This is a genomic window from Aeromonas sp. S9(2024), assembly GCF_041403185.1.
GTDB lineage: Bacteria > Pseudomonadota > Gammaproteobacteria > Enterobacterales > Aeromonadaceae > Aeromonas > Aeromonas enteropelogenes.
Genome location: NZ_JBGLRE010000012.1, coordinates 1 through 57671, shown reverse-complemented (window position 1 = coordinate 57671; position 57671 = coordinate 1). Strand labels below are relative to the sequence as shown.

The 57671-nt window shown below is 62.5% G+C and carries 53 protein-coding genes and 1 rRNA gene (1 of these 54 running past the window's edge); 32 read left to right on the top strand and 22 right to left on the bottom strand.

All coding sequences use genetic code 11. The features are described from left to right. The 3 genes from mglB to ACB028_RS17340 all read right to left on the bottom strand — a co-directional run. On the bottom strand, positions 1-416 hold the start of the coding sequence (mglB, locus tag ACB028_RS17350; RefSeq protein ID WP_082037535.1) for a galactose/glucose ABC transporter substrate-binding protein MglB. Its footprint begins 571 nt before the window's first position; 416 of the gene's 987 nt are visible here — the first part of the coding sequence; it begins with the start codon at positions 414-416; its stop codon lies off the left edge, out of view. Between the two features lie 244 nt (positions 417-660). After that, entirely contained in the window at positions 661-3726 is a 3066-nt protein-coding gene (locus tag ACB028_RS17345; protein ID WP_371144831.1) for a beta-galactosidase, read from the bottom strand. Between the two features lie 190 nt (positions 3727-3916). Next, entirely contained in the window at positions 3917-4924 is a 1008-nt protein-coding gene (locus tag ACB028_RS17340) for a substrate-binding domain-containing protein (RefSeq protein ID WP_042027264.1), read from the bottom strand. Between the two features lie 202 nt (positions 4925-5126). On the opposite strand from ACB028_RS17340, the gene galE reads away from it, so the two are divergent. The 19 genes from galE (at position 5127) to mgtE (ending at position 28264) form a co-directional block, all read left to right on the top strand. Then, positions 5127-6140: a UDP-glucose 4-epimerase GalE gene (gene galE / locus ACB028_RS17335; RefSeq protein WP_371144830.1), complete on the top strand. Its 1014-nt coding sequence runs from the start codon at positions 5127-5129 to the stop codon at positions 6138-6140. Between the two features lie 57 nt (positions 6141-6197). Further along, complete coding sequence (locus ACB028_RS17330; protein ID WP_371144829.1) at positions 6198-7256, top strand: UDP-glucose--hexose-1-phosphate uridylyltransferase; 1059 nt, start codon at positions 6198-6200, stop codon at positions 7254-7256. Next, positions 7253-8401 (top strand): galactokinase, encoded by a 1149-nt coding sequence (gene galK / locus ACB028_RS17325; protein WP_371144828.1) that lies wholly within the window; start codon positions 7253-7255, stop codon positions 8399-8401. Before ACB028_RS17330 ends, galK begins: the two co-directional genes overlap by 4 nt. Then, a complete protein-coding gene (gene galM, locus ACB028_RS17320; RefSeq protein ID WP_371144827.1) occupies positions 8398-9378 on the top strand; it encodes a galactose-1-epimerase in 981 nt (326 codons plus the stop codon). The genes galK and galM overlap by 4 nt, the downstream gene beginning before the upstream one ends. 132 nt (positions 9379-9510) lie before the next feature. After that, positions 9511-10326: an undecaprenyl-diphosphate phosphatase gene (gene bacA / locus ACB028_RS17315; RefSeq protein ID WP_201982713.1), complete on the top strand. Its 816-nt coding sequence runs from the start codon at positions 9511-9513 to the stop codon at positions 10324-10326. A 415-nt stretch (positions 10327-10741) separates the two neighbouring features. Beyond that, positions 10742-12487, top strand: a complete 1746-nt coding sequence (gene argS / locus ACB028_RS17310; protein WP_225633785.1) for an arginine--tRNA ligase — start codon at positions 10742-10744, stop codon at positions 12485-12487. Between the two features lie 3 nt (positions 12488-12490). Next, positions 12491-13303 carry an SPOR domain-containing protein gene (locus ACB028_RS17305; RefSeq protein ID WP_042027257.1) on the top strand — a complete coding sequence of 271 codons (813 nt, stop codon included), beginning with the start codon at positions 12491-12493 and terminating at the stop codon, positions 13301-13303. Positions 13304-13479: 176 nt separating this feature from the next. Then, positions 13480-14013 carry an ATP-dependent protease subunit HslV gene (gene hslV / locus ACB028_RS17300; protein WP_216993413.1) on the top strand — a complete coding sequence of 178 codons (534 nt, stop codon included), beginning with the start codon at positions 13480-13482 and terminating at the stop codon, positions 14011-14013. A gap of 60 nt (positions 14014-14073) precedes the next feature. Next, positions 14074-15402, top strand: coding sequence for an HslU--HslV peptidase ATPase subunit (hslU, locus tag ACB028_RS17295; protein WP_371144826.1), 1329 nt, complete (start codon positions 14074-14076; stop codon positions 15400-15402). 162 nt (positions 15403-15564) lie between these two features. Continuing rightward, positions 15565-16197 (top strand): TetR/AcrR family transcriptional regulator, encoded by a 633-nt coding sequence (locus ACB028_RS17290; protein ID WP_338611452.1) that lies wholly within the window; start codon positions 15565-15567, stop codon positions 16195-16197. Then, the gene (gene hlyD, locus ACB028_RS17285) at positions 16194-17162 is read left to right on the top strand and encodes a secretion protein HlyD (RefSeq protein ID WP_371144825.1); all 969 of its coding nucleotides are present in this window, start codon (positions 16194-16196) and stop codon (positions 17160-17162) included. The genes ACB028_RS17290 and hlyD overlap by 4 nt, the downstream gene beginning before the upstream one ends. Further along, a complete protein-coding gene (locus ACB028_RS17280) occupies positions 17159-18931 on the top strand; it encodes an ATP-binding cassette domain-containing protein (RefSeq protein WP_371144824.1) in 1773 nt (590 codons plus the stop codon). The genes hlyD and ACB028_RS17280 overlap by 4 nt, the downstream gene beginning before the upstream one ends. After that, positions 18928-20043, top strand: a complete 1116-nt coding sequence (locus ACB028_RS17275) for an ABC transporter permease (protein WP_371144823.1) — start codon at positions 18928-18930, stop codon at positions 20041-20043. Before ACB028_RS17280 ends, ACB028_RS17275 begins: the two co-directional genes overlap by 4 nt. Before the next feature lie 2 nt (positions 20044-20045). Continuing rightward, on the top strand, positions 20046-21134 hold the full coding sequence (locus ACB028_RS17270; RefSeq protein WP_216993408.1) for an ABC transporter permease: 1089 nt from the start codon (positions 20046-20048) through the stop codon (positions 21132-21134). 299 nt (positions 21135-21433) lie between these two features. Then, positions 21434-23980, top strand: a complete 2547-nt coding sequence (gene nirB / locus ACB028_RS17265) for a nitrite reductase large subunit NirB (RefSeq protein WP_371144822.1) — start codon at positions 21434-21436, stop codon at positions 23978-23980. A 106-nt stretch (positions 23981-24086) separates the two neighbouring features. Beyond that, the gene (gene nirD, locus ACB028_RS17260) at positions 24087-24404 is read left to right on the top strand and encodes a nitrite reductase small subunit NirD (RefSeq protein ID WP_182934228.1); all 318 of its coding nucleotides are present in this window, start codon (positions 24087-24089) and stop codon (positions 24402-24404) included. A gap of 57 nt (positions 24405-24461) precedes the next feature. Beyond that, positions 24462-25274, top strand: coding sequence for a nitrite transporter NirC (gene nirC, locus ACB028_RS17255; protein WP_371144821.1), 813 nt, complete (start codon positions 24462-24464; stop codon positions 25272-25274). A gap of 12 nt (positions 25275-25286) precedes the next feature. Then, positions 25287-26693, top strand: coding sequence for a siroheme synthase CysG (gene cysG, locus ACB028_RS17250; protein ID WP_371144820.1), 1407 nt, complete (start codon positions 25287-25289; stop codon positions 26691-26693). A gap of 146 nt (positions 26694-26839) precedes the next feature. After that, positions 26840-28264, top strand: a complete 1425-nt coding sequence (gene mgtE / locus ACB028_RS17245; protein WP_371144819.1) for a magnesium transporter — start codon at positions 26840-26842, stop codon at positions 28262-28264. 74 nt (positions 28265-28338) lie between these two features. Here mgtE and ACB028_RS17240 read toward each other — a convergent pair whose 3' ends face one another. After that, positions 28339-28635: a hypothetical protein gene (locus ACB028_RS17240; RefSeq protein WP_026456161.1), complete on the bottom strand. Its 297-nt coding sequence runs from the start codon at positions 28633-28635 to the stop codon at positions 28339-28341. Positions 28636-28996: 361 nt separating this feature from the next. Next, positions 28997-29620, bottom strand: coding sequence for a transcriptional repressor LexA (gene lexA / locus ACB028_RS17235; protein WP_042027239.1), 624 nt, complete (start codon positions 29618-29620; stop codon positions 28997-28999). 205 nt (positions 29621-29825) lie between these two features. Between lexA and plsB the strand changes: the two genes are divergently transcribed. Further along, positions 29826-32249 carry a glycerol-3-phosphate 1-O-acyltransferase PlsB gene (gene plsB / locus ACB028_RS17230; RefSeq protein WP_223379540.1) on the top strand — a complete coding sequence of 808 codons (2424 nt, stop codon included), beginning with the start codon at positions 29826-29828 and terminating at the stop codon, positions 32247-32249. Positions 32250-32322: 73 nt separating this feature from the next. Here the strand turns inward: plsB and ubiA are convergent, their stop codons facing one another. Together ubiA and ACB028_RS17220 are read right to left on the bottom strand one after the other, a co-directional pair. Then, positions 32323-33192, bottom strand: coding sequence for a 4-hydroxybenzoate octaprenyltransferase (ubiA, locus tag ACB028_RS17225; protein ID WP_371144818.1), 870 nt, complete (start codon positions 33190-33192; stop codon positions 32323-32325). Further along, complete coding sequence (locus ACB028_RS17220) at positions 33189-33725, bottom strand: chorismate lyase (RefSeq protein WP_354688640.1); 537 nt, start codon at positions 33723-33725, stop codon at positions 33189-33191. The genes ubiA and ACB028_RS17220 overlap by 4 nt, the downstream gene beginning before the upstream one ends. Before the next feature lie 145 nt (positions 33726-33870). On the opposite strand from ACB028_RS17220, the gene ACB028_RS17215 reads away from it, so the two are divergent. Then, on the top strand, positions 33871-34302 hold the full coding sequence (locus ACB028_RS17215) for a flagellar basal body-associated FliL family protein (protein WP_042027233.1): 432 nt from the start codon (positions 33871-33873) through the stop codon (positions 34300-34302). A 112-nt stretch (positions 34303-34414) separates the two neighbouring features. Continuing rightward, positions 34415-34582, top strand: a complete 168-nt coding sequence (locus ACB028_RS17210) for a hypothetical protein (RefSeq protein ID WP_124238653.1) — start codon at positions 34415-34417, stop codon at positions 34580-34582. 19 nt (positions 34583-34601) lie between these two features. Here ACB028_RS17210 and ACB028_RS17205 read toward each other — a convergent pair whose 3' ends face one another. The 5 genes from ACB028_RS17205 to waaF form a co-directional block, all read right to left on the bottom strand. Next, complete coding sequence (locus tag ACB028_RS17205) at positions 34602-34934, bottom strand: DUF2799 domain-containing protein (RefSeq protein ID WP_026458168.1); 333 nt, start codon at positions 34932-34934, stop codon at positions 34602-34604. A 137-nt stretch (positions 34935-35071) separates the two neighbouring features. Continuing rightward, positions 35072-35194: a hypothetical protein gene (locus ACB028_RS17200; protein WP_260391510.1), complete on the bottom strand. Its 123-nt coding sequence runs from the start codon at positions 35192-35194 to the stop codon at positions 35072-35074. Positions 35195-35268: 74 nt separating this feature from the next. Continuing rightward, entirely contained in the window at positions 35269-36249 is a 981-nt protein-coding gene (locus ACB028_RS17195) for an MDR family oxidoreductase (RefSeq protein WP_371144817.1), read from the bottom strand. A gap of 72 nt (positions 36250-36321) precedes the next feature. Beyond that, positions 36322-37587 carry a lipid IV(A) 3-deoxy-D-manno-octulosonic acid transferase gene (gene waaA, locus ACB028_RS17190; RefSeq protein ID WP_371144816.1) on the bottom strand — a complete coding sequence of 422 codons (1266 nt, stop codon included), beginning with the start codon at positions 37585-37587 and terminating at the stop codon, positions 36322-36324. 1 nt (position 37588) lies between these two features. Further along, on the bottom strand, positions 37589-38623 hold the full coding sequence (waaF, locus tag ACB028_RS17185; RefSeq protein WP_371144815.1) for a lipopolysaccharide heptosyltransferase II: 1035 nt from the start codon (positions 38621-38623) through the stop codon (positions 37589-37591). Positions 38624-38864: 241 nt separating this feature from the next. Between waaF and ACB028_RS17180 the strand changes: the two genes are divergently transcribed. Then, positions 38865-39641, top strand: a complete 777-nt coding sequence (locus ACB028_RS17180; RefSeq protein WP_026457506.1) for a glycosyltransferase family 2 protein — start codon at positions 38865-38867, stop codon at positions 39639-39641. A gap of 59 nt (positions 39642-39700) precedes the next feature. On the opposite strand, the gene ACB028_RS17175 is transcribed toward ACB028_RS17180, so the two are convergent. Next, positions 39701-40750 (bottom strand): glycosyltransferase family 9 protein, encoded by a 1050-nt coding sequence (locus ACB028_RS17175; protein WP_371144814.1) that lies wholly within the window; start codon positions 40748-40750, stop codon positions 39701-39703. Positions 40751-40982: 232 nt separating this feature from the next. Here ACB028_RS17175 and coaD point away from each other — a divergent pair, with 232 nt between their 5' ends. Beyond that, positions 40983-41465 carry a pantetheine-phosphate adenylyltransferase gene (gene coaD, locus ACB028_RS17170; protein ID WP_201942396.1) on the top strand — a complete coding sequence of 161 codons (483 nt, stop codon included), beginning with the start codon at positions 40983-40985 and terminating at the stop codon, positions 41463-41465. A gap of 48 nt (positions 41466-41513) precedes the next feature. Here coaD and ACB028_RS17165 read toward each other — a convergent pair whose 3' ends face one another. From ACB028_RS17165 to radC, 6 genes are all read right to left on the bottom strand, one after another. Beyond that, positions 41514-42419, bottom strand: a complete 906-nt coding sequence (locus tag ACB028_RS17165; RefSeq protein ID WP_371144813.1) for a VirK/YbjX family protein — start codon at positions 42417-42419, stop codon at positions 41514-41516. Positions 42420-42595: 176 nt separating this feature from the next. Next, positions 42596-43408, bottom strand: coding sequence for a bifunctional DNA-formamidopyrimidine glycosylase/DNA-(apurinic or apyrimidinic site) lyase (gene mutM, locus ACB028_RS17160; protein ID WP_042070656.1), 813 nt, complete (start codon positions 43406-43408; stop codon positions 42596-42598). A 23-nt stretch (positions 43409-43431) separates the two neighbouring features. Continuing rightward, on the bottom strand, positions 43432-43887 hold the full coding sequence (locus ACB028_RS17155) for a hypothetical protein (protein ID WP_342013717.1): 456 nt from the start codon (positions 43885-43887) through the stop codon (positions 43432-43434). A 90-nt stretch (positions 43888-43977) separates the two neighbouring features. After that, positions 43978-44145, bottom strand: a complete 168-nt coding sequence (gene rpmG / locus ACB028_RS17150; protein ID WP_005307500.1) for a 50S ribosomal protein L33 — start codon at positions 44143-44145, stop codon at positions 43978-43980. 11 nt (positions 44146-44156) lie between these two features. Next, a complete protein-coding gene (gene rpmB / locus ACB028_RS17145) occupies positions 44157-44393 on the bottom strand; it encodes a 50S ribosomal protein L28 (protein ID WP_005307492.1) in 237 nt (78 codons plus the stop codon). A 136-nt stretch (positions 44394-44529) separates the two neighbouring features. After that, on the bottom strand, positions 44530-45204 hold the full coding sequence (gene radC, locus ACB028_RS17140; protein ID WP_042070659.1) for a DNA repair protein RadC: 675 nt from the start codon (positions 45202-45204) through the stop codon (positions 44530-44532). Between the two features lie 148 nt (positions 45205-45352). Here radC and coaBC point away from each other — a divergent pair, with 148 nt between their 5' ends. The 5 genes from coaBC (at position 45353) to pgi (ending at position 50763) form a co-directional block, all read left to right on the top strand. Beyond that, a complete protein-coding gene (gene coaBC, locus ACB028_RS17135) occupies positions 45353-46555 on the top strand; it encodes a bifunctional phosphopantothenoylcysteine decarboxylase/phosphopantothenate--cysteine ligase CoaBC (RefSeq protein ID WP_371144812.1) in 1203 nt (400 codons plus the stop codon). Between the two features lie 103 nt (positions 46556-46658). Beyond that, positions 46659-47117, top strand: coding sequence for a dUTP diphosphatase (dut, locus tag ACB028_RS17130; protein ID WP_026456789.1), 459 nt, complete (start codon positions 46659-46661; stop codon positions 47115-47117). 69 nt (positions 47118-47186) lie between these two features. Next, positions 47187-47783, top strand: a complete 597-nt coding sequence (gene slmA / locus ACB028_RS17125) for a nucleoid occlusion factor SlmA (protein ID WP_042027216.1) — start codon at positions 47187-47189, stop codon at positions 47781-47783. A 157-nt stretch (positions 47784-47940) separates the two neighbouring features. Continuing rightward, on the top strand, positions 47941-48777 hold the full coding sequence (locus tag ACB028_RS17120) for a mechanosensitive ion channel domain-containing protein (RefSeq protein WP_042070663.1): 837 nt from the start codon (positions 47941-47943) through the stop codon (positions 48775-48777). A 336-nt stretch (positions 48778-49113) separates the two neighbouring features. Next, entirely contained in the window at positions 49114-50763 is a 1650-nt protein-coding gene (gene pgi / locus ACB028_RS17115; RefSeq protein ID WP_371144811.1) for a glucose-6-phosphate isomerase, read from the top strand. 164 nt (positions 50764-50927) lie between these two features. Here the strand turns inward: pgi and ilvC are convergent, their stop codons facing one another. Beyond that, positions 50928-52409 carry a ketol-acid reductoisomerase gene (gene ilvC / locus ACB028_RS17110; protein ID WP_223379550.1) on the bottom strand — a complete coding sequence of 494 codons (1482 nt, stop codon included), beginning with the start codon at positions 52407-52409 and terminating at the stop codon, positions 50928-50930. Positions 52410-52635: 226 nt separating this feature from the next. On the opposite strand from ilvC, the gene ilvY reads away from it, so the two are divergent. After that, positions 52636-53529 carry an HTH-type transcriptional activator IlvY gene (gene ilvY, locus ACB028_RS17105; protein ID WP_042027211.1) on the top strand — a complete coding sequence of 298 codons (894 nt, stop codon included), beginning with the start codon at positions 52636-52638 and terminating at the stop codon, positions 53527-53529. Here the strand turns inward: ilvY and ACB028_RS17100 are convergent. Beyond that, the gene (locus tag ACB028_RS17100; protein ID WP_201982783.1) at positions 53511-54377 is read right to left on the bottom strand and encodes a hypothetical protein; all 867 of its coding nucleotides are present in this window, start codon (positions 54375-54377) and stop codon (positions 53511-53513) included. The two genes, ilvY and ACB028_RS17100, sit on opposite strands and share 19 nt — an antisense overlap. Before the next feature lie 177 nt (positions 54378-54554). Between ACB028_RS17100 and ACB028_RS17095 the strand changes: the two genes are divergently transcribed. Then, positions 54555-54746: a hypothetical protein gene (locus tag ACB028_RS17095; RefSeq protein ID WP_042027209.1), complete on the top strand. Its 192-nt coding sequence runs from the start codon at positions 54555-54557 to the stop codon at positions 54744-54746. A 73-nt stretch (positions 54747-54819) separates the two neighbouring features. Beyond that, on the top strand, positions 54820-57393 hold the full coding sequence (locus tag ACB028_RS17090; protein ID WP_371144810.1) for a GNAT family N-acetyltransferase: 2574 nt from the start codon (positions 54820-54822) through the stop codon (positions 57391-57393). Between the two features lie 175 nt (positions 57394-57568). Here the strand turns inward: ACB028_RS17090 and rrf are convergent. After that, positions 57569-57671: ribosomal RNA gene (gene rrf, locus ACB028_RS17085) — 5S ribosomal RNA — on the bottom strand; the annotation flags it as partial.

Below are 57671 nucleotides of genomic sequence, written 5' to 3'. Positions count from 1 at the left end.
ATAATGCCGGACTCCTTGGAGTCTGTACCTACGTAATAAGCCTTGTCATAGCTGGCCAGGTCGGTGGCGTTCGGTTCCTTGTTGTAGAACACCACAGGCACGTCTTCACCGCGGGCCTTCTCGATCACCACAGGGGCCGCCGCCGGGTCAACCAGGTTGATGGCCAGGGCCTTCACCCCCTTGGCCAGCAGCACGTCGATCTGATCGTTCTGCTTGGACTGGTCATTCTGGGAGTCATTCATCAACAGCTCCACGTCCGGATTGGCTGCCGCCTCCTTCTCGATGGCTTTGCGTACGACCGACATGAAGTTATCGTCGTATTTGTAAACGGTGACCCCGATCCGGGTTTCGGCATGGGCAGTGGCGCCGGCCATCAGGCCCATCAACAGGGTGGCAACTGTGGTGAGTTTTTTCATTATGTGTGCTCCGATGTATCTATCTGTGTTGTAGGGTGGCGAGCAATTGAGCAATCGCCAGTAAATGTAATCGGTTTGTTGTGATTCCTTCTGTGATCCTCACAACGAAATGGAAACGATTACACTTTGTTACATTGAAACCTTCTTGTTATTTTTCAAATACATAAAATAGAAATTGAGATTTGAGACTCAATCAATCCTGGTCTGTTGAGGCTAGTCGTTGTGGCCAGGTTGTCAAAACGGCTCAAATCAGGGTGCAACGCCAGTGGTAGCGGCGTGCCGTCAACTGGTACTCGGGCCGCACGCTCTGGCTCCAGGAATCATCCCCGCCGACCCCCATGTGGGCGCCATCGAGGCAGACATGGATCCCCTCTTCTGCCACCAGATCGCTCTGGTGACGCGCGGCGGCGAGCTGCTGCTGGCTGAAGCGGCTGACGCTGAAATGGAAGGTCCCCGTCACCCTCACCTCCCCCAGCTGTAACCAGCGGCTGTCGCAACGCAACCCGTTGTCGGAAGGGAAGATGTAAGGGGTGTGCATGGCGGCCAGCGGCGCACTCCAGTGCCCCAGATCCGCTCCCAGCAGACGATCCGGATAGTTCTCGTGGGGGCCGCGTCCAAACCACTCAACCCGCCCCGGCACACCGACCAGGTGCAGCAGCAGGCCGATACGGGGTAGGGAGGGGAGTGCAGGTGCAGGCGCCAGCTCCGTCTCTATCTCGAGGGTCATGGCCCCCTCGCTGGTGAAGCCGTGTCGCCACTGGCTGACCACCAGCAATTGCCCGTCGTAGAAATAGCCGTGACGAACCCGGATCTCGCCCTCTGCCGCCACCATGCCGAGGCAACGGTGCTGCCAGTGGGTCAGGCCGCAGGCCTGCCAGCGGGCGATCCAGGAGTCGGGATCCGCGTGGTCCGCCTCGCTGGTGCCGATATCGTTGTCGAGCGGCGCCCGGTAGAAGTGATCCCCGATCGGCGCCAGCAACTGCTCCAGCCCCCCCTTCAGCCAGCTAATGATGCGGCCGCTCGCTCTGTCCAGCCGCCATTGGTTGTCACCACCGCAGGCAAGCCATCCCTCGGAAGATTCGGTCAGGGTTGCCGGGGTGACTGGAGCCGGTAGCGCCAAGGGGGCAGGCAACATAAATTGCTGGCGCGCCACCTCGTGGCCCGCCCCGGACCAGGGGGTGGCGAGAGGCTGGATGATGGCCAGATCGAGCCAGACCAGAGCGCCAGGCGCGAATTCCGGCAAGGTATCGACCAGCGTCAGCTCGCACTGGCCCAGGGGCGCCAACGCGAGGGAAATCTCTCCCTCATGCCGCACGCGCCCGTTTTCGCACAGCCGCCAGCGCAGCTGCTCGTTGTCGGCTGCACGGAACAGATATTCACTCTCGATCTGCACCCGCAGCGGCGCATGTCCCACCAGCGTAAACCGGAATGGCTGCTGGGCCCGTTTTGCCTCGAACAGACCAGGATGAGGCGTGCGATCGGGAAACAGCAGGCCGTTGCAGCAGAACTGGCGATCGTTTTGCACCTCCCCGAAGTCACCGCCATAACCCCAGTAGTGGCGACCGTCGGTCGTGTATTTGTCGAGCCCCTGATCGACCCAGTCCCAGACAAAGCCGCCCTGCAGTCTCGGATGATCGCGAAACGCCTGCCAGTAGTGGGCATAGCCCCCCAGGCTGTTACCCATGGCGTGGGCGTATTCACACAGGATCAGCGGCCGGGTCTCGCCGGGCAGACCAATCCACTTGGCCAGTGCCCACTTGGGCACCGCCGGGAAGGGTTGATCCTGATGGGTTCGGGCATACATGGGGCAGATGATGTCGGTGGCCGGGGTATCGGCTCCGCCCCCCTCATACTGCACCGGACGGCTCGGATCGCTGCGCTTGATCCAGCCATACATGGCATCGTGGGCCGGGCCATAGCCGGACTCATTGCCGAGGGACCAGATGATGATGCAGGGGTGATTGAAATCACGGGCCACCATGCGGGTGGCACGCTCCAGGAAGGCGTTGCTCCAGGCGGGATCTCGCGCCAGCCGCCCCATGGGGGTCATGCCGTGGGTCTCCAGATTCGCCTCGTCCACTACATAAAGCCCCAGCCTGTCGCACAACCGGTAGAGTGCCGGATGATTGGGGTAGTGGGAGCAACGCAGGGCATTGAAGTTGTGCTGCTTCATCAGCCGCAGATCCTGCTCCATGGTGGCAAGATCGATGGCATAGCCCCTGGCGGGATGGTGCTCGTGACGGTTGGTGCCACGAATGAGCAGCGGCTGACCGTTGACCCGCAGCAAGCCGTCACGGATCTCCACCACCCGAAAGCCCACGTCGCAGGCCTCGCTCTCAATGGCCTCACCCTGCTCATCCAGCAGAGTCAGGGTCAGGCGATAAAGGTGGGGGGTCTCGGCGCTCCACTTGCGCGGCGCCGCCAGAGCCAGCCACAATTCGGCGCGATCGTCATAAGCCCCTTTCTCGTCAATGGGTTGAGTGCCGATCTGCTGGCACAGGGTTGCAACCCGCTCACTGCCGTCATAGAGATTGGCCACCACTGACAACCCGGCGGCATTGGCCGCCTGTAGTTCAATCTTGAGGCTCCCATCCCGATAGCAAGCATCGAGCCCAGGTGTGACCCGCATGTCCATCAGATGACGGACCGGCTTATGAAGCAGGCTGACGGAGCGGAAGATCCCCGACAGCCACCACATGTCCTGATCTTCCAGATAGGCACCGTCCGACCAGCGCAGCACCAGCACCGCCAGCCGGTTTTTGCCCGCTCGCAGACAGGGGGTCAGATCGAATTCGGCGGGCAGTCGGCTGTCCTGGGAGTAGCCGACCCAGTGTTCATTGCAGAAGAGATGAAAAGCGCTGCTCACCCCGTCGAGAATGATACGGCTCTGACCGCAGGCCAACCAGTCGGCGGGCAACTCGAACTCACGGGAGTAACAGCCGGTCGGATTGTCGGCCGGTACTCTGGGGGGATCGCAGGGAAACGGATACTTGATGTTGGTGTAGATGGGACCGTCGGTCAGCGGGCGATTCCCAGGGTAGGCTGCATCCAGCTGCCAGTTGCCGGGTACCAGGATGGGGCAGGCATCCGCCAGATCGCCCTTTAGCCAGGCCTCCGGCACCAGTTCGGGGGCCGCGAAGAAGGAGAAACGCCACTCACCATCCAGTGACAATCTGGAGAGCGAGGCCCTGTCGAGCCGGGCATCTTCCTCGTTGCGCCAGCTGAACAAGGGGGTGTGGGCAGGCAAGCGATTCACCGAGGTAATCGCCTGGCTCTGCCAATCCTGACGCGCCACTATCTCCCTGAGCATTCAGATACTCTCCACCGATACGAAAACGTATTCAGTTTAGAGAAGTCCGACGCAGGGAACGGCGATCTCGCTCACAGCGATGTAAACGATTACACTGATTTTGTTAAGTAAAACGGAGTAAAAACAATTAAAACCGGTAAAACTACAGCGCCATCAGCCGGAATGGTTAACCATGGCTCAACCATTCCCCCTATCCGGCCCGCACCGGCGCGACCGAATGGCGGTTGATAAGGGTCGGGGTGTAGATGCGGTTCTGCTGCGCCTCACCCTCCCCCGCGGCCAGCTGCAACGCCAGCTTGGCTGCCTGGGATGCCATCAATTCAATGGGATAGCGCATGGTCGAGAGCTTGGGTCTGAGGTATCTGGCATAGATGATGTCATCGAAACCCACTACCGAGACCTCCTCCGGCACCCGCAGGCCATTGTCAGCCAGCACCGAGATGGCCCCCGCCGCCATGGCGTCGTTGTAAGCCACCACGGCTGTCACCCGAACTCCTTTTGCCAGCAGATTGAGCATGGCCTGCTCGCCCCCTTCCTCGTTGGGAGGCCCGCTCTCGACAAGCTCCGGATCGGCGACCAGACCCGCGTCATGCAAACCATCCTGGTACCCCTGCTGGCGCAAGGTGGCATCCTCGATGGCATGATCCGAACTGATGAAGGCGATATGGCGATGCCCCAGCTCGATCAGATGACGGGTGGCCGTGGCCGCTCCCAGCCGGTTGTTGAGGGCGATGCAACGCCCGCGAAGGGCGGGAATATCTCGGTTGATCAGCACCATGCCGGGCACCCGCATGGCGTAATCGCAGAGCTCCTCGTCGCTGAGTGCCTTACTGTGAACCACCAGCGCCTCGCAGCGCTTGCCGATCAGCAGCTCGATCGCCTCGCGCTCCTGGCGTGCCTTGTGAAAACCGTTGCCCATCAGCAGATGCAGATTCTGCTCGACAGCCACGGCAGAGACCCCCTTTACCAGGGCGCCGAAGAAGGGATCGGCCACGTCGCCCACCACCACACCCATGGTGTCGCAGGTCTGGTTCACCAGTGCCCGTGCGTTGGCATTGGGGGTATAACCCAGCTCCGCCATGGCCTGTTGTACCGCAGCACGGGATGCCGCACTGGCCTTGGGCGAGTTGTTCATCACCCGTGAAACCGTTGCCACCGACACATTCGCCAAACGGGCGACATCCTTGATAGTACTCATGCTGTTTTCACTTATTTCACAGTCCACAATGGCGCCATTATACCCAGCAAACTCATTGAAAATAGTGACGAAAGGAATATCTGTCATCATTGGGATCATAAAAACAGTGTAATCGTTTACACTGTTTTGCAAGCAAGCTCACAGTTTGCTCGCCGTCCCCTCGGCTAGACTCCTTCCAGACACGTTTTCAGTGGAGAGCAAGATGAAGGTTCTGGTCACCGGCGGTTGCGGATATATCGGCAGCCATACCTGTCTGGCCTTGCAGGCAGCAGGCATGATCCCCGTAGTTGTCGACAACCTCTGCAACAGCAAGCCCGGCGTATTGACTCGGGCAGCAGCGATCAGTGGTCAATTACCCATTTTTTATCAAGGGGATATTCGCGACCAGGCGCTGCTTGATCGCATCTTTGCCGAACACAGGATCGATGCGGTGATCCACTTCGCCGCCCTGAAGGCCGTAGGCGAATCGACCCGCATTCCCCTCGACTACTACGAGAACAACCTGAGCGGCACCCTCGCCCTGCTGCAGGCGATGAAACGTGCCGAAGTCTACAACCTGGTGTTCAGCTCCTCGGCCACCGTCTATGGCGATCCCGCCAGCCTGCCCATCCGGGAGGATTTCCCCCGCAGCGCCACCAATCCCTACGGGCGATCCAAGCTAATCATCGAGGAGATCCTGGAGGATCTGCAGACCGCCGAGCCCCACTGGAGCATGACGCTACTGCGCTATTTCAACCCAGTCGGCGCCCACGAGTCGGGCACCATGGGGGAAGATCCCCAGGGGATCCCCAACAACCTGATGCCCTACATCACCCAGGTAGCCATCGGTCGTCGTGACTGCCTCTCGGTCTTTGGTAACGATTACCCTACCCCGGATGGCACAGGAGTACGCGACTATATCCACGTGATGGATCTCGCCGAGGGACACGTCAAAGCGCTGCAGCGCTGCGCCGGTCATGGCGGCGTACATGCCTACAACCTGGGCACGGGCCAGGGCCAGAGCGTGCTGCAACTGGTCACTGCTTTTTCTGCCGCCTGCGGCAAGCCGCTCCCCTACCGCATCGAGCCAAGACGCCCGGGCGACATCGCCGCCTGCTGGGCCGACCCGTCCAAGGCGATGTGCGAGTTGGGCTGGAAGGCCACCCGGGATGTCGCCGCCATGTGTGCCGACAGCTGGCGCTGGCAAGCCAACAACCCCAATGGCTACGGGGAGTAGGCATGCCGACTCCCGCGAAACAATGACCTTATTTTCAATACCTTATCAGGAGAGATGATGTTCAACCCCGTCGATCATCCCCATCGCCGCTTCAATCCGCTGACCGGCCAGTATGTGCTGGTCTCTCCCCACAGGGCCAAGCGCCCCTGGCAGGGGCAGGTGGAGAAGGTGAGCCAGGCCCCCCAACAAGCCCACGACCCCGACTGTTTCCTCTGTGCAGGCAACAAGCGGGTCACTGGTGACATCAACCCCGACTATCAGGGCACCTTCGTCTTTACCAACGACTTCGCCGCCCTGATGCAGGACACCCCGGCCGCCGACACTGCCGGTGACCCCTTGCTGAAACTGGAGGCCGCCCGTGGCACCAGCCGGGTCATCTGTTTCTCGCCGGATCACGGCAAGACGCTGCCCGAGCTGCCCCTGCCTGCCATCGAGGGGGTGATCACCACCTGGATGGCGCAGGTCGCCGAGCTGTCAGAGCAGTGGGAATGGGTGCAGGTGTTTGAAAACAAAGGGGCCGTCATGGGCTGCTCCAACCCTCACCCCCATGGTCAGCTGTGGGGCAGTGACTTCCTGCCCAACGAGATCGCCCGCGAGGATCAACATCAACGCGACTGGCTGGCCGAGCACGGCCGCCCCATGCTGCTGGAGTATGTGGAGCGGGAGCTGGCCGACCGATCCCGCATCGTGGTGGAGACGGAACACTGGCTGGCGGTGGTGCCCTTCTGGGCGGCCTGGCCGTTCGAGACCCTGCTGCTGCCCAAGGCCCATATTCCTTCCATGCTGGATATGACCCCGGCCCAGCAGCAGGATCTGGCGATAGCGCTCAAGGAGCTCACCAGCCGCTACGACAACCTGTTCGAATGCAGCTTCCCCTACTCCATGGGTTGGCACTTCGCGCCGCCCCGCTCGGATTGCCCCGAGGCCTGGCAGTTGCACGCCCACTTCTATCCGCCACTTTTACGTTCAGCCAGCGTGCGCAAATTTATGGTGGGCTTCGAGATGCTGGCCGAGACCCAGCGCGACCTGACCCCGGAGCAGGCAGCCGAGCGACTGCGCGCCCTCTCTCCCGTTCATTACAACCAGATCACCCCAGCCAATGAGGAAACCCCATGACCCCGAGCCAACGCGTCAGCGCCGTCTTTGCCGAACAGTTTGCCAAAGCGCCCTCCTTGCTGGTACGCGCCCCCGGCCGCGTCAACCTCATCGGCGAACACACCGACTACAACGACGGCTTCGTGCTGCCCTGCGCCATCGACTATGAAACCTGCGTCGCCATCGGCCTGCGGGATGACAGCCTGGTGCAGGTGATCGCCGCCGACTACGACAACCAGCGCGATCAGTTCGACCTGAACAAGCCCATTGAGCATCACCCCGGCCAACGCTGGAGCGACTACATCCGCGGCGTGGTGAAATACCTGCAAGCGCGTGGTCATGCCCTGCGCGGCCTCGATCTGGTGGTCTCCGGCAACGTGCCCCAGGGGGCCGGGCTATCCTCTTCCGCCTCGCTGGAAGTAGCCATCGGCCAGGCCTTCAAGGAAGCCCAGAGTCTCGCCATCAGCCAGGCCGAGATCGCTCTCAACGGCCAGCAGGCAGAGAACCAGTTCGTCGGCTGCAACTGCGGCATCATGGATCAGATGATATCCGCCAGTGGCAAGCAGGATCACGCCCTGCTGCTCGACTGCCGCTCGCTGGAAACCCGCCTCATCACCATGCCGGCGGATCTGGCGGTGCTGATCGTCAACTCCAACGTGCGCCGCGGCCTGGTGGACAGCGAATACAACACTCGCCGCGAGCAGTGTGAAACCGCCGCCCGTCACTACGGGGTCAAGGCGCTGCGCGATCTGGATCTGGCCGCCCTGGAGGCGGGCAAGGCCGGGCTGGATGAGGCCTGTTATCGCCGCGCCCGCCATGTGGTGGGCGAAAATGCGCGCACGCTGGCCGCCGCCGATGCGCTGGAGCGCGGCGATCTGGTGCGTCTCGGCGAGCTGATGGCCGACTCGCACGCCGCCATGCGCGATGATTTCGAGATCACGGTTCCCCCCATCGACGGCCTGGTGGAACTCATCAAGGCAAATATCGGCGACGAAGGTGGCGTGCGGATGACCGGAGGCGGCTTTGGCGGCTGCGTGGTCGCCCTGCTGCGCCCGGACAAGGTGGCCAGCGTGATCGCGGCGGTCGATGCCGAGTACCCGGCCCGCTTTGGCCTCAAGGCCGATTGCTATGTCTGCCGGGCCAGTGCCGGAGCAGGCAGGCTATGACGGCCTTCGAACTGGAAAACGAGGAGGGGCTGCGCCTGCGCGGCCTCGACTTCGGAGCCACCCTCACCTCCCTCACCCTGCCGGTCGCGGGGGAGCGACGCGAGGTGTTGCTGGGCTGCGCCGATCAGGCTTACCCCGACCAACAGGTGTGGCTGGGGGCCATGGCTGGGCGCTTTGCCAACCGCATCGGCGGAGCCGAGCTGGTACGAGGGGGCGAGCGCTGGCCCCTCGATGCCAACCAGCCGCCCCACTGCCTGCACGGCGGCAGGGAGGGCTTTCATCGCCGTACCTGGCAGATCAGGGAGCTTGAGGCGGATCGGGTCAGGCTGGCTTTGCTATCAAAGGCGGGGGATCAAGGCTTTCCCGGCAACCTGAGGGTGACCCTGGAGTACCGGCTGGAGCAAAGTGATCTGGTGGTGGAGTTTCGTGCCAGCACAGATGCGCCGACCCCGGTCAGCCTCACCAGCCACGCCTACTTCAATCTGGATGGCAACCGTCCGGACGGCGGCGACGTACTCGGTCACACCATCAGCCTCAATGCCGATCATTTCCTGCCCACCGACCCGAGCGGTCTGCCGCTCACGGTCACGCCGGTGGAAGGGCCGTTCAACCTGCGCCATGAGCGCCCCATCGGCCAGGATTGGCTGAGCCATCCCCAGCAGCGCCAGGCCAAAGGCTACGATCACGCCTTTGTGCTAAATGGCCCCGAGCAGGAGTGGGCGGCCCGGGTGGTTTCCGCAGATCGGCAACTGGCGATGGAGGTCTACACCAACCAGCCTTCGCTGCAGTTCTACACTGGCAACTGGCTGGCCGGCACGGCGGGTCGCGATGGCCAGATTTTGCGGGATCACGACGGCTTCTGTCTGGAGGCACAGCAGTTGCCGGACAGCCCGAATCGTCCCGAACTGGGGGATGTCTGGCTGCTGCCAGGCCAGCAATACCGCCATCAAACCCGCTACCGATTCATCCGCGACTGACTTAAAGGTTTCATCATTTTTACATAGCCACCTTACTGACAATCGAGCAAGATAAGCCGCCCCGGGAGCACTCTCGGGGATTTTTTGCATCAACCCGGCTTTTACATCAACGAAGTAAGGACTTTTTGTTCGATGACTGATACCTATAGCCTGCTGGTCGCCTTTATTCTGGGCGTCGTCGAGGGGCTGACCGAGTTCCTCCCCGTCTCCTCTACCGGCCACATGATCATCGTCGGCCATCTGTTGGGCTTCGAAGGGCCCAAGGCCGCCACCTTCGAGGTGGTGATCCAGCTGGGCTCCATCCTGGCGGTAGTCGCCGTCTTCTGGCGCCGTCTGTTTGGCCTCATCGGCATCCACTTCGGCCAGAAGCCCGATCCTGGACACGCCACTCTGTCGCTGATCCACGTCATCCTCGGCATGTTGCCCGCCATTGTCATCGGTCTGGCTATCCACAGCTGGATCAAGGCCAACCTGTTTGGCCCGGTCACCGTCATGTATGCCCTGGTGGCAGGCGGCATCCTGCTGATCATCGCCGAGAAGTTCCGTCCCGCCGTCACCGCCGACACTCTGGACGACATCAGCTACAAGCAGGCATTCGGCATCGGCCTGTTCCAGTGTCTGGCCCTCTGGCCAGGCTTCTCCCGCTCCGGCGCCACCATCAGCGGCGGCATGCTGATGGGGATCAGCCGCCACGCGGCGGCCGAGTTCTCCTTCATCATGGCGGTGCCCATGATGATGGCGGCCAGCACGCTGGATCTCTACAAGAGCCGCGACTTCCTCTCCATGGCGGATTTCCCCATGTTCGCGGTTGGCTTCATCACTGCTTTCGTGGTGGCCATGTTTGCCATCAAGACCTTCCTGGCGCTGATCCGTCGCCTCGACTTCATCCCGTTCGCCATCTACCGCTTCGTGGTGGCCTTCGCCGTCTATCTGGTGTTCGTGGCCTGACACCTGCGCCAGCCAAGTAAAAAGGGACCATATCGGTCCCTTTTTTTGATCTCTACTACCCCTAATCTGACAGTTCCAACCAAAAAGCCTCGAACAAATCCTTCACCTCCGTCACGACCGAGCAGAAGAGCAGGCTGCGCGGCTCCTGTCGTCGGAGCAGGGTTGCTCCGTCATGGCAAGGAAAAAACCCTTAACAATCAGGGGAAAATAGCCTGGACAAGCCGCTTCGATATGCAGTAGAAATGGATAAGCACCATATTGCGGTTAATTTTCCGGATATTGGCGCCAAAAACAGTGAATTATCCGCCCGACTGTGAGCGGCGGGTCATCCCTATAGTTTTCTCCGGCCGATGCGGGTAAAATTCACGCCCTTATATATCAGTCATTTTTCGACGCGCAACCTTGGTGGTCAGTTATGAAAGAGCATATTCATCATCTACTTGAACAAACGGTAGCCAATCTCAAGTCAGCGGGCATCCTGCCGGCGGACCTGGAAGCCCGCGTGCAAGTAGACCGATGCAAGGAAAAAGCTCACGGCGACCTGGCCACCAACCTGGCCATGCTGCTGGCCAAACCGGCCCGCAAGAATCCCCGTGAGCTGGCTGCCGCCATCATCGAGCACCTGCCCGCCTCCGATCTGATCGCCAAGGTCGAGATCGCCGGCCCCGGCTTCATCAACTTCTTCTTCGACCCCAGCTGGCTGGCCGGTCAGGTGGAAGCCGTGGTGGCCAGTGCCAATGCCAACGTGAAGCTGCCTGCGCCGCAGACCGTGGTGGTGGACTACTCAGCCCCGAACGTGGCGAAAGAGATGGCGGTGCACCACATCCGCTCCACCGTCCTCGGTGACGTGGCCGCCCGTGCCCTGGAGTTCCTCGGCCATAAAGTGGTTCGTGCCAACCACATCGGTGACTGGGGCACCCAGTTCGGCATGCTGATCGCCTATCTGGAGAAGATGGAGAACGAGCACGCCAGCGACATGCAGCTCAAGGATCTGGAAGCCTTCTATACCCAGGCCAAGCGCCTATATGACGAAGACGAAGCCTTCGCCGAGCGTGCCCGTAACTACGTGGTCAAGCTGCAGGGCGGTGACGAGTACTGCCGCTCCATGTGGAAGAAGCTGGTCGACATGACCATGGAGCAGAACCAGCGCAACTATGACCGCCTGAACGTCTCCCTGACCGACAAGGACATCATGGGCGAGTCCATGTACAACGACATGCTGCCGGAAATCGTGGCCGACCTGAAAGCCCGCGGGCTGGCGGTCGAGAGCGAAGGGGCCACCGTCGTCTTCCTGGACGAGTTCAAGAACAAGGATGGCGAGCCCATGGGCGTCATCATCCAGAAGAGCGATGGCGGCTTCCTCTACACCACCACCGACATCGCCTGTGCCAAGTACCGTTATGAAACCCTGGGCGCCGACCGTGTCATGTACTTTATCGACTCCCGTCAGCACCAGCACCTGATGCAGGCCTGGACCATCACCCGCAAGGCGGGCTATGTGCCGGACTCCGTGCCCCTCGAGCACCACGCCTTCGGCATGATGCTGGGCAAGGATGGCCGTCCCTACAAGACCCGTTCCGGTGGCACCGTCAAGCTGGTCGACCTGCTGAACGAAGCCGAGGAGCGCGCCGCCGCCCTGCTGGAGAGCCGCAACAGCGATCTCTCCGCCGAGGAGAAGGCCGAGGTGGTCCACGCCATCGCCATGGGTGCGGTCAAGTATGCGGATCTCTCCAAGAACCGCACCACCGACTACATCTTCGACTGGGATCTGATGCTGTCGTTTGAAGGCAACACAGCCCCTTACCTGCAGTACGCCTACACCCGGATCCAGTCCATCTTCCGCAAGGCCGGCATCAATGCCGAGACCCTGACCGGCAAGGTGATCCTGAGCGAAGAGGCGGAAGAGGTGCTGGCCCAGAAGCTGATCCAGTTCTCCGACGCAGTCAACGGCGTGGCGGACAAGGGCATGCCGCACCTGCTCTGTACCTATCTGTACGAGCTGTCCGGCAACTTTATGACCTTCTACGAAGCCTGCCCGATCAACAAGGATGGCGTCGACGAGGCCACTCGCCAGAGCCGTCTGCTGCTGTGCGCCGCCACCGCCAAGGTGCTGAAACTGGGCCTCGGCGTACTGGGCATCCACACCCTGGAGCGCATGTAATAGATGGCAACCCGGGATTATGTCGGCAACCGCCCGCGACGTCGGGCGGGTGGTCGCAACACCAGGAAAGCGGCGCCTCGCCGCTTTCCTGTTATCCCGGCCCTGCTGGCCGGTGCACTGCTGGCGGGTTTTGGTGCCTTCCTCTACATGATCAATGGCAAGGGCAACGATGCCCCCACCATCGAAGAGCAGGTGAAGGCCAACAAGCCCAAGGCCCAGAACAACGGCCTGCCCCAGGAGAAGTGGAGCTACATCGAACGGCTGGAGAACAAGCAGGTTGATGTGATCGAACCGCCGCCCCAACCGGGTGTGCCGCCACCTCCAGCACCGACCGTCACCCTGCAGCCGGATAAATTGCCACAACCGGTACCGACCAATATTCCCCAGCCGGGAACGCCACTCGGCCAGCAACCCTATCCGTCCAACCCGGCCACGGGGGCACCGGTCGCCAGCGCCCAGGAGCAGGTGATCGACCGTAAGGCCGAGCGGGAACGGATGGAACGTGAAATCCGTGCCGAGCTGGAGCGGGAACGTGCCGAGGCCGCCAAGGCCAAGGCGGCCCAGACTGCCGCCGCCGACAGCGGTCGCTACATGATGCAGTGTGCAGCCCTGCGCTCGCAGGATTCTGCCGAGTCGCTCAAGGCGCGCATCGCCTTCACTGCCGGGCTCTCCTCCAGCCTGCAGGTGATCAACGGTGCCAACGGCACCGTCTACAAGGTGATGGTGGGCCCCTTCAACGGCAAGGCGGCCGCCGATGCGGCCAACCGCAAGCTGCAAAGCTCGGGCATCAGCGGCTGCATTCCCAAGAAAGGGTAAGTGTCTCCTGACAGCGAGGGGCCGGGTTGCAAAACCCGGCCCCTCTTTTTCATGCCTGCCTTGCCCCCAGCCAACTGGCGCCCTGCGACGGGCGGGGTTGAAAAGCCCGGGTGCCGTCCCCATTTCTGCTCTCATGCACACTCAGGCCGTCATTCGGCTCAAGCGAGGTAAGTAAAGTGACTACCATAGTTTCAGTTCGCCGCAACGGTCAGGTCGTCATCGGTGGCGATGGCCAGGTTTCTCTTGGCAACACCGTCATGAAGGGCAATGCCCGCAAGGTTCACCGTCTCTATAACGGCAAAGTGCTGGCAGGTTTCGCCGGCGGTACTGCCGATGCCTTCACCCTGCTCGAGCGTTTCGAAGCCAAGCTGCAGGCCCACCAGGGCAACCTGGAACGCGCCGCCGTGGCGCTGGCAAAAGACTGGCGCACCGATCGCGCCCTGCGCCGCCTCGAGGCCTTGCTGGCCGTCGCCGACGAGCACAAATCCTTCATCATCACCGGCAACGGTGACGTGGTGCAGCCGGAGCACGATCTCATCGCCATCGGCTCGGGCGGCAACTTCGCCCAGTCCGCTGCCATCGCCCTGCTGGAAAACACAGATCTGGATGCCAAGACCATTGTCGAGAAATCCCTCAAGATTGCGGGCGACATCTGCGTCTTCACCAACGGCAACCACACCATCGAAGTGCTGGACTATAGCGACAAGTAAGTCAGCCACCCCATTTTCCAAGGGGCGGGCCCTGCCTGTCCCGGATACAGGAACACCATCATGTCCGAGATGACCCCGAGAGAAATCGTCCACGAACTGGATCGCCACATCATTGGTCAGGCCGACGCCAAGCGCGCGGTGGCCGTCGCTCTGCGCAACCGCTGGCGCCGCATGCAGCTCAATGAAGAGATGCGCCACGAGGTAACCCCGAAGAACATCCTGATGATTGGCCCGACCGGCGTCGGCAAGACCGAGATCGCCCGTCGCCTGGCCAAGCAGGCCAACGCCCCCTTCATCAAGGTCGAAGCGACCAAGTTCACCGAAGTGGGTTATGTGGGCAAGGAGGTGGACAGCATCATCCGCGATCTGACCGATGTCGCCATCAAGCTGGTGCGCGAGACCGAGATGGAGAAGATGAAATACCGCGCCGAAGAGGCCGCCGAAGAGCGCATCCTCGACGCCCTGCTGCCCAACCCGCGCAACACCTGGGGCGAGGAAGAGAAGGCCGACAACTCCAACACCCGCCAGATCTTCCGCAAGAAGCTGCGCGAAGGCCAGCTGGATGACAAGGAGATCGAGCTGGATCTGGCCGCCTCCCCGATGGGCGTCGAGATCATGACCCCGCCGGGCATGGAAGAGATGGCCAACCAGCTGCAGGGGCTGTTCCAGAACCTGGGTCAGAACCAGAAGAAAAAGCGCAAGATCAAGGTCAAAGAGGCCATGAAGGTGCTGATCGAAGAGGAAGCGGCCAAGCTGGTCAACCCGGAAGAGTTGAAGCAGAAGGCCATCGCCGCAGTCGAGAACAACGGCATCGTCTTCCTCGACGAGATCGACAAGATCTGCAAGCGCGGCGAGAGCTCAGGCCCGGATGTCTCCCGTGAAGGGGTCCAGCGCGACCTGCTGCCCCTGGTCGAGGGTTGCACCGTCAACACCAAGCACGGCATGGTCAAGACCGATCACATCCTGTTTGTCGCCTCCGGCGCCTTCCAGATCGCCAAGCCGTCCGATCTCATCCCCGAGCTGCAGGGCCGTCTGCCGATCCGGGTCGAGCTGACCGCGCTGACCACCGAAGACTTCGAGCGGATCCTGACCGAGCCGAACGCCTCCCTGACCGATCAGTACCAGGCGCTGATGGCCACCGAAGGGGTCAAGATCGAGTTCACCAAAGATGGCATCCGCCGTCTGGCCGAAGCGGCCTGGCAGGTCAACGAGCGCACCGAGAATATCGGCGCCCGTCGTCTGCACACCGTGATGGAGCGCCTGATGGAAGACATCTCCTACGACGCCTCCGAGAAGTCCGGTCAGACCTTCGTCATCGACACCGACTACGTCAATGCCCACCTCGGCAAGCTGATTGAAGACGAGGATCTGAGCCGCTTTATCCTGTAAGGCCCGCGCCTCAGGTTTTCCAAACGCCTCCCTTTGCGGAGGCGTTTTTATTTTCTTTCCCTCCCCATTCCTGCTCAAAAAAAGCGCTTTCCTCTTTTACCACCTTGATTTATACATACGTATAAGAATCATGCAAAATCTGTATACCATGGAGAGGGCACCATGCACCCGACCCGCCAGAAACTGCTCGACACCGGCCTTGAGATTGCCACCGACAAGGGGCTGCGCGGCCTCACGGTGCGCGAGCTGGCGGCCGCCGCTGGGGTGAACCTCGGCTCCTTTGTCTACCACTTCGGCAACCGCGACGCCTTTATCGACGAGCTGGTGGAGCTCTGGTACGCCCCCCTCTACGACGAACTCAAGGCTGTGGCCGCCCGCGGCGCCTACCCCGATGCCCTCACCCAGTTCGAGGCCACCATGCAGGCGCTGATCGCCCTGGTTGGGCGCCAGCGTGGCTTCATCAACCACCTGTTCGGCGATGCCCTAGCAGGGGAAGGCGCCGCCCAGCGCTTCCTGCTCAGCCTGCCGCGCCGCCACCCCCTGCTGCTGCTCGAGCAAGTGCAGCGGGCTCAGGCCGAAGGTTCGCTGGTGGCGGGCAACCCGGTGCAGCTGATGATCTTCATCATGGGGGCGGTCGGCCTGCCCCTGGTGATCGCCGGTGGCGGGCGCCAACTCGGCTGGCTGCCCGAGCAGGCTGCCCCCTTCCTCGCCCAAATCGACAACCCCGAGGCCGCCCAGCAGCGGCTGGTCTGGGCCCTGCGCGGCCTGCGCCGTCCCCAAGGAGAACCCCTATGAAGCAACGCATCGCGCTTGTGGCCCTCGTACTGGCCCTGATCGGTGGTTATCTCTGGTGGCAGGGACGCCCCGCCGACGGCTCCGTCCTCTACGGCAACGTCGACATCCGCGACGTGAACCTAGCGTTTCGGGTCGGCGGCCGGGTCAGCGAGGTGCTGGTGGACGAGGGGGACGCGGTGCAGGCCGGCCAGTTGCTGGCTCGCCTCGACCCGGCGCCGCTGATCCATAACCGCGACAGCGCACGGGCCAATCTGGCCGCGCTCACCGCCGCCAACGCCTTGATGCACAAAGGGTATCGCAGCGAGGAGACGGACCGCGCCCGGGCGTCCCTCAGCGCCGCCGAGGCCGCAGCCCTGGAGGCCGACAAGCAGTGGCGCCGCCAGAGCGCCCTGGCCGCCACCGGCGCCATCTCTCGCGGCCAGCTCGACACCGCCCGCTCCCAGCGGGATCAGACCCGGGCCCAGGTACGCGCCGCCCGCGAGCAGCTGGCCCAGCTCGAGACCGGCTACCGCCCCGAGGAGATCGCCCAGTCCGATGCCCAGCTGCAAGGGGCCAAGGCAACGCTTGCCAGCGCCGAGCTGGCCCTGGCGGATGCAGCCCTGACCGCCCCGAGCGATGGCATCATCCTCACCCGCGCCGTCGAGACGGGCAGCATGGTGCAGGCCGGCGCCACCGCCTTCAACATGTCACTCACCACCCCGGTCTGGGTACGCGCCTACGTCGAGGAGCCCTGGCTCGGCCACTTCCCGAGCGGTGCCAGGGTGCAGCTCACCACCGACTCGCGACCGGACCAGCCCTATCAGGGGGTGGTGGGTTTCGTGTCGCCCAGCGCCGAGTTCACGCCCAAATCGGTAGAGACGCCGGACCTGCGTACCCACCTGGTCTATCGGCTGCGCATCGTGGTACAGGATCCGGACCCGGCCCTGCGCCAGGGGATGCCGGTCACCGTCAGGCTGGCCCCATGAGCGCCGCCATCCGGCTCGACGGGCTGACCAAGCGCTTTGGCGAGCGCGTGGCGCTGGATGCTATCTCGGCCACCATACCGAGCGGCGGCATCACGGGGCTGGTGGGGCCGGACGGGGCGGGCAAGAGCACCCTGCTGCGCCTGCTCGCCGGCCTGCTGGTGCCGGAGGCCGGGCAGAGCCGGGTGCTCGGGCTCGATCCGGTGCAGGAAGGCGATGCCTTGCGCCAGCGCCTCGGCTACATGCCCCAGCAGTTCGGCCTGTATGAAGATCTCAGCGTGCTGGAGAACCTCACCCTCTACGCCGACTTGCGCGGCGTGGTGGAGCCCGAGCGCAGCCCGACGTTTGCCCGGCTGCTCGCCTTCACCGATCTCGCCCGCTTCACCGCCCGCCCGGCGGGCAAGCTGTCGGGGGGGATGAAGCAGAAACTCGGGCTCGCCTGCGCCCTGCTCGGCCAGCCCGAGGTGCTGCTGCTCGACGAACCCGGGGTCGGGGTCGACCCCATCAGCCGCCGCGCCCTGTGGAAGATGGTGCGCGAACTCGCCCAGGGGGGCATGACGGTGCTCTGGAGCACCGCGTATCTGGATGAGGCGGAGCTGTGCGATCACGTGCTGCTGATGGCGGACGGCGCGGTACGCACCAGCGGTACCCCGGCGGATCTGATGGGGGCCATGGCGAGCCGCTGCTGGCTGCTGGAGGCGGGCAACCTGGACGGGCGGGCCCGGCGCGCCCTGCTGCGCCGGGCCCTGGCCCACCCGGCCGTGATGGACGGCGCCGTGGCCGGGGAGCGGGTGCGCCTCTTGCTGCGCCCCGATGCAGCGCCGCCTCCCCTCGGCGAGCTGGGGCTGAGCGAGGGGGCCTTCGCACCGACCCCGGCCCGGCTGGAGGATGCCTTCATCGATCTGCTCGGCGGCGGGCCGGGGGGGGAGTCGAGCCTGGCCGCCACCATGACCGAGGCCGAGCTGCCGGAGGGGGTCTCCCCCGAGGCGGTGATCGAGGCGCGCCGCCTCACCAAGCGCTTCGGGGACTTTGCCGCCACCGACGACGTCACCTTTGCGGTGCGCCGGGGCGAGATCTTCGGCCTGCTCGGCCCCAACGGGGCGGGCAAGTCCACCACCTTCAAGATGGAGTGCGGCCTGCTGCGCCCAAGTGACGGCCAGGCCCTTGTGACTGGCATCGATCTCGCCCACAGCCCGTCGGCGGCGCGCCAGCGCCTCGGCTACATGGCTCAGAAGTTCTCCCTCTACAAGCAGCTCACCGTGGCCCAGAACCTGTCGTTCTTCGCCGGCATCTACGGCCTGTTTGGCCGCACCCAGCAGGCGCGCATCGACGCCATGGTGGAGGCCTTCGCTCTCGGCCCCTGGCTGAACCAGCAGGCCGAGGCCCTGCCGCTTGGGCTGCGCCAGCGTTTATCGCTCGCCTGCGCCCTGCTGCACGCGCCGCCACTGCTGTTTCTCGACGAACCCACCTCGGGTGTCGACCCGGTCACCCGGCGCGAGTTCTGGTCTCACATCAACGCCCTGGCCGATCACGGGGTGACCGTGCTGGTCACCACCCACTTCATGGACGAGGCGGAGTATTGCGACCGTATCGCCCTCATCTACCGCGGCAAGCTGCTGGCCCTCGGCACCCCGGACGAGCTCAAGGGGCAGGCGGCGCAGGCCATGCCCGTCAATTCGTCACAAACCATGGCCTTACCCACCACCTCTTTGCCCACCATGGAAGAGGCCTTTATCACCCTGGTCGAGCGGGCCAGCGAGGAGGACGCATGAGCATCAGCCGCCGCCGTCTGCTGGCCCTGTGCCGCAAGGAGTCGCTGCAGATCGTGCGCGACCCGAGCAGCATACTGGTCGCCTTCATCATGCCGGTGATGCTGCTGGTGGTGATGGGGTACGCCATCAACCTGGACGTGGACCACCTGCGCCTCGGGGTGTGGCGCGCCGACGGCGGGGCGCCGGCGATCCGCTTCGAGCAGGCCCTGCGCGGCTCGACCGCGCTGGAGGTGCACGGGGGCGCGAGCAAGGAGGCGCTGCTGGGGAGCCTGGAGCGCGGCGAGATCCGGGGGCTCCTGGTGATCGACGAGGGCTTCTCCCGCGCCCTGGCGGGCCAGGGGGGCAGCGCGCCGCGCATCGCCCTGCTCACCGACGGCTCCGAGCCCAATACGGCTAACTTCGTCACCAACTATGTGCAGGGGATCTGGCAGGGCTGGCTTCTCACTGAGGGCAAGCCCCAGAGCCAGCCGGTGGAGCTGCGCACCCGCGCCTGGTTCAACCCGGCGCTGGTGAGCCGCAACTTCCTGGTGCCGGGCTCCATTGCCGTCGTGATGACCATCATCGGCGCTCTGCTCACCTCCCTGGTGGTGGCCCGGGAGTGGGAACGCGGCACCATGGAGGCCCTGCTCGCCACCCCGGTGACCAAGGCCGAGCTGCTGCTCTCCAAGCTCATCCCCTACTACGGGCTTGGCATCGCCGCCATGTTCATCTGCCTGCTCTTCTCGGTGGCTGTGATGGGGGTGCCCTGGCGCGGCTCCCTGGCCGTCCTGTTCCTGGTCACCAGCCTGTTTCTTGGCAGCGCCCTGGGGCTTGGGCTGTTTCTCTCCACCGTGATGCGCAGCCAGTTCAACGCCGCCCAGGCGGCCCTGACGGCGGCCTTCCTGCCGGCCATGATGCTCTCGGGCTTCGTGTTCGAGATCGCCAGCATGCCGCCGTTGCTGCGGGCCATCACCCACCTCATTCCGGCCCGCTACTTCGCGAGCTCCCTGCAGACCCTCTATCAGGCGGGCAACGTGATCTCGATCCTGCTGGTCAACGCCCTCTGTCTGTTGCTGCTGGCCGCGTTCTGGCTGGCCCTCACCGCCCGCAAGACGCGGCGAACCCTGGAGTAAGCATGCTGACTCGACTCTGGTGGCTGGTGCGAAAAGAGCTCTCCATCCTGCTGGGCAACACCCAGGGGCGCTTCCTGCTGATCATGCCGGTGCTGCTGCAGACCGCCCTCTTCCCGTTCGCCGCCACCCTGGAGGTGACCGGCAACACCCTGGCCGTCTACAACCAGGACGGCGGCGCCGAGAGCCGCGAGCTGCTGGAGCGCCTCACTCATATGCCCGCCTTCACCACAGTGCTGCCGGTAGCGGGCGATGCCGGCGTGACGGCGGCGATCACCGAGCAGCAGGCCCTGCTGGCGCTGGTCATCCCCCCCGACTTCTCGCGCCGGCTGGCACGTGGGCAGAGCGCGCCGCTGCAGCTCATCGTCGACGGGCGTCGCTCCAACGGTGGCCAGGTGGCGGCAGGCTACATCAGCCAGGTGATCGCCCGCTGGCAGAGCGAGGGACGCGGCGCCCCCGAGCTGCTGGTGCGCCACCTCTACAACCCCAACATCGAATTTCGCTGGCACGTGCTCCCCTCTCTGGTGGCCATCATCACCACCATCGGCTGCCTCATCGTCACCGCCCTGTCGGTGGCGCGCGAACGGGAAGAGGGCACCTTCGACCAGCTGCTGGTCTCCCCCCTCACCCCGGGCTGGATCATGGCGGGCAAGGCGGTGCCCGGCATCCTGGTGGCGGTGGGGCAGGGCACCATAGTCGCGCTGGCGGCCCGCTTCGTCTACGCGGTGCCGTTTTCCGGCAGCCTGACCCTGCTGCTGGCCGGCATGATCTGCTACGGCCTAGCGCTGGCCGGCATCGGGCTCTTCATCTCGTCCCTGTGCTCGACCCAGCAGCAGGCGTTTCTCGGGGTCTTCTGCTTCATGGTGCCCGCGGTGATCCTCTCGGGCTATGTCTCGCCGGTGGAGAACATGCCGCAAGTGTTCCAGTGGCTCGCCGCCATCGATCCCCTGACCCACTTCATCGTGCTGCTCAAGGGGGTCTTCCTCAAGGGGCTCGGCTGGTCGGCGGCCTGGCCGCTCCTGTGGCCGCTCATCGCCATCGGCGGCGTCAGCCTCTCCTTGGCACTCGCCCTGTTTCGCCGCCATATCGCGTGAGCAGGTCCCACAATCCCGTATTCAGGGGCTTGACGCAAAGCGCCGCCCCTGCCCGTCGAACACAAAATTTTTTATCTTTTTCGTCAGATAGATATCCCCAATACACCCCTTCCAGGCCGTGCCGAACCATGTTCTGAATGCTCCATCCATATACCTATTTATGTATATGATTGAATTTCCTCCAATTACCCCTGACGAGATATATAAATGGACACTTGATTTGCATCAATTGTCCGCTCCCTCCGACTGGGTAGCCTAGCCTCAGAATGTCGTTTTATTACTCCAAACTAGAGGCAATTATGAGCAAAGTCAGACTGGTCGTTGTCGGCAACGGCATGGTGGGGCACCGCTTCATCGAAGAGCTGATCGAACGGGCCGACCCGGGCCGCTACGAGATCACCGTCTTCGGTGCAGAACCCCGTCCCGCCTACGATCGCGTCCATCTCTCCTCCTACTTCTCCCACCACACCAGCGAAGATCTCTCCCTCGTCAAACCCGGTTTCTACGACAAGCACGGCATCCGGTTGCTGCTCGGCGAGGCGGTGAAAAAAATCGACAAAGCGGCCCGCGAGGTGCACTCCAACAAGGGCACTGTGGTCGGTTACGACAAGCTGGTGCTGGCCACCGGCTCCTACCCCTGGGTGCCGCCCATCCAGGGCAGTCAGCACCACGAGTGCTTCGTCTATCGCACCATCGAGGATCTGAAGGCCATCCGCAGCGCCGCCAAGAGCGGCAAGAGCGGGGTGGTGATCGGGGGCGGCCTGCTTGGCCTCGAAGCGGCCGGTGCCCTCAAGGCATTGGGTCTCGAGACCCATGTGGTGGAGTTTGCCCCTGTGCTGATGGCCGAGCAGCTCGACGGTCAGGGCGGCCAGCTGCTGCGCCGCAAGATTGAATCCATGGGCGTGCAGGTGCACACCAGCAAGAGCACCAGCGAGATCCTGATGCATGGCGGTGAGCAGGCTAAACACCGCCTCGCCTTTGCCGACGGCAGCCAGCTGGAAGTGGACGTGGTGGTCTTCTCTACCGGCATCCGCCCGCAGGATACCCTCGGTCGCTACGGCGATCTGGCCATCGCCGAGCGCGGCGGTATCGTCATCGACGATCACTGCCTCACCTCCGACCCCGACATCTATGCAATCGGCGAGTGCGCCGCCTGGCAGGGTCGCTTCTTCGGGCTGGTGGCGCCGGGCTACAAGATGGCCCAGATCACCGTCGACCATCTGCTTGGCGGCGACAGTCGCTTCGAAGGGGCGGACATGAGCGCCAAGCTCAAGCTGCTCGGCGTCTCCGTCGGCTCCATCGGCGATGCCCATGGCCGCACTCCGGGCAGCCACAGCTATGTGTTCCAGGACGATCAAGCCGGCGTCTACAAGAAGATAGTGGTGAGCGAGGACAACAGCCGATTGCTCGGCGCCGTGCTGGTGGGTGACGTGGAGGATTACGGCAACCTGCTGCAGATGATGCTGGGCGCCCTGCCGCTGCCGAGCCACCCGGACACCCTGATCCTGCCCGCTTACGCCGGTGCCAAGCCGACCCTGGGGGTGGATGCCCTGCCCGAAAGCGCCCAGATCTGCTCCTGCTTCGATGTCTCCAAAGGCGACATCGCCAAGGCGGTGGCCGAGGGTCACACCACCCTGGCCGCCATCAAGCAGCACACCAAGGCCGGTACCGGCTGTGGCGGCTGCGTGCCGCTCATCAGCCAGGTGCTCAACGCCGAGCTGGTGAAGCAGGGCATCGAGGTCAACAACCACCTCTGCGCCCACTTCCCCCACTCCCGTCAGGAGCTGTTCCATCTGGTCAAGGTGGAGGGGATCAAGAGCTTCGACGAGCTGCTGGCCAAGCATGGTCAGGGTCATGGCTGCGAGGTGTGCAAACCGACCGTCGGCTCCATCCTCGCCTCCTGCTGGAACGAGTACGTGCTGAGCCCGCTCAACACCCAACTGCAGGACACCAACGACATCTTCCTCGGCAACATGCAAAAGGACGGGACCTACTCCGTCATCCCGCGCATGGCCGGTGGCGAGGTGACCCCGGAAAGGCTGTTGGTGGTGGCCGAAGTGGCCCGCGACTACAAGCTCTACACCAAGATCACCGGCGCCCAGCGCATCGGCCTGTTCGGGGCTCAGAAGGATGATCTGCCCGCCATCTGGCGCAAGCTGCTGGCGGCGGGCTTCGAGACCGGTCAGGCCTATGCCAAGGCGCTGCGCATGGCCAAGACCTGCGTCGGCAGCACCTGGTGCCGCTTCGGCGTGCAGGACAGCGTCGGCCTCGGGGTCTTCCTCGAGAACCGCTACAAGGGCATTCGCACCCCCCACAAGATGAAGTTCGGTGTCTCCGGCTGTACCCGCGAATGTGCGGAAGCCCAGGGCAAGGATGTCGGCATCATCGCCACCGACGCGGGCTGGAACCTCTATGTGGGCGGCAACGGCGGCATGAAGCCGCGCCACGCCGATCTGCTTGCTTCTGACCTCGACCGCGAGACCCTGATCAAGCTGATCGACCGCTTTATGATGTTTTACGTCACCAGCGCCGACAAACTGCAGCGCACCTCGGTCTGGCTCGGCAACCTGGAAGGGGGCGTCGACTACCTGCGCGAGGTGATCGTCGACGACAAGCTGGGGCTGGCCGACACCCTGGAGCGCGATATCCAGCGCCTTATCGACAGCTACGAGTGCGAATGGTCGCGCACCCTCAACGAAGAGCAGGCGTTGCAGCGCTTCAGCCACTTCATCAACAGCGACAAGCGCGACCCGGACGTCCAGTTCGTCAGCGAGCGTGACCAGCATCGACCGGCCACCCCGGCCGAGCGCATCCCCGTCTACCAGATCGAGGTGGAGACAAAATGATGAAATTAGCCTGCCAACTCAATGACATACTCCCTGGCACCGGTGTATGTGCCCTGCTGGAAGGTCGCCAGCACCTGTCTGTTCCGCTCGATGTGGAGGTTCAATCATGAAACTTGCCTGCCAACTCAACGACATACTCCCTGGAACCGGCGTCTGCGCCCTGCTGGAAGGTCGCCAGATCGCCCTGTTCCGTCCGAGCGCAGCGGCCGAGGTGTTCGCCATCGACAACCGGGATCCCTTCTTCGCCGCCAACGTGCTGTCACGAGGCCTTATCTGTGAACACGACGGCGAGCTCTGGGTGGCCAGTCCGCTCAAAAAGCAGCGTTTTCGCCTGAGCGATGGCCACTGTTTCGACAACCCGGCCATGTCGGTACAGAGCTATCCCGTCGAAGTGCGCGACCAGCAGGTCTGGGTCGCCGTCTAAACCCGATTTCACTCTCTTTCGGGCTGCCTGAGGGCAGCCCTTTCAAGGACTCAAAAGATGTACACGGAAACGATCAACAAGTGCGCCGCCAACGCGGCCCGCATCAACCGCTTCGAGCGCAGCGACAAGCTCGGCTTCTGGCTCAGCTCCGCCATGGCGGGGGCCTATGTGGGCCTGGGCATCATCCTCATCTTCACCCTCGGCAACCTGGTGGAGCCCACCGTGCGACCGCTGGTGATGGGGGCCACCTTCGGCATCGCCCTGACCCTGGTGATCATCGCCGGCTCCGAGCTCTACACCGGTCACACCATGTTCCTCACCTTCGGGGTGAAGACGGGCAAGATCACCATGGGTGACCTGCTGCGCATCCTGCCGCAGACCTGGGCGGGCAACCTTCTCGGCTCCATCGCGGTGGCGCTGATCTACTCCTACGGCGGCAGCCTGCTGCCGGATGCGGGCAGCCTGGCCCACAAGGTGGCGCTGGCCAAGACCCAGGCACCGGCCCTGACCCTGTTCATGAAAGGGATCCTCTGCAACTGGCTGGTCTGCCTCGCCATCTGGATGGCTCTGCGCACCGAAGGGGCCGCCCGCTTCATCGCCATCTGGTGGTGCCTGCTGGCCTTCATCGCCTCCGGCTACGAGCACTCGGTTGCCAACATGACCCTGTTCGCCCTCTCCTGGTTCGGCGCCCACTCCGAGGCCTACACCCTGGGCGGCATCGGCCATAACCTGCTGTGGGTGACCCTGGGCAACACAGTCTCCGGCGCCCTCTTCATGGGTCTGGGCTACTGGTATGCCACCCCCAAGGCTGAACGCCCGGTCGCGGTGAGCGACGCCGCCAGCACCGCCAGCCAGACCCGAACCGCCTGATCAGGAGGCCCCATGGACTACTTGCCCATCTTCTGCCGACTCGACAACAAACCTGTGCTGCTGGTCGGCGGCGGCGAGGTAGCGGAGCGCAAGGCGCGCCTGCTGCTGGATGCCGGTGCCCACCTCACGGTCGTGGCCCCCGAGCTCGACCCCGAGCTGGCTGAACTGGCTGCCAACGGCAGCATCGAGTGGCTGGCCGCCGAGTTTACGCCGGCGCAACTGACGGGCAAGTGGCTGGTAGTGGCCGCCACCGATCGGCGCGAGGTGAACGCCCTGGTCTACCAGAGCGCGAATCAGGCGCGGATCTTTGCCAACGTGGTGGATGATCCCAAGCGCTCCAGCTTCATCATGCCGTCCATCATCGACCGCTCGCCGCTGATGGTGGCCATCTCCTCCGGCGGCAAGGCGCCGGTGCTGGCCCGGCTGCTTCGGGAGAAACTCGAAGCCTTGCTGCCCCAGCATCTGGGGGCCGTGGCGGCCTTTGCCGGCAGCCTGCGGGATCGGGTCAAGGCGCGCTTCGCCACCATGGGGGAGCGGCGCCGCTTCTGGGAGCGGCTGCTGGGGACAGATCGGCTCGGTCAGGCGCTGGCTCGCGGCGATCACGCCTCTGCCCACCAGCTGGCCGATACCCTGTTTGCCAAGGAGAACAAGGCTCACGGCGAGGTGGTGCTGGTCGGTGCCGGCCCCGGGGATCCGGGTCTGCTCACCCTGCACGCCCTGCGCCAGATGCAGCAGGCGGACGTGGTGGTCTATGACCGCCTGGTCTCCGACGAGGTGATGGCGCTGGTGCGCCGGGATGCCAGGCGCATCTTCGTCGGCAAGCAGGCGGGCAACCACTGCGTGCCCCAGGAGGGGATCAACCAGCTTTTGCTGGAGGAGGCGAAGAAGGGGCAGCGGGTGGTGCGGCTGAAGGGGGGCGACCCCTTCATCTTCGGCCGTGGCGGCGAGGAGCTGGAGACGCTTGTTGGTACTGGCATTGGCTTTCAGGTGGTACCGGGGATCACGGCGGCCAGCGGCTGCGCCGCCTATGCCGGCATTCCCCTCACCCACCGCGACCATGCCCAGAGCGTCCGCTTCGTCACCGCCCACGGCAAGGGCGGGGCACAGGATCTCGACTGGCCGTTGCTGGCAAAAGACAGGCAGACCCTGGTGTTCTACATGGGGCTTTCATCCTGTGCCACCATCCGCGAGCAGCTGCTGGCCCACGGCAAGGGAGGCGATACCCCGGTGGCGCTGATCGAGCGCGGCACCCAGCCGAGCCAGCGGGTCATTCGCGGCACCCTGGAGCAGCTCCCCGAGCTGGCAGTGGGCGTCGAGAGCCCTGCCCTGATCATGGTGGGCTCGGTGGTGACCCTGGCCGAGCAACTTGCCTGGTTTGGACAAGGCCAACAAGCACTCTCCCGCCAGGCTCTCGCCTGAGCGGTCTTGACATGTGAGTCATGAGGCCACCGCAAGGTGGCCTCATTTTTATCCAGCCATCACTAAATCCCGGTCATAACCTGTTGTTTTAAGTCTGGTATCCTATGGGCATTCGGCCTATCGGCCACCAGCTCAGGAATTTTTTCATGTCTCTGCCCCTCAAAAACAGCGCCAAGCAGCGCGCGGAAGACAGATCCCGCATTCTCACCCTGCTGCTGGGCGACGATGCCCTCACCGACAGTCTGATCGACCCCCAGCTTGAACAGGATGCGGGTCAGCGCGACCAGACCAGCCAGCTGAGCGGGCTGGTCAACGGCCTGCCCGCCGCCGACATCGCCGATGCCCTCGAATCCCTGCCTCCCGATGAACGCCACGCCCTCTGGCATCTGGTGAGCGAAGACAAACGCGGCCAAGTGCTGGTCGAGGCATCGGAGACGGTGTGGGAGAGCCTCATCAGCGGCATGAGCGACCGCGAGCTGCTGCATGCCCTGCGCTCCCTCGACATCGACGATCAGATCTATCTGGGCCAGTACCTGCCGCGCAACCTGATGGGACGGCTGCTCACCTCCATGGCGCCCGTCGATCGGGATCGGGTGCGCGAGGTGATCCGCTACGGCAAGCACACGGTCGGTGCCATGATGGACTTCGAGCTCATCACGGTGCGCCCCGACGTGAGCCTCGCTACGGTGCAGCGCTTCTTGCGGCTGCGGGGCAAGATCCCCGCCAACACCGACAAGCTGTTTGTCATCGATCGGCGAAACCACCTGCTCGGCGAACTGGCCCTCACCACTGTGCTGCTGCACAAACCCGCCACCCTGGTGAGCGAGGTGATGGAGCAGGATCCCATCACCTTTGATCCCGAAGACAACGACGAGGCGGCGGCCCGTACTTTCGAGCGGGATGACCTGCTTTCTGCCGCCGTGGTGGATGCCAAGGGCAAGCTGATGGGCCGCCTCACTGTCGAGGAGATTGTGGATGTGGTCTATGAGGAGAGCGACACCGATCTGCGCCGCATGGGGGGGATCAGCGAGGAGGAGGATGTGTTCGCACCGGTCGCCAAGGCGGTGAAGACCCGCTGGGCCTGGCTCGCCCTCAACCTCTGCACCGCCTTCGTGGCGTCGCGGGTGATCGGCCTGTTCGAGCACACCATCTCGCAACTGGTGGCGCTGGCGGCCCTGATGCCCATCGTCGCCGGGATCGGTGGCAACACAGGCAACCAGACCATCACCATGATAGTGCGGGCGCTGGCGCTGCAGCACATTCAGGCGGGCAACCTCTCCTTCCTGCTGTTGCGGGAGCTGGGGGTGGCCTCCATCAACGGTCTGGTGTGGGGCGGCATCATGGGGGTCGTCACCTTTCTGCTCTATCAGGATGCGGCGCTGGGCGCCGTGATGACCCTCGCCATGGTGCTGAACCTGCTGGTGGCGGCGCTGATGGGAGTCATCATCCCCATGACCATGAGCCGGCTGGGACGCGATCCGGCGGTGGGGGCCAGCGTGATGATCACCGCCATCACCGACACCGGCGGCTTCTTCATCTTTCTGGGGCTGGCCACCCTGTTCCTGCTGTAAACAAGAAGGGAGCCGGCGGCTCCCTTCTTTGTCATGCTCATCCTGAATACTCGATCTGCTACGACAAGCTCTGCTCAGGGTCTGGCGTTGCGCCCCTGCTGCCACCCCTTGCCGAGGGCACGACCGATGGGCACCACCGGGGCCAGCCGGACGCTGTCGACAGCCCGGGCACCATGACCCCGCTTGAACAACAGCACCAGGCGCACCACTTTCTCCTTCGGACAGCCGAGCCAGAGCGCCCAGTGCGGCCCCTTGTGATGAAGCCAGAGTCCGTAAAACCAGGTCATCCGGTTTCCCTTGATAAAACGGGTGATGGAGGATTCAGGTGCCGGTACGCAGCGCTTCGAATCCCATGGCGTGTTCGATGCCATATGCCACTCCTCCTTGACTGACAGGTCACTCAGGTACGTCGACTCATCCCCTGGCAACGTCCTGCCTTGCTTCGAGTGAGATCAGGATGACCCTGGCCTATGTGCCGGCCGGCCCTGCAACACTCCCCTTCTATCCCGTGAAGGTCTGTTTGCGGTTGTCATTGTGCGGCGCTCGCCCCGTGGGGCGGAGCAGCCAGACCCTGGCGGCCTGACCCTGATCTGAGCATATATCCGAAACGGGCGGTTTGCGGGCTGGCGCGGGAGACAAAAAGGGCGAGGTTCAGGATCTGCTTGAATTGGCAGGAAAGAGGCGCAGAAACGACACGGCCTCCCGAAGGAGGCCGTGTGGCGAGAGAGGAGATTACATCCAGTCGGCGTTGCGGATCACCCCGACCGCCAGCCCCTCGATGGTGAGATGCTGGCTGGCAAGATCCACTTCGATGGGGGAGAGCTCTTCGTTCTCCGGCAGCAGCCATACCTGGCTGCCCTTGCGCTGGAAGCGTTTGACGGTGACATCCTCGTCAAGCCGCGCCACCACCACCTGGCCGTTGCGTACCTCCTGGGTCTTGTGCACCGCCAGCAGGTCGCCATCCAGGATGCCGATGTTCTTCATGCTCATCCCCTGCACCCGCAGCAGGAAGTCGGCGCGCGGGTGGAACAGGGCGGGATCGACCTGATAATGGCTCTCGATATGCTCCTGGGCCAGGATGGGTTCACCGGCAGCCACCTTGCCGATCAGCGGCAGGCCGCTCTCTTCCAGCGCCTCTTCCTCTTCGAGCAGCAGACGGATGCCGCGGGACGTGCCCGGCATGATCTCGATGACCCCTTTTTTGGCCAGGGCCTTCAGATGTTCCTCGGCCGCATTGGCCGACTTGAAACCAAGCTTCTGGGCAATCTCGGCACGAGTCGGCGGCATGCCGGTCTCGTTCATGTTCACCTTGATCAGCTCCAGCACTTCGGCCTGGCGGGGGGTAAGGGGTTTCATAGAATTGGCACCTGTCTTTTTATACAGCACACTGGCAGTATATACAGTGCAGTGGCCAAGGCAAGGCGCAGCTGACATTTGTCGCAACCAACCGGCAATTTCACCCTGTTTTGATCCCGCACGACTGAACTCATCGTACCTCTCGGCGACAAGGGGCCGGTGATTTGCTATGCTCACGCCGCATTTTTTTGGAGAGCAGACGCACATGTCCCCAGGACAGAAGATTTCCAGAGCCATCTTGCAATGGCCGGTCAGCGGCTTGGTCAATCACAAAAGCCTGCCGGAAAATCCCATCACAGAACTCAAGCTGGATCCGGCCAGACCCATCGTCTATGCCCTGAAAACCAGCTCGATCACCGACCTGATGACCCTGCAGCAGTGCTGCGAGGATCTCGGTCTGCCCGGCCCCTTCACGCCGCTGGAACTGAACGGCCAGCTGCTGCCGCGCTATGTCTGTCTGGATCGTCCGCCTCCCCTCTTCGGCAAGCGCAGCAAGCCGCTCCCCTTCCTGCAGGAGTTCCACCAGCTGCTGGATCTGCACAAACAGGATCCGGCGCTGGATATCCAGGTAGTGCCCGTCACCCTGTTCTGGGGCCGTGCCCCGGGCCGGGAGGGAGAAGAGGCCTCCGGGCTCAACATCATCAGCAGTCTGGCGCCGAACCGGCTCAAGAAGGCACTCATCGTGATCCTCAAGGGTCGCGAAAACCTGGTGCGCTTCTCCCCGCCCCTCTCCCTGCGCTACATGGCGGACAAACACGGTACCGACGAGGCCATCGCCCACAAGCTGGCGCGGGTCGCCCGTACCCACTTCAGCCGCCAGCAGCTGGCGGCCACCGGACCAAAACTGCCGAACCGCAACCTGCTGTTCAAACAACTGCTGGATTCGAGCGTGATCCAGCAGGCCATCGCCGAAGAGGCAGAGCGGGAGAACATCAGCCTGGAGAAGGCGCAGAAACGCGCCCACGGCTACATGGACGAGATCGCCTCCGACTTCTCCTACCGACTGATCCGCCTCGGCGAGAGCTTCCTCGGCTGGCTGTGGAACAAGCTCTATCGCGGCCTGTCGGTCAACGGCGCCGAAAAGGTGCGCCAGCTGGCCCAGGAAGGGCACGAGATCGTCTATGTGCCCTGCCATCGCAGCCACATGGACTACCTGCTGCTCTCCTATGTCATCTATCACCAGGGGATGGTGCCGCCCCATATCGCGGCGGGCATCAACCTCAACTTCTGGCCGGCGGGCCCGATCTTCCGCCACGGCGGTGCCTTCTTCATCCGCCGCACCTTCAAGGGCAACCCGCTCTACAGCACGGTGTTTCGCGAGTACCTGAACCTGCTGTTCGCCAAGGGCTACTCGGTGGAGTTCTTCACCGAGGGGGGGCGTTCGCGCACCGGCCGCCTGCTGCCGCCCAAGACCGGCATGCTGGCGATGACCCTGCAGGCCATGATGCGTGGGCTCGACCGCCCGGTCACTCTGGTGCCCGTCTACCTCGGCTACGAGCATGTGATGGAGGTGAACACCTACCACAACGAGCTCAAGGGCAGCCGCAAGGAGAAGGAGAGCTTCCTGCAGGTACTCGGCATCCTGCGCAAGCTGCGCAACTACGGCCGCGGCTTCGTCAACTTCGGCGAGCCACTGACCCTCAACAGCTACCTGAGCGAGCATATTCCGGACTGGAAGGATCACATCGGGGAAGAGGAGCGCCCCGAATGGATGGCCGGCACGGTCAATACCCTGGCCGATCTGCTGATGACCCGCATCAACGGCGCCGCCGCCGTCAATGGCCTGACCCTGAGCGCCCTGGCGCTGCTGGCCGCCGAGCGCCACGCCCTGACCCGTGACGAGTTGCAGGCCCAGCTCAACACCTATCTGGACCTGCTCAAGGCGGTGCCCTACAGCGCCCAGAGCACCATCCCGGACGAGGATGCCGGCACCCTGCTGGATCAGGCACTGGAACTCAACAAGTTCGAGGTGAGCGAGGACAAGCTGGGCCAGATCATCAGCCTGGATCGCTACCAGGCGATCCTGCTGACCTACTACCGCAACAACATCCTCCACCTGTTTGCCATGCCCTCTCTGGTGGCGGCATTGATCGACCGCTGCGAGGGGATCAGTCGCGGCGAGATCATCGCCCGCTGCGTCGACATCTATCCACTGCTCAAGACCGAGCTGTTCCTGCGTTACGAAGAGGAGGAGCTGCCCGAGCTTATCGATGCCCTGCTGGCCGAGCTACAGCGCCAGCAGCTGATCGAGGCACGCGACGGTGGCTACTGGGTCAACCCGGGCAACCAGATGCGCCTGTTGCTGCTGGCCGAAAGCATCCAGGAGACCCTGCAGCGCTACGCCATCGTACTGACCCGGGTGCTGGCCCAGCCCTACATAGAGGCGGAGCAGCTGGAGGCAGACGGCCTGATGATGGCGGAACGCCTCGGCACCCTGCACGGCATCAACGCCCCTGAGTTCTTCGACCAGAAACTGTTCAGCACCCTGATCCACACCCTGCGCAAGGAGGGTTACCTCTCCGCCGAGAGCAAACCGGATCTGGGACGCTTCCAGGCACTGGCGGACAACATAGTGCCGCTGCTGAGCACCAAGATCCGCCGCACCATCCGGGCCGGCAATCAGCGCTGACCCGCACCGCAAATGAAGAAGGCCGCATGATGCGGCCTTCTTTTTGCTCGGCTTCTTTTTGTTCAGGGAATGGTCACCCCAGCAGGTAGTCGAGCACCAGCCCGGCGAACACCAGAGCCCCCACATAGTTGTTGTTGAGGAACGCCTGGAAGCAGGCCTCCCGCTGCCGTTCGCGAATGAGCCGCTGCTGATAGACGAACAGCACGGCGGCCCCCAGCAATCCCCAGTAGTAACTGCTGCCCAGCGCCATCAGCTGGCCGACCAGCAGCAGGATCAACAGGGTGGCTAGCTGCAGCACGCCGATAATCCGCTTGTCGTGACGGCCAAACAGGATGGCGCTCGACTTGAGCCCCAGCTTGAGGTCATCGTCCCTGTCCACCATGGCGTACTGGGTATCGTAGGCCACGGTCCACAGCAGGTTGGCGATAAACACCAGCCAGGCCACGGTCGGCAGGGCGTTGGCCTGCGCCGCATAGGCCATGGGGATCGACCAGGAGAAAGCCATGCCGAGCACCAACTGGGGGATCGGAATGAACCGCTTCATGAAGGGATAGCTCACCGCCAGCAGCAGGCCGACGAACGACATGGCGATGGTGAGGGAGTTGAGGGTCAGTACCAGGCCAAACGAGATGAGCGCGAGTACGAAGAAGAGCGCCAGTGCCTCGCGGGGATCTACCTTGCCGGTCGGCAGGGGACGCCCCGAGGTGCGTTTGACGTGACCGTCGAAGTTGCGATCCGCATAGTCGTTGATGACACAGCCGGCAGAGCGCATCAGAAACACGCCGACCACAAACACCGTCAGCACCCAGAGGTTTGGCAGTCCGCCGGCCGCCAGCCAGAGTGCCCACAGAGTCGGCCACAGCAGCAACAGGGTGCCGATGGGCTTGTCGATGCGGGCCAACTGCAGATATGCCAGACCCCGCTCCTTGGTTAACAGATTCACTCCAGCTCCTTGTCACAGACGAGAGAGGGCAGAAACAGCTCGTGAACCAGCAATGGCCACTGCCCCAGAAACAGACGGGAACGACGTCCCCAGACGATGGCGGCGGAGCAACGGGGATTGTCGGCAATGGCAAAACGGGCCAGCTGCAGATGATCACGTCGCACCGGCTCATTGCCAAACACCCGCTCCCCCAGGGGTTGCTCCCCCAGTTCGGCCAGCCCACTGCCCTGCAGCGCCGCGTCGGCCAGCAGGGTCCAGCCCAGCACGGCCGGACCCAGATCGCCGTGGAGGATCACCTCCCGGCAGATCCCGGCAGGGGATACGGCATCCACCAGCCACTGCTCATCGGTGGCCAGCGAGACGGGGCGATTGCCCAGCCATTCGACCGAGAAGTGCCGATTGTGTTGGCGCAGACGCCGGGTCATGGAGCCGGGCTCCAGCAGCCAGGGACGCAGGCTGGCCGGCAATTCGCAACTGTCGGGGGCCAACCACCCGGTTAACGGCGTGAGGGGAACAGTCAACTCGGACTTCACAGCTTCACCATCCAGAGATTTCCGTGTTCAGGTTAAAATCCGGTTTATTATCCGTAAATCAATAGCGAAATGTAAGAACATCCGTGCTTGACGCCCCCTTTGGTAGCATCAAAAATGGTGTATCTTCCGCCGATGAGCCATCTATATGAAGATCTTCAAAATTTTGCTGGTGTTGTTGCTGAGCGTGGGCGCCCTGCAGGTACGGGCTGCCGATGAGGAACCCGCCGCCGAAGGGGCCGAGGGCGCCGCCAAACCCGGATTTGCCTACCATGCGCTCGATCCTGATATCATCACCAACTACCTGAGCAACGGCAAAACCCTCGGCTACGTCAGGGTCACGGTGGAGTTGATGGCAGAAAACGATGCCGACCTCAAGCTGCTGGAGCAGCATGACCCCCTGATCCGCGACGCCATCATTCGCCTGATGGGCAGCAAGAGCGCCGATCAGATCAAGTCTCTGGTCAGCCGCGAGGAACTGCGCAAAGAGTGCGAGACCAAGGTCAACGAGTTGTTGCTCAAGGAGACCGGCAAGAAAGCCGTCCGCGAGCTGATCTTCACCAAGTTCCTCTATCAGTAATTTCCCACGGATCAGACGCTTATTGGCATTCAGGCCAATAAGCGCCCGGCGCCTGTTTATTCGAAATGAAAATTGATTACAATACGCTCGTCGAGTCGTAGAGGTAGTCGTTATGGGCAGCAAGACCCTGTGTGAGTGGCGTCGCCACGAGATCCCCGCGGATCTCAAGGCACTGCGCAAAATCGTGCGCAAACCCAAATTCGTCTGCGGCAAGTGTGCCCGCAGCGCCAACGACAAGAGTTATCTGTGCCAGCCGCTGCGGTTGAAAAAAGAGGAGTAGGGCCAAACCCGACGAGGCCCTATTGATCGGTCCAGCCCTGGCGCCCCTGCTCGAACAGCCTGCGCGCCTGCATGTCGTTGGGGCAGACGCCGCGGTACTCCTCCCCGGAGCGCCCGGCCAGATAGAGATGCTCCGGGCGGCAATACCAGGCCAACCCTTTCTGATGCCCCTGCTGCCACAGCTCGCCATCCACCTTGTCGCCACACTGGGCACGATGGAACTCGATCCGCTCGGTGGTGAAGCCCAGCTTGCCGTCAGCCTCCCCCACCTCGCTCCACACCTTTTCGCAGGGATCATCGTTGGAGACACAGCCCCCCAGCAGGGCAGCAACCAGTATGACGGTGAGTCGCATAATCATCCTTGAGTGTCGTTTGAGCAGTTCATTCTAGCCAGAGCCTTGCCCCTCACCAAGCCTTCGCCCCCATTCCTGTGAGCCGCACAAAAAAATCAGGCGGGCTCAATGCCCGCCTGTTCGTGTCATGTCGTGGTTCACTGGTCATCGAAAGCATCGTCATCCTGCCAGCTTTCGTCTTCCCATTGCTCCAGCTCGTCTTCCCAGGATTCCGGCTCCCATTCATCATCGAGGTCGTAATCCGGCTTGTGTCCACCCATGCTCATTCTCCTTGGATAGTGCACCCGCACTCAAAGTCTATCCAGAAAAATGGGGCTCGCCAGTCAGGAAAAGATCAAAGCTTGACCAGGGTGCGACCCGCGACCTGGCCTTGCGTGATGGCCTCGGCGGCCTCGACCACCTGCTCCAGCCCTATCTCGGTCACCGCCTGCTCGAAGAAGCTGGCGGGCAGATCCTGAGCCAGGCGCTGCCACGCCTGTTGACGGCGCGCCAGTGGGCACATCACGGAATCCACCCCCTGCAGACGCACGTTTCGCAGGATGAAGGGCATGACGGTGGTAGGCAGATCGAAGCCCCCCGCCAGACCGCAGGCCGCCACGGCGCCGCCATAGTTCATCTGGGCCAGCAGCTTGGCCAGCACCTGGCTGCCGACGGTATCGACTGCCCCGGCCCACAGCTGCTTCTCCAACGGCTTGGCAGGCTCCAGCAGTTCGCTGCGCGGCACGATGCGGCTGGCCCCCAGGGCAGTCAGCATCTCACCCTGCTCCTCGGGTCGACCGGTCAGGGCCGCTACCTTATAGCCTTTTGCCGCCAGCAGCGCGACCGCAGTGGACCCCACCCCGCCAGCGGCGCCGGTCACCAGGACCTCGCCGCTCTGTGGGGTGAGCCCCGCCTCCTCCAGCGCCAGCACGCAGAGCATGGCGGTGAGACCGGCGGTACCGATGCACATGGCCTGACGGGCATCCAGTCCGGCCGGCAGCGGCACCAGCCAGTCCGCCTTGACTCGCGCCTGCTCGGCCATGCCGCCCCAATGTCCTTCACCCACGCCCCAGCCGGTCAGCACCACCTGATCACCGGGCTGATAGCGGCTGTCGGCCGATTCGAGCACGGTACCGGCGAAGTCGATGCCCGGCACCAGCGGCCACTGGCGGACAATCTTGCCCTTGCCAGTGATGGCCAGCCCGTCCTTGTAGTTGATGGAGCTGTAGCTCACCGCTACCCGTACTTCGCCTTCCGGCAACTGGCTCTCGGCCAGCCGGGTGAGGGTCGGAACCGTCTTGCCGTCTTGGTTTTCCAGTAACAGGGCCTTGAACATGAGTCTCTCCTCGAGATGAAGCATCAAATCAGCACAGCAGCGCATATCTGCCACGGCGCTCCGTAAATCGTCCTACTGGCTTTCGAGATCAGCCAGACAGCGGGAAAGGGTGCGGGCCAGGGCCCCCTGATTGCACAGCACCACGGCGCGGGCCTGCTCTCCCATCTCGCGACGCCGGCTCTCGTCGGCCAGCAGCGCACTCACCCTCTCCCCCAACTCGGCCGCATCGGCCACCACGGCGGCGCCACCCTGTGCCACCAGCTGGCGGGTGATGTCGCTGAAGTTGAAGTAGACGGGACCGGTCAGGCAGGGTTTGCCGAGCGCCGCCGGCTCCAGCAGGTTGTGGCCCCCCACCTTCACCAGACTGCCGCCGACGAAAGCCAGATCGGCCGCCGCCAGCATCAGCGGCAACTCGCCCATGGTATCACCCAGATAAATCTTGTCGGTTGCGGTGACCGGGGCGGCGCTGGTGCGGCGCACACAACCATAAGAGGCGCACAACTCGGCCACCCGATCGAAGCGCTCCGGGTGGCGCGGCACCAGGATAAGCAAGGCATCGGGGTGACTGGTCAGCACCTGGTCGAAGGCGGCCAGCACCTGCTCGTCCTCTCCCTGATGGGTGCTGGCGGCGATCCAGACCGGCCGCTCCGCCCCCAGTTGCTGACGCAGGGCGCGGCCCCTGGCCTGCACCTCATCACCAAACTGGATATCAAACTTGATGGAGCCGGTCACCGCCAGTCGATCGCGTTCGATGCCGAGCCGGGCGAAGCGATCGGCGTCGTCCTGATGCTGGCAGAGCAAGCGGGTCAGCGGCCGGCTGAGGGCATCAAAGGCTCCCTGAAAGCGGGCATAACGCTGGCAGGAGCGCTCCGAGAGGCGGGCGTTGATGATGGTCACCGGCAGATGGCGTTTCTCGCAGACCGCCAGCCAGTTTGGCCACAGCTCGGTCTCCATCACCCAGAGCGCGCGGGGCTTGAAGGTGTCGAGAAAGGCCGCTACCGCCCAAGGGTAATCGAGGGGCGCATAGCGGTGTACCACCAGATCGCCGAGCTTGGCTGCCTGTTCGGCGCCGGTGCGGGTGGTGGTGGTGAGCAGGATCGGCAGATCGGGCCGCTCCGCTTTCAGGGCGCGAATGAGTGGCGTGATGGCCAACGTCTCCCCCACGCTCACCGCATGGATCCAGAGCGGCGCCTCCTGATTGGTGGCGGGCAGCCGACCCAGATGCTCGGCCCAGCGTTTGCCAAAGCCGGGCTTGCCCTTCTTCGGCTTGTAGAGCGCCAGCAGCGCCAGGGGTAATCCCAGATGGATCAGCAGGTTGTAGAGCAGGCGATAGGGCATCTTACTCGCTCTGCTCCAGTTTGTTGCACGCCTCGATCACCTGCTCCGGCGGCAGATCGATCAGGCATTTGAGGTGGCCGAACTTGCAGGTGCGCTTGAAGCAGGGGCGGCATTCGATGTCGGTGTGAACGATCTCGACCCGATCCGCCAGCGGCGGGGTATAGAGCGGCGAAGTGGAGCCATAGACTCCCACCAGCGGCCGGTTGAGGGCGGCGGCGATGTGCATCAGGCCGGAGTCGTTGGAGATGACCCGACCGGCCAGCGCCATCAGGTCGATCGCCTCGTGCAGGCTGGTCTTGCCCGCCAGCACGTGGCAGTTGGGGCGAGTCAGCATGTTGACCCGATCCCGGATGGTGTTGGCTACCGCCACGTCCTTGTTCGAGCCGAAGATCCACACCTGCCAGCCCTCGTCCAGGTGTTGCTGGGCCACCACGGCGTAGTGCCCTTCCGGCCAGCGCTTGGCCGGGCCGAACTCGGCACCGGGGCAGAGCACCAGCACGGGGCGACGCCGATCCAGCCCGAGCCGCGCCAGTGCCTTGTCCTGGTTGACCAGATCGACGTGAAGCGCAGGATGGGGAATGGCCGGAATGTCGGCCCGGCTCTTCATCTTGGCCTTGGGATAGGCCAGCGCCAGATAGCCCTCCACCATCAGCGGGAAGGCGGACTTGTTGCTGCGCAGATCGTTGAGCAAGCCGAAGCGCTGCTCCCCCTTCCAGCCGGTTCGCATCGGGATGCCGGCAAACCAGGGGATGAGGGCAGACTTCATGGAGTTGGGCTGGACGATGGCCTGATCGTACTTTTCGGCCGCCAGCTGTTTGCCGAGGCGGCGGCGGGCCAGCAACTTGAAGTCGCCGTGACCGAGCGGCATGGTTATCGCCTTGTCCACCTCGGGCATCCGCTCCAGCAGGGCGCAGCACCAGGCGGGCGCCATCACGTGGAGTTCGCACTCCGGGTGGTTGGCCTTGATCGCCTTGTAGAGGCTCTGGGACATCACCATGTCGCCGACCCAGGAGGGGCCGATCACCAATATTTTCATCACGCGTCTTCTCTCGGGGCTGGCCCGGCTGTTGATCATCACTGGCCGAGATTATGCCCCAAGAATGGTCGGAGAAATAACAGAAGATCCCGGTGGCCCCGCTGAACGGCTCAAAACGAGCGCCACTCAGCACCACCTCGGGCCGGATGCCCCGACCATGCCCCGCCCGTCGTTTTAGGCTAGAATGGGCGCCAATTTGAGCATGGCCCGCCAGCCGGGCAGCAACCGTGAGCCCTCATCAGTGAAAAAACCGACTCTGGCCGCCGTTCTGATCGTCAAGAATGAAGCCGACAACCTGCGCAAGTGTCTCGCCTCCCTCGACGGGCTGGTGGACGAGATCGTCATCATGGATTCCGGCAGCCAGGACGACACCCCGGCCATCGCCGCCGAATTCGGCGCCCGCTTCTTCGTCAACAAGGTGTGGCCGGGATTTGGCAAGCAGCGCCGGTTGGCCCAGTCGCACGTGCAATCCGAATGGGTGCTCTGGCTGGATGCAGACGAGCGACTCACCCCCGAGCTGAAAGAGGCCATCGCCGCCGTCATGGCTAACCCGGCCAGCGACACCATCTACTCGATCCCGCGCCTCTCCTGGGTATTTGGCCGCTTCATCCGCCACAGCGGCTGGTATCCGGATCGGGTGCTGCGCCTCTATCCCAAGGCGCTCACCGGCTACAACGAGGCACTGGTGCACGAGAAGGTGGAGGTACGCGCCAACATGAAGATCGTCAACCTCCATGGCGACCTGCTCCACTTCACCTATCGGGATCTGGAGCACTATCTGGTCAAATCCGCCGGTTACGCCCGGGCCTGGGCCGATCAGCGCACCGCCCGCGGAAAGAAGGGTTCTCTCAGCCAGGGGCTGGTGCATGCGCTGGGCTGCTTCATCAAGATGTACCTGCTCAAGGCGGGTTTCCTCGATGGCAAGCAGGGGCTGCTGCTGGCCATCCTCTCCGCCCACTCCACCTTCGTCAAATACGCCGACCTCTGGGTGCGCCAGCAACCCGGGCAGCCGGAGTAACAGGCATTCCGGCACTCGCCACCGGATACGAAACAGGGCCCCGAGGGGCCCTGTTTGCATTACTGCGGGTCGTTGCCGCGCCAGAAGGGGGCGGCCCAGCGAGCCATTTCTGGCACCATGGCCTTGGGATCGAGCTGGCTCATGTCCTCCGGATGATCGCTGTCCTCCGGCGGGCTGAAGGCGAGATGACGCCCTTCACTGTTGAGCGGCTTCCAGCGCAGCGGTGTGGCGGAGCGGCGCATCGGGAAGAAGCCGATGGTCGGCACGTCCAGCGCCCCGGCGATGTGTAGCGGGCCCGTACTGCCGGCGATAAACAGGGCGGCGTTGGCCAGCACCTGACAGAACATCGGCAGCCCGTCGCTGGAGCGGTAGATCCAGCCGTTGCCGCCGTGGGCCAGCAGCTCGGCCGCCAGTTGCTCGGCCATCTTCTCCTCGCCGGGGCCGGCGGTCAGCACGCACTGCAGCTCGGGGCAGGCCTGGTTCAGCTTGATGATGATGCGGGCATACTGCTCGATGGAGAGGTTGTTGGCCGAGCCGCCGCTACCGGCATGCACCATCAGCCAGGGGCGGCTGGCATCCAGCGTCAGCCTGGTGGCCAGCTGTTCGCGCACCTGTCGCAGCGCCGATGCATCAAACTGCAGGAAGGGGGTATGGGGCTCTACCACCGCCACCTGATGATCGGCCAGGAAGCGGCGGATCAGCTCCAGGTTGTACTCAGACTCGGGCTTGAGAGAGCGGGAGCGGCGCTGGATCAGGCGCTGGTTGTAGAGCACCTGGGCCAGCTTGGTGGCTGGCGCCAGGCGATAAGGGATGTGCGCCTTCCACACCAGCATGGCGTTGCGGGAGTTGGAGAAGAGGCAGATGGACGCATCGAACGCGGCCGCCTTGATGCGCGCCAGCAGCGCGCGCTGTTGCTCCTTGTCGGCACGGACACCCGGATCGATGAGCACCTCGTCAATCCAGGGACAGAGCCGGGCCAGCGGCGCCGTATAGGCGGGAACCAGGGCAGTCACATGACATTCCATGGACTCCTTGAGCATGGCGAAACTCGGCCAGGCCAGCATGAAGTCACCAATCTTGTCATTGCGAACGACCAGAATACGTTTCATAAAAAATCCCTTTGCTCCCTGTCACCAATGCAAGGAGGCTTGATGCGCGATGCGGGTATTCTTGCCTGATGCAGGGCTATTCTCAAGTGAAGACGCCAGCGTGCCCCGATTTAAGCGACCAAATTGTGCATCTTGCGCCGCTTCCTGCGGCAAACTGACGCTACCGCTCTCGCGGCAAGCCCTCAACAGACCCTATAATGCGACCAAATTTCCAGGTTGCAGGACTGCAAACATGACTACCAGGGTAATTTATCCGGGGACCTTCGACCCCGTGACCAATGGCCACGCCGACCTGATCGGCCGCGCCGCCAAGCTGTTTGACGAAGTCGTGGTCGGCGTTGCCAACAGCCCGAGCAAACGTCCGCTGTTCGATCTGGCAGAACGTGTCCAACTGGTTCAGCAAGTGACCCGTCACCTGCCCAACGTCAAGGTGGTGGGGTTCTCCGGCCTGCTGGTGGATTTCGCCAGAGAGCATCAGGCCAATGTGCTGATCCGCGGCCTGCGCGCCGTCTCCGACTTCGAGTACGAATTCCAGCTGGCCAACATGAACCGCCGCCTGATGCCGGAGCTCGAAAGCGTGTTCCTCACGCCAGCGGAAGAGAACTCCTTCATCTCCTCTACCCTGGTAAAGGAGGTGGCGCTGCACGGTGGCGACATCCGCCAGTTTGTCGACCCTGTAGTAGCTCAGGCCATCGCCACCAAACTGGGCCGCTGAGCAGGGGTTCTTCGCAACAAACAGGCTACCCGAGGGTAGCCTGTTTCATCAGGGCGCCAGTTGTTTGCTCGCCTGGCCTTGGGGTATATCGGCAAACTGCCGATCGATCACATCCTGCAGCTGATCGAGCCACTCGTAACGACGCCGGTACATGGCGCGCTTCCTGGACGCCACCTCCTCCAGCGGTTTGCGCAGCGCCGGCTGCAGGGCCACGAAGTTGGCATCCACATCCTCGGCGCCGAACTCCTGCCACAGCTCATCATAATCGGCCAGCAAGTTACCCTTCTGTTTGCGGCTGTAGCGTCTGGCCTGAAAGACGTGGGCCCGCTTGCGCACCGCCAGCACCCGCTCGCCCCCCATGGCCCGGGCCAGTTGCAGCACTAGCATGACCAGCAGTGACTTGGGTCGCAGGCCGTGTCCTTCTCTGGTCAGCTCGCGCACCCGCGCCTGAGCCTGCTCGACTGCAGGCTCGGGCCCCTGCATGGAGCCTATCATCAGCTCGGGATGGGCAGCCGATCCCGCCAGCGAGAAGGCGCAGCTGTAGAGACGCAACCCCTGTGGATCGACGATGGAGAGTGCCAGCTCGGCCTCCCGGCGAAAGGTGCCATCATGGCGCAGCAGGATGCGGCAATCGCGCTGGGGATAGCGCCCCAGCTCGACCCCCTGCCCCAGATAGAGCGGCTCAATGAGAGTTGGATAGCGTGCCAGCAGCAGGCGATAGTGATCCTCCAGCATCTCGGCCCGCTCACGAGCGCGGGCACAGGCGAAGCGATAGGGTCGCATCGGCTTGTCGAGCAACTCGGGATAGCGGGTGGGCAGCGCCCTGAGAGGGGCGGACTGAAACAGGCTGAAGACCCGGTGCAACGACTTGCGATAAAGCAGGCTGCGCAGCACGAACTTGCCGCGGTTGAAGGTCTTGCGGGCACATCCCTCCGGATAGAGGTAACGGGCCATCTTTTTTGCGCAATAGCGCTCCTGCCGGGATAAATATTCCCAGTCTATTGATTTTACTGTCATTTTTATATCTCTAACCGCCTGAACGGCCGGAATACTAGTGACAGCTGCCCACAGCTTCAACAGACGGGAAATACTCTCTTACAACTTCAACGCAATCCGCTGAAAAAACGGCCTCAACGCTGGCAATGGGAGCAGAAAACCGTGGTTCGCTGGCCCATTTTTACTTCGCTCAACAGAGTCTGACAGTGGTAACAGGGCTGGCCACCCCGGCCATAGACCTGCAGTTTTTGCACGAAATAGCCCGGCTTGCCATCGGCGCTGGTGAAATCCTTGAGGGTGGTGCCCCCCTGACGAATGGCTTCGGCCAGCACCCGCTTTATCTCGGCCACCAGGGTGGCCAGCCGCTCGGCGCTGATGTTGCCGGCCGCCCGCTTGGGGTGGATGCCGGCTGCAAACAGCGCCTCGTTAGCGTAGATGTTGCCGACCCCGACCACCACCTGATTGTCCATCAGGAACTGCTTGATGGCGGTGCTGCGCCCCTTGGCCCGCTCCCGCAGGTAATCGGCACTGAAGGCGTCGGTCAGCGGCTCCGGCCCCAGCTTGGCCAGCAGGGCGTGCGCCTCGGCCGGTTCGCGAGTCCACAGCAAAGCCCCGAAACGGCGTGGGTCGTTGAGCCGCAGCAACTTGCCATTTTCGAGCTCGATATCCACGTGGTCATGTTTCTCGGCCGGCGTACCGATATCCAGTACCCGCAGGCTGCCGGACATCCCCAGATGGAGGATGGCGGTACCAAAATCGGTCTCCAGCAGCAGATACTTGGCACGGCGCCGCACCCGATGGATGGTGAGATCCACCAGCTCCTGGATTTCACCGGGCACCGGCCAGCGCAGACGACCGTCCCGCACCACCACTCGGGTGACCTTGATGCCGGTGAGCCAGGGGGAGATCCCCTGACGGCTGACTTCGACTTCTGGCAATTCAGGCATGACAACCTCGCAAGCAACAGGGATCAGGGGGCGGGACGCAGCAGGCCGCGATACTGCTCGGCACTCAGCGTGAGCCAGCTGCCTGATGGCAGTTGGGCCGCGTACTGGCCATTGTTCTGGTAGAGGCCGAATGCCAGCGGATCGCTCTGGCCGGCAATCCATACCTTGAGGGTGACAGGGGCACCGCGCACCGCCTCGCCGGGGGGCAGCGACCAGCCCTGCCAACTGTCGATGCGGGCTGCCAGCTGGGCGCTGTCCAGCCCCAGGTCCGGCACGCTGCGCCAGCCCTGACCGACCCGCTCAATCTGCCAGCTCGGTCCCTGCCAAGTGAGTACCACGGCATCCGCCGGCAACAGGGGACGCGCCCGCTTGGCGCTGTTTTCCTGTTGGGCAATCTCCAACCGGTGCAGCAGGGTGATCACGATCAACACCGCCACTATGATCACGTTATTCCAGCCTTTACGGCTCAGTTTGAACATGGCAAGCCTCCCTTCGAACCGGCAGTGTACTGAATTCGGCCCATAAAAAAACCCGGCACTAGGCCGGGTTTTTGAGACAAATTCAAGTAATTACTTGATTTTGCCTTCTTTGTAGATCACATGCTGACGAACAACGGGATCAAACTTTTTGATCTCCATTTTTTCGGGCATGGTGCGCTTGTTTTTGGTAGTGGTATAGAAGTGACCAGTACCGGCGCTGGAGTTCAGGCGAATTTTCTCGCGAATACCTTTAGCCATGATCTAATTCCTTATACCTTAACACCGCTGGCGCGCAGTTCAGCCAGAACCACTTCAACGCCACGCTTGTCGATGATACGCATGCCTTTTGCGGATACGCGCAGGCTTACGAAGCGTTTTTCACTCTCAACCCAGAAACGGTGAGTGTGCAGGTTCGGCAGGAAACGACGCTTGGTAGCGTTGTTAGCGTGCGAACGGTTGTTACCAACTGCCGGGCGCTTGCCGGTTACTTGGCATACTCTAGACATGTCAGTCTCTCCAAATCTTACTTCATTGCTCGAGCAAATATCTGCCCCGCTGGCCTTCGATTGCGGGGCAAACAGAAGGCGGCATTTTATACAGCATCCGTGATCAAAGATCAACTAATACGGCGCCAGAGCACAGTTATAACCAACCGCGCTCGGCAAAAGAAACCGTGATGCCATCACCGATCACCAAGTGATCCAGCACTCTGATATCGATCAGGGCCAAGGCGGCCGTGATCCGATCCGTGATCTGGCGGTCGGCCCTACTGGGCTCGGCGACGCCGGACGGGTGATTATGCGCCAGAATCACAGCGGCTGCATTATGTTTGAGCGCGATCTGCACGATTTCTCTGGGCCAGACGCTCGCCGCATCGATGGTGCCGTAGAAAAGTTCGACAAATTGGATGACCCTGTGCTGATTATCGAGCAATAACAGCGCAAACACCTCACGCGGTCGATCCCGCAACTGGGCCTGCAGATAGTCCCGGGTCAGCTGGGGAGAAGTCAGCGCCTCGCCCCGTTGCAACCGCTCCGCCAAATGGCGCCTGGCCATCTCCAATACCGCCTGTAGTTGGGCGTATTTGGCTGGCCCCAGGCCATGGGCATCACAGAAAGCACGCTGGTCGGCCCCCAACAGGGTACGCAACGAACCGAACTGGCTGAGCAGCTGGCGGGAGAGATCCACCGCGCTCAGGCCGTTGACGCCGGTGCGCAGGAAGATGGCCAGCAATTCGGCATCGGAGAGCGCCGCAGGCCCCTGGCGCAACAGCTTTTCCCTCGGGCGCTCATCCTCCGGCCACTCTTTGATGCTCATTTGTCTCTCCCTCATCCTTGTTGAGAAAAAACATAGCAAAAAATCACGGGAGCTCGGCCACAACTCCCCCAAGTCAATCTCTGTCGTCACTCCCAGCCTGTGGTATCTTAGCCGACCAGTCAGAATGAGCCGGATAGAGATACAGCAGATGAGATTGGCCGATAAACGCATCCTGTTAGGTGTCAGCGGCGGCATCGCCGCCTACAAGAGTGCCGAGCTGGTACGCCGCCTGAAAGATCAGGGCGCCGAGGTTCGGGTAGTGATGACCCGCTCCGCCAAGGAGTTCATCACCCCGCTGACCCTGCAGGCCGTCTCCGGCCATCCGGTGGCCGACAGCCTGCTGGATCCGGCCGCCGAAGCCGGCATGGGCCACATCGAGCTGGCCAAGTGGGCCGATCTGGTGCTGATCGCTCCCGCCAGCGCCAACCTGATGGCCCGCATGGCGGCCGGTATGGCCGACGAGCTGCTCACCACCCTCTGCCTAGCGACTCCGGCTCCCGTGGCGCTGGCCCCGGCCATGAACCAGCAGATGTATCTCAATGCCGCCACCCAGGCCAACCTCAAGACCCTAGCCAGCCGTGGCATCCTGCTGTGGGGGCCGGACTCCGGCAGCCAGGCCTGCGGTGACGTGGGTCCTGGCCGGATGCTAGATCCTCTCGAACAGGTGGAACGTTGCTGCCAGCAACTGGCCGGCGAGCCACTGCTGGCAGGGGTCAAGTTGCTACTGACGGCGGGGCCGACCCGCGAGGCGCTCGATCCGGTGCGCTACATCAGCAACCACAGCTCCGGCAAGATGGGTTACGCCATCGCCCGCGCCGCCCGCGAGGCGGGGGCCGAGGTGACCCTGGTGAGCGGTCCGGTGGCGCTGGCGACCCCGAGCGGGGTGGAGCGCATCAATGTGGAGAGCGCCCTGCAGATGCATGAGGCGGTGATGAGCCGGATTGGCGAGTGCGATCTCTTCATCGGATGCGCCGCCGTGGCCGACTATCGCCCCGAGCAGGTGGCCAGCCAGAAGATCAAGAAAACTGGCGACAACGACCAGATGGCGCTGACCCTGGTCAAGAATCCCGACATCATCGCCGCCGTAGGGGCACTACCAGACAAGCCGTTCACGGTGGGATTTGCCGCCGAAACCGTGGATGTGGAACAATACGCCCTCGACAAATTGCGACGCAAACGGCTGGACATGATCGCCGCCAACGACGTGTCTCGCGAAGGGCAAGGCTTCAATGCCGATGACAACGCCCTGACCGTATTCTGGCAAGGGGGTCATGCTCCGCTGCCACTGGCCGACAAGCTGACGCTGGCCCGTCATCTCGTCGCCCTGATTGCGCGCCACTACCGGCGCTGAGCGCCGGGTCGCCATGGGCTCCCGATAACACAAGACTCATGACACCCCGCCTTGCAGTGCAGAGACGGGGTGCCCACACAAGATCCAATTGAAAAAACGATTCATGACTACACAAATTGAACTGAAAATCCTGGATGCCCGTATCGGCACCGAGTACCCGCTGCCTGCCTACGCCACACCGGGCTCTGCCGGCATGGATCTGCGTGCCCTGCTGGATGCGCCGCTGACCTTGGCCCCCGGTGATACCACCCTGGTGCCGACCGGTCTGGCCATTCACATCCAGGATCCCGGTCTGTGTGCCACCATCCTGCCCCGCTCCGGCCTAGGCCACAAACACGGCATCGTGCTAGGCAACCTGGTGGGTCTCATCGATTCCGACTATCAGGGCCAGCTGATGGTCTCGGTCTGGAACCGTGGCAAGGAGAGCTTCACCATGCAACCCGGCGAACGCATCGCCCAGCTGGTGATCATGCCGGTAGTTCAGGCCAGCTTCCAACTGGTCAATGAGTTTAACCAGAGCGAACGGGGTGAAGGCGGTTTTGGTTCCTCTGGTCGCCAATAACAAGACCACACAGCCCCTTGGGGCGGTGCCTAATAACAGAATCAAGCCATTGTTTTTTTAGGGGAATCCATGGCAAGCAGTAATCAGAAACAGAGTCGGCGCGACCAGATCCTGCAAGCGCTCGCCCACATGCTGGAAACCAGTCCGGGTCAGCGTATCACCACGGCTCGCCTGGCAGCCGAGGTCGGTGTCTCTGAGGCCGCCCTCTATCGACATTTTCCCAGCAAGGCGAGGATGTTCGAGGGGCTGATCGACTTTATCGAGGATTCCCTGCTGTCACGGGTCAATCTCATCATGACGGAAGAGAAAGACACCATGGCCCGCTGCCACCACATCCTGCAGCTGCTGCTGGTCTTCGCCGAGCGCAACCCGGGCATCACCCGCATCCTCAATGGCGATGCCCTGCTGGGTGAACACGACCGGCTGCGGGATCGCATCAGCATCCTGTTTGACAAGCTGGAGACCCAGATCAAGCAGGTACTGCGGGAAAAACGGCTGCGGGAAGGCCAGGGCTTCCAGCTCGACGAGACCATGCTGGCCAATCTGTTGCTGGCCTACACCGAGGGACGGATCAGCCAGTTTGTTCGTTCCGAGTTCAAGATCAAACCCACCGCCGGGTTCGAAGACCAGTGGCAATTTATCCGCAGCCAGCTGCTGCAAAGCTGAGCCCGCACGAACCCATGTGAGAAGGGAGGCCTTGGCCTCCCTTCCTTTTTGTGGCAACTTTTTACGGTAGAAAATAAGCACCAGATGCGACCCAGTCTGTCGCACTGCAATGTTAGATTCATCCGTTATCAATCTTTAGCATCTGACAGGATCTCCTATGGAACCCGAAATCATCACCGAAGCACAGACCTGGCTGGTCAACAACCAGGGCCTGCTGATCGAGTATGCCGTCAACATCGCCGCCGCCCTGCTGACCCTGCTGGTGGGCTATATCGCCGCCAACCTGATCAGCGGTGGCGTGGTCAAGGTGATGAAGAGCCGCAAGCTCGACGCTACCATCACCGAGTTCGTCGGCAGCATCCTCAAATACGCCATCCTGGTGTTCGTGGTGATCGCGGCACTGGGTCGGGTCGGGGTACAGACCGCCTCCTTCGTGGCCATCATTGGTGCCGCCGGTCTGGCCATCGGTCTGGCGCTGCAGGGCTCGCTGTCCAACTTCGCCGCCGGCTTCCTGCTCATCATCTTCCGCCCCATCAAGGCGGGCGAGTTCATCGAGGTGGCTGGCACTGCGGGCGTCGTGCAGTCCGTGCAACTGTTCACCACCACCCTCACCTCAGGTGACAACAAGATGGTCGTGGTACCGAACTCCGCCATTCTCAACGGCACCATAGTCAACTACTCGCGCATGGATACCCGTCGCGTCGACATGACCTTCGGCATCGGCTACGGCTCCGACCTGCGCAAGGCCAAGCAGATCCTTGAGCGTCTGGTAAACGAAGAACCGCGCATCCTGAAAGATCCGGCCGCTACCATCGCCGTCGCCGCGCTGGCCGACTCCTCGGTCAATATCGTGGTGCGCCCCTGGGTGAAAACCGGTGATTACTGGGGTGTCTGGTTCGACTTCCACGAGAAGGTGAAGCTGACCTTCGATGCCGAGGGTATCGAGATCCCCTTCCCGCAGATGGTCATGCACACCGCCAAAGCCGGGGAGTAATGAATCCATCCCCTTGCTCACAATGCCAGCCTTCGGGCTGGCATTGTCGTTTTGGGTGTGCCCCGACCGCACACAACCCGCACGGCGATATGAAAACCATTTCACCTTCCCGGGCTGGCCCCATTCATGAGCGAGCGCAAGATCCTGCTTGCTTTCGTGACTCATAATCCCGAATTTCAGGGTGTACACTCCCCCGGAGACTCAGGGTTGTAAAAGACAATCGGTAAAACTCTGTTACATGAGCCGGCCAGCCGGCTCGCTATAATGCTCGGATAATAAGGTTTGGCGGGGCCTTGCCTGCAAGGTTCAAACACAACTTGGCATTTCAGGAATCCTATGAAAAACATCAATCCAACCCAAACCCAGGCCTGGCAGGCACTGGAAGCCCATTTTGCAGCTAACAAAGAGACTCGTCTCAAGGATCTGTTCGCGCAGGACCCGAAGCGCTTTGACAAGTTCTCCCTCACCTTCGGCGGCGACATCCTGGTGGATTACTCCAAGAACCTGATCACCGAAGAAACCCTCAAGTTACTGATTGATTTGGCCAAAGAGACCGATCTGCGCAGCGCCATCGACGCCATGTTCAACGGCGAGAAGATCAACATGACAGAAGGGCGCGCCGTGCTGCACGTGGCCCTGCGCAACCGCTCCGACCGCCCGGTCGAGGTGGACGGCAAGGACGTGATGCCGGAAGTGAACGCCGTACTGGCCAAGATGAAGGGCTTCTGCGAGAAGATCATCTCAGGCGAGTGGAAAGGCTACACCGGCAAGGCGATCCAGCACGTGGTCAACATCGGCATCGGTGGCTCCGATCTCGGCCCGGTGATGATCACCGAAGCGCTGCGTCCCTACAAAAACCACCTGGAGATGCACTTCGTTTCCAACGTCGACGGCACCCACATCGCCGAGACCCTGAAGAAGATCGATCCGGAAACCACCCTGTTCCTGGTGGCCTCCAAGACCTTCACCACTCAGGAGACCATGACCAACGCCCTGAGCGCACGCGACTGGTTCCTGGGGCATGCCGGTGACAAGGCCCACGTTGCCAAGCACTTCGCAGCCCTCTCCACCAACGGTAAGGCCGTGGCCGAGTTCGGTATCGACACCAACAACATGTTCGAGTTCTGGGACTGGGTTGGCGGCCGTTACTCCTCCTGGTCCGCCATCGGCATGCCCATCGCCCTGTCGGTCGGTTTCGACAACTTCGAGGCCCTGCTGCAAGGCGCCTTCGAGATGGACATGCACTTCGCCACCGCCTCCTATGAGCAGAACGTGCCAGTGCTGCTGGCTCTGATCGGGCTGTGGTACAACAACTTCTACGGCGCAGAGTCCGAAGCCATCCTGCCCTACGACCAATACATGCACCGCTTCCCCGCCTACTTCCAGCAGGGCAACATGGAGTCCAACGGCAAGTACGTGGACCGCAACGGCAACAAGGTCGACTACCAGACCGGCCCCATCATCTGGGGTGAGCCGGGTACCAACGGCCAGCACGCCTTCTACCAGCTGATCCACCAGGGCACCAAGCTGATCCCCTGTGACTTCCTGGCACCAGCCATCAGCCACAACCCCATCGGTGATCACCATCCGAAACTGCTGGCCAACTTCTTCGCCCAGACCGAGGCCCTGGCCTTCGGCAAGAGCAAGGAAGCCGTGGAGGCCGAATTCCTGGCCGCTGGCAAGACCCTGGAGCAGGTCAAGGATCTGGTGCCGTTCAAGGTGTTCGAAGGCAACCGCCCGACCAACAGCATCCTGTTCAAGAGCCTGACCCCGAAAACCCTGGGTGCCCTGATCGCCATGTACGAGCACAAAATCTTCGTACAGGGCGCAATCTGGAACATCTTCAGCTTCGACCAGTGGGGCGTGGAGCTGGGCAAACAGCTGGCCAACAAAATCCTGCCGGAGCTGGGCACCGACGAGGCTGTCACCAGCCACGACTGCTCCACCAACGGCCTGATCAACACCTGGAAAGCCTGGAAGGCCTGATTTTCCCGGCTGACCTGAATGCAAAAGCCCCGCTCGATGAGCGGGGCTTTTTTATGGCTATCAATCGGTCTGCTTGCATGATCCGGAGGGCTGGCCAGGTGTCTAAGCCGGGCAGTAACGGGGATCGTCATCCCCGCCCCTTCATCATCCAGTCCGATGCAGGCTTAACCGCCGACGGCAATGCGCTTCATGTCCTTCATGTAGCCACGCAGTACCTGACCGATCTTCTCGATCGGGTGGTTGCGGGTCGCCTCGTTGGCCGCCAGCAGCGCCTGGTTGTCCACGCTCTGGCTCTCGGCCTGGCTGGCCCCCAGGTCACCGGCTTTCAGAGTCGGCATAAAGTGCTCACGCAGCAGCGGCACGGCGGCGTTGGCGAACAGGTAGTTGCCGTACTCGGCGGTGTCGGAGATGACCACGTTCATCTCGTACAGACGCTTGCGCGCAACTGTGTTGGCGATCAGCGGCAACTCGTGCAGGGATTCGTAGTAGGCAGACTCCTCGTAGATGCCGGAGGCCACCATGGTCTCGAACGCCAGCTCGACACCCGCCTTGACCATGGCCACCATCACCACGCCATTGTCGAAGTACTCCTGCTCGGCGATCTTGCCAGCATAGGCTGGGGCATTCTCGAAGGCAGACTTGCCGGTCTCTTCGCGCCAGGTCAGCAGCTTGATGTCATCCTCGGCCCAGTCGGCCATCATGCCGCGGGAGAACTCGCCGGCGATGATGTCGTCCATGTGCTTCTCGAACAGCGGGCGCATCAGGGTCTTGAGCTGCTCGGAGAGCTCGAAGGCGCGCAGCTTGGCCGGGTTGGAGAGGCGGTCCATCATCAGGCTGATGCCACCCTGTTTCAGGGCTTCGGTGATGGTCTCCCAGCCGAACTGGATCAGCTTGCCGGCGTAGGCCGGGTCTGTGCCTTCGGCAACCAGCTTGTCGTAGCAGAGCAGGGAACCGGCCTGCAGCATGCCGCAGAGGATGGTCTGCTCGCCCATCAGGTCGGATTTCACTTCCGCCACGAAGGAGGACTCCAGCACGCCAGCACGGTCGCCGCCGGTGGCGGAGGCCCACGCCTTGGCGATGGCCATGCCTTCACCCTTGGGATCGTTCTCCGGGTGGACGGCGATCAGGGTCGGCACGCCAAAACCGCGCTTGTACTCTTCACGCACTTCGGTACCCGGGCACTTGGGAGCCACCATGACGACTGTGATGTCGGCGCGGATCTGCTGACCCTCTTCCACCACGTTGAAGCCGTGGGAGTAGCCCAGCGCAGCGCCCTGCTTCATCAGCGGCATCACGGTCTTGACCACGTCGGAGTGCTGCTTGTCCGGCGTCAGGTTCAGCACCAGATCGGCGGTCGGGATCAGCTCTTCATAGGTACCGACCGCGAAGCCGTTGTCGGTGGCCTTCTGCCAGGAGGCGCGCTTCTCGGTGATGGCGGCCTTGCGCAGGGCGTAGGCGATATCCAGGCCGGAGTCGCGCATGTTCAGGCCCTGGTTCAGACCCTGGGCACCACAGCCCACAATCACCACCTTCTTGCCTTTCAGCACGTCGCAGCCGTCGGCGAATTCCGCGCGCTGCATGAAACGACACTTGCCCAGTTGGGCCAACTGCTGACGCAGGTTCAAGGTGTTGAAATAGTTAGCCATGGTGATTGCTCCGTTCGATTTATTCCATGCCGGTGACGGCGTTGTCTGAACCACTATAGCGCGGGACACATATTGCCTGAACTGATATATTCGAAACAGTACGTTGCAAGAATTGAAATGTGAGTCTGCGCAATGTCGGGCTGTTTCCCCCTCTTTTCTGAATGGGTGGAAGCGATGACCCGGGCAGATTGACTCGGCACACCAGGCCGCAGCAGGAATAAAAAAGATGGACCTTCGCAACCTCGAGCTGTTTCTCCACCTCGCCGATTCCCTTCACTTCGGCAAGAGCGCCGATGCCATGGCGGTCAGCCCCTCCACCCTGAGCCGCGCCATCCAGCGCCTCGAGCAGGAAACCGGCTGCGTCTTGTTCGAACGGGATAACCGCTCGGTGCGCCTTACCCCGGCCGGCGAGAAGCTGCGCGAATTTGGCGGGGGGCTGCTGCAGGAGTGGCGCCAGCTCAAGCAGGAGCTCAAGCGTAACGACGAACCGCTGCAAGGGCGGTTGCGAGTATTCTGCTCGGTCACCGCCAGCTATTTTCTGCTGCCCGAGGTGCTGGAGCGCTTTCGCCGTCGCTACCCCCAGCTGGAGATCAAGCTGGAAACCGGCGACCCAGCGCTGGCGGTGGACAAGATCCTGGCCGATGAGGTCGATCTGGCCATCGCAGCCCGCCCGGATGCCCTGCCCGCCAAACTGGAATTTGCCAGCCTGCAGCGGGTCCCGCTGGTCTTTATCGCCCCGCGCAACGCCCCCCAACTCAACCAGTGGTTTCATCAGGGAGAACCGGACTGGGAGCGACTGCCGCTTATCCTCTCGGAACAGGGGCTGGCCCGTAAACGCAGTGACCAGTGGTTTCGCAACAAGGGGATAGCCCCCAACATCTATGCCGAAGTGGTGGGCAACGAGGGGATCGTCGCCATGGTGGCGCTTGGCTGCGGTGTGGGGTTGGTACCCGCCGCCGTCATCGATCACAGCCCAATGGGCGAGAAGGTGCGCATCGTCGAACCCAAACCGGCGCTCAAGCCATTCGACGTCGGCATAGTGGTTTCACGCAAACGGCTTGAGGAGCCCCTCATCCGCGCCTTCTGGGACACGGCCCAGAATCAGGGGGCGTTGCGTTGATCCGGATTGTAGATGAGGGTTGGGTCGGCCATCATGGGCCGGCTGCTCAGCGGCAATCCGGGGTTATGCAGTTCAAAGCGCGTACGTTGCTCCAGCTTCAGATTCCGCACTGTCTTGCCAAACGACTCTTCGAATACCTGTTCAAAGGCACCTGACTGCCGCGCCCGCTGCAACCCGAGCTCAATGCGCTGCGCGAGCTCAGGGTATTTGGGCGAGACGAAGAACAACAAGGCCAGCGGGTAACGAAAAACCAGGTGCGGCTCGATGGCCAGATAGGGGTGCGCCTTGAGCTCGTCCTCGACTTCGATGACGGAGCGCAGGAAGCAGTCGAAGCGCCGCTTGCGCAACATGTTGAACAATACGTCGTACAGGCTGCCCACCACCACCTTCAAACCATTCGCCTTGAGCAGCTCGGTATCCGGCCAGAATCTGTGCTGACCAATGGTCAACCCGGATTGCTGCCATTGTGCCAGGGACTGGATATTGGCAAAGCGCCCCTCATCTCCCTGGCGGATCAGGCAGACCCGCCATCCCAGCAGCCCCTTGGCCAGCGGGATATGCACCGCCAGCAGATCCTGCTCCCGCTCGCTGTCCGGTGCAAACACGGCCACTTGCACCGAACCGTCACCGCTCATCTCCTTGACCACACGCCCCTGCTCCATGGGGGCACTGGCAATCAGTCGATAGGGGCCATATTCGGGGATGGTGAGTTCGAGGGAGAGGCGCAGCAACTCGGGAACGGCGGGATTGGGATGCTGCAGCAACTGATTCCAGACACGGATCGGCTGTTCAGCTGCCGAAAGGCTGGTCGCCATCAATGTGATACACAGTAGCCATGCCCTGACCATGCTCTAGCACCCGGATGTCATACGCCTCCCATTACTATAACGCCCCACGGTTTCGAGGGGAGAGCGGCGTGACAGATGTGTGAACCGTCCCGTGTCAAATATGACAATAGGAAAAGCCGGCAGATAACCGCAGACTCGGGCTGCTGACAAGGGACCGACTATTCAGGGAGAAGAGCCATGAAACAGCATTTGGTCGAGATAAAGGGGGCAACCCTGTTCGAGGAGTACCTGCAAAGCATGGGGGTCCCGAATACATTGCTGGACAGGGAACGGGATATCTATCTGCAGGATCGCCATCTGGGCGCAATCCGCCAGGTGCAGGGCGAGCTGAGATTTTATCTGCGCGCCAATGCCCTGAACAAACAGTGATCAGGAACCGGTCACAGAACCCGCGGCAAAGAGGTATTAGACTGGTATCTTCCCCCTTTCGCCGGGAGTGCCCATGAAAGCAAGCGGTCTGGATCGTCTGTTCAAGCCTCACTCAATTGCCGTGATCGGCGCTTCTACCGACCCGCTCAAGGCGGGTCATGTGATCGTCCGCCACCTGCTGGCAGGGCAGTTCAAGGGACCCATCCTTCCCGTCACCCCCAAGGACAAGGCCATCGCCGGCGTGCTGGCCTATCCCGATGTTGCCAGCCTGCCGCTGGTGCCGGATCTCGCCATCATCTGCACCAAGCGGGAACGAGTCCTGCCACTGCTGGAAGCGCTCGGCCAGAAAGGCACGGGGGCTGCCATCATACTGGCAGGGGACTTTTCCGATGAGGAACGGCGGGAGCTGAAGCGGGTCTGCCAGCAATACGGCATCCGCCTGCTGGGACCGAACAGCATGGGCATGCTGCTGCCCGGGCAAGGGATCAACGCCAGCTTCTCTCCCATCACGGCCAAGCCAGGCCAGGTCGCCTTTCTCTCCCAGTCGGCCGCCGTCAGTGCCACCATACTAGACTGGGCCAAGCAACATGAGCTGGGCTTCTCTGCCTTCATCTCCCTCGGCGATCACTGTGACATAGACTTCGGCCAGCTGCTGGATCAACTCTCCCGCGACAGCACAACCCGCGCCATCTTGCTCTATATGGACAAGCTGCACGATGCCCGCCATTTTCTCTCCGCCGCCCGGGCCGCGTCGCGCAACAAGCCCATCCTGATACTCAAAAGCGGTCGCCACAACCCAAGCCATGGCCTCGACAACGTCTATGATGCCGCCATTCGCCGCGCCGGCATGCTGCGAGTTAGAGATACCCACGAGCTGTTTGCGGCGGTAGAGACCCTAAGCCATTCGATGACCCTCAAGGGGGAGCGACTGGCTATCATCTCCAATGGCCGGGGCCTGGCCAACATGGCGGTGGATGTGCTGCTGGAGCGTGGAGGCAAACTTGCCCTCCCTCCGCTGGACATAGGCAGCGATGCAACCATCACAACCTATCAGGAAGCGCTGGACCACTTGCTGCAAGAGGAGGGGATAGACGCCATCCTGATCATCCATGCGCCTTCGCTGACCGCCCCCAGTGCGCCGCTGGCAAACCATCTCATCACCCATCTCAAGCAACATCCCAGAGCTCGTCGGCTCAATATCCTGACCAACTGGGCCGGGGAATATTCGGCGCAGGAGGGGCGCAGGCTGTTCACCGAGGCGGGCATTCCTACCTACCGCACGCCCGAAAGCGCCATGGCCGCCTTCATGCATATGGTGGAATATCGTCGCAACCAGAAGCAGTTGATGGAAACTCCCGCCTCCCTGCAAGGCAACCAGCTCAATATCGAGTTGTGCCAACAGCTGCTTCGCCAGGCCAGAGAGCGCAACCAGTCGAGGCTGGATACCCATCTCGCCCACCCCATATTGCAAGCGGCCGGCCTATCGACTCTGCCGACCTGGATCGTCACTGATGCCATCGAAGCCACCTTGACGGCGGAGCAGATTGGCTACCCGGTCGCGGTCAAGCTGCGTTCACCCGACATCTTCCACAAATCTGCCGTGCATGGCGTGATGCTCAACCTGCGCACCTCGACCGAGGTGGCACAAGCCGCCGACGCCATTCTGGACAGGGTTCGGCAGCACGACCCGGGCGCCCGCATCGAAGGTCTGCTGGTGCAACGGATGGCGCGCCGCAGTGGCGGCCTGGAACTGCGGGTGCGGATCCAGCAGGATGCGGTGTTTGGCCCCGTCATCCTGCTTGGAGAATCAGGCGCCGAGCCCCAAGAGATGGTCGCGGCCTTGCCGCCACTGAATCAGGCGTTGGCTCGTTACCAAATCATCGGTGCCATGAAGAGCCGCAAGATCCGTGAGCAGGCGACGCCAGTGCGGCTGAATATCGATGCGCTCAGCCAGGTGCTCTGTCAGCTTTCCGAGCTGATACTGGCTTTTCCCGACATCCAGGAGCTGGATCTCCACCCACTGCAGGCATGCGACAGCGAAATGGTGGTGCTGGATGCCAGCATCACCCTGGCCGATCCCAGCACATCGCCACTCAGTCGGCTGGCCATCCGCCCCTACCCCACCGAGCTTGAGGAGGGGGCCTGGCTCAAGGATCAGAGCCATATACTGCTGCGGCCGATCCGCCCGGAGGATGAACCGGCCCACAAGCAGTTCGTACTGCAAGTGTCCGATGAAGACAGGTACAAACGCTTCTTCGCGGATGTGGGAGAGCTGGGGCATGAAGAGCTGGCACGGATGACCCAGATAGATTACGACCGCGAGATGGCTTTCGTGGCCGTTGGCCAGAATGGTGATTTTCAGGATCAGATCCTGGGTGTAGTTCGTGCCGTCAGCACCCCGGACCACAGTGATGCGGAATTTGCCATCCTGGTACGCTCCGATTTGAAAGGGCTTGGCCTCGGTAAACTGATGATGGAGAAGATTGTTCGCTACGCCAGAGAACAGGGGATTGAACAGCTATCAGGCATGACCATGCCCAGCAATCGCGGCATGATCAATCTAGCCAAGCGCCTGGGATTCAAGGTCGAACTGCACATGGAAGAGGGGGTGGTCAATATGGTGCTTGCTTGCAGCCATGGCCATTAAGCGGCATCCCATGTGTAGCCCCATCCCACACTAACCGTTTGAAATGAAAGAAATACACAAGCGAAAACAGTGGGCGCAAGGCTCATAAGGGCAAGGAAAGGGCAAATATTGAGCAAAAAGCAGAATTTCATGCAATAAAAAACCCCGCTCAGTGAGCGGGGTTTTCGTGTTGGGTGCCTGGCAGTGTCCTACTCTCGCATGGCGAATGCCACACTACCATCGGCGCTACCGCGTTTCACTTCTGAGTTCGGCATGGGTTCAGGTGGTTCCACGGCGCT

Coding starts and splice junctions, on each gene's coding strand:
- ACB028_RS17090 (WP_371144810.1), top strand. CDS start 54,820: ATGAAAGCAAGCGGTCTGGATCGTCTGTTCAAGCCTCACTCAATTGCC.
- ACB028_RS17240 (WP_026456161.1), bottom strand. CDS start 28,635: ATGGCATCGAACACGCCATGGGATTCGAAGCGCTGCGTACCGGCACCT.
- ACB028_RS17100 (WP_201982783.1), bottom strand. CDS start 54,377: ATGGTCAGGGCATGGCTACTGTGTATCACATTGATGGCGACCAGCCTT.
- cysG (WP_371144820.1), top strand. CDS start 25,287: ATGGACTACTTGCCCATCTTCTGCCGACTCGACAACAAACCTGTGCTG.
- mutM (WP_042070656.1), bottom strand. CDS start 43,408: ATGCCTGAATTGCCAGAAGTCGAAGTCAGCCGTCAGGGGATCTCCCCC.
- rpmB (WP_005307492.1), bottom strand. CDS start 44,393: ATGTCTAGAGTATGCCAAGTAACCGGCAAGCGCCCGGCAGTTGGTAAC.
- ACB028_RS17270 (WP_216993408.1), top strand. CDS start 20,046: ATGCTGACTCGACTCTGGTGGCTGGTGCGAAAAGAGCTCTCCATCCTG.
- galE (WP_371144830.1), top strand. CDS start 5,127: ATGAAGGTTCTGGTCACCGGCGGTTGCGGATATATCGGCAGCCATACC.
- galK (WP_371144828.1), top strand. CDS start 7,253: ATGACCCCGAGCCAACGCGTCAGCGCCGTCTTTGCCGAACAGTTTGCC.
- radC (WP_042070659.1), bottom strand. CDS start 45,204: ATGAGCATCAAAGAGTGGCCGGAGGATGAGCGCCCGAGGGAAAAGCTG.
- nirD (WP_182934228.1), top strand. CDS start 24,087: ATGAAACTTGCCTGCCAACTCAACGACATACTCCCTGGAACCGGCGTC.
- ACB028_RS17165 (WP_371144813.1), bottom strand. CDS start 42,419: ATGGCCCGTTACCTCTATCCGGAGGGATGTGCCCGCAAGACCTTCAAC.
- ACB028_RS17120 (WP_042070663.1), top strand. CDS start 47,941: ATGGAACCCGAAATCATCACCGAAGCACAGACCTGGCTGGTCAACAAC.
- ACB028_RS17340 (WP_042027264.1), bottom strand. CDS start 4,924: ATGAGTACTATCAAGGATGTCGCCCGTTTGGCGAATGTGTCGGTGGCA.
- ilvY (WP_042027211.1), top strand. CDS start 52,636: ATGGACCTTCGCAACCTCGAGCTGTTTCTCCACCTCGCCGATTCCCTT.
- ACB028_RS17275 (WP_371144823.1), top strand. CDS start 18,928: ATGAGCATCAGCCGCCGCCGTCTGCTGGCCCTGTGCCGCAAGGAGTCG.
- ACB028_RS17205 (WP_026458168.1), bottom strand. CDS start 34,934: ATGCGACTCACCGTCATACTGGTTGCTGCCCTGCTGGGGGGCTGTGTC.
- waaA (WP_371144816.1), bottom strand. CDS start 37,587: ATGCCCTATCGCCTGCTCTACAACCTGCTGATCCATCTGGGATTACCC.
- slmA (WP_042027216.1), top strand. CDS start 47,187: ATGGCAAGCAGTAATCAGAAACAGAGTCGGCGCGACCAGATCCTGCAA.
- ACB028_RS17175 (WP_371144814.1), bottom strand. CDS start 40,750: ATGAAACGTATTCTGGTCGTTCGCAATGACAAGATTGGTGACTTCATG.
- ACB028_RS17210 (WP_124238653.1), top strand. CDS start 34,415: ATGGGCAGCAAGACCCTGTGTGAGTGGCGTCGCCACGAGATCCCCGCG.
- argS (WP_225633785.1), top strand. CDS start 10,742: ATGAAAGAGCATATTCATCATCTACTTGAACAAACGGTAGCCAATCTC.
- ACB028_RS17095 (WP_042027209.1), top strand. CDS start 54,555: ATGAAACAGCATTTGGTCGAGATAAAGGGGGCAACCCTGTTCGAGGAG.
- bacA (WP_201982713.1), top strand. CDS start 9,511: ATGACTGATACCTATAGCCTGCTGGTCGCCTTTATTCTGGGCGTCGTC.
- coaBC (WP_371144812.1), top strand. CDS start 45,353: ATGAGATTGGCCGATAAACGCATCCTGTTAGGTGTCAGCGGCGGCATC.
- rpmG (WP_005307500.1), bottom strand. CDS start 44,145: ATGGCTAAAGGTATTCGCGAGAAAATTCGCCTGAACTCCAGCGCCGGT.
- hlyD (WP_371144825.1), top strand. CDS start 16,194: ATGAAGCAACGCATCGCGCTTGTGGCCCTCGTACTGGCCCTGATCGGT.
- plsB (WP_223379540.1), top strand. CDS start 29,826: ATGTCCCCAGGACAGAAGATTTCCAGAGCCATCTTGCAATGGCCGGTC.
- ACB028_RS17200 (WP_260391510.1), bottom strand. CDS start 35,194: ATGGGTGGACACAAGCCGGATTACGACCTCGATGATGAATGGGAGCCG.
- coaD (WP_201942396.1), top strand. CDS start 40,983: ATGACTACCAGGGTAATTTATCCGGGGACCTTCGACCCCGTGACCAAT.
- hslU (WP_371144826.1), top strand. CDS start 14,074: ATGTCCGAGATGACCCCGAGAGAAATCGTCCACGAACTGGATCGCCAC.
- lexA (WP_042027239.1), bottom strand. CDS start 29,620: ATGAAACCCCTTACCCCCCGCCAGGCCGAAGTGCTGGAGCTGATCAAG.
- ACB028_RS17290 (WP_338611452.1), top strand. CDS start 15,565: ATGCACCCGACCCGCCAGAAACTGCTCGACACCGGCCTTGAGATTGCC.
- ACB028_RS17280 (WP_371144824.1), top strand. CDS start 17,159: ATGAGCGCCGCCATCCGGCTCGACGGGCTGACCAAGCGCTTTGGCGAG.
- ACB028_RS17155 (WP_342013717.1), bottom strand. CDS start 43,887: ATGTTCAAACTGAGCCGTAAAGGCTGGAATAACGTGATCATAGTGGCG.
- ACB028_RS17330 (WP_371144829.1), top strand. CDS start 6,198: ATGTTCAACCCCGTCGATCATCCCCATCGCCGCTTCAATCCGCTGACC.
- pgi (WP_371144811.1), top strand. CDS start 49,114: ATGAAAAACATCAATCCAACCCAAACCCAGGCCTGGCAGGCACTGGAA.
- nirB (WP_371144822.1), top strand. CDS start 21,434: ATGAGCAAAGTCAGACTGGTCGTTGTCGGCAACGGCATGGTGGGGCAC.
- ACB028_RS17345 (WP_371144831.1), bottom strand. CDS start 3,726: ATGCTCAGGGAGATAGTGGCGCGTCAGGATTGGCAGAGCCAGGCGATT.
- mgtE (WP_371144819.1), top strand. CDS start 26,840: ATGTCTCTGCCCCTCAAAAACAGCGCCAAGCAGCGCGCGGAAGACAGA.
- waaF (WP_371144815.1), bottom strand. CDS start 38,623: ATGAAAATATTGGTGATCGGCCCCTCCTGGGTCGGCGACATGGTGATG.
- ilvC (WP_223379550.1), bottom strand. CDS start 52,409: ATGGCTAACTATTTCAACACCTTGAACCTGCGTCAGCAGTTGGCCCAA.
- ACB028_RS17305 (WP_042027257.1), top strand. CDS start 12,491: ATGGCAACCCGGGATTATGTCGGCAACCGCCCGCGACGTCGGGCGGGT.
- dut (WP_026456789.1), top strand. CDS start 46,659: ATGACTACACAAATTGAACTGAAAATCCTGGATGCCCGTATCGGCACC.
- ACB028_RS17215 (WP_042027233.1), top strand. CDS start 33,871: ATGAAGATCTTCAAAATTTTGCTGGTGTTGTTGCTGAGCGTGGGCGCC.
- galM (WP_371144827.1), top strand. CDS start 8,398: ATGACGGCCTTCGAACTGGAAAACGAGGAGGGGCTGCGCCTGCGCGGC.
- ACB028_RS17195 (WP_371144817.1), bottom strand. CDS start 36,249: ATGTTCAAGGCCCTGTTACTGGAAAACCAAGACGGCAAGACGGTTCCG.
- nirC (WP_371144821.1), top strand. CDS start 24,462: ATGTACACGGAAACGATCAACAAGTGCGCCGCCAACGCGGCCCGCATC.